This is a genomic window from Klebsiella sp. LTGPAF-6F, assembly GCF_001753185.1.
Lineage (GTDB): Bacteria > Pseudomonadota > Gammaproteobacteria > Enterobacterales > Enterobacteriaceae > Klebsiella > Klebsiella michiganensis.
The window spans coordinates 5504800-5560109 of record NZ_CP017450.1 but is presented as its reverse complement, the minus strand read 5'-3'; the positions used below and the strand labels follow the sequence as shown (position 1 = coordinate 5560109).

At 55.0% G+C, this 55310-nt stretch carries 60 protein-coding genes, 2 tRNA genes and 1 pseudogene (2 of these 63 only partly in view); 39 read left to right on the top strand and 24 right to left on the bottom strand.

Translation table 11 applies throughout. The annotated features are described in order from the left end of the window. The 4 genes from BJF97_RS26040 to mtgA form a co-directional block, all read left to right on the top strand. A protein-coding gene (locus BJF97_RS26040; protein WP_032693264.1) for a TIGR01212 family radical SAM protein crosses the window boundary here: on the top strand, positions 1–837 show its 3' portion. The gene continues 99 nt to the left of window position 1, outside the view; only the last 837 of its 936 coding nucleotides appear in the window; its start codon lies beyond the left edge, outside the window; it ends in the stop codon at positions 835–837. A gap of 131 nt (positions 838–968) precedes the next feature. Continuing rightward, positions 969–3308 (top strand): aerobic respiration two-component sensor histidine kinase ArcB, encoded by a 2340-nt coding sequence (gene arcB, locus BJF97_RS26035; RefSeq protein ID WP_014839635.1) that lies wholly within the window; start codon positions 969–971, stop codon positions 3306–3308. A gap of 234 nt (positions 3309–3542) precedes the next feature. Beyond that, positions 3543–4196 (top strand): isoprenoid biosynthesis glyoxalase ElbB, encoded by a 654-nt coding sequence (gene elbB, locus BJF97_RS26030; protein ID WP_014226985.1) that lies wholly within the window; start codon positions 3543–3545, stop codon positions 4194–4196. Continuing rightward, positions 4193–4918: a monofunctional biosynthetic peptidoglycan transglycosylase gene (gene mtgA, locus BJF97_RS26025; protein ID WP_014226984.1), complete on the top strand. Its 726-nt coding sequence runs from the start codon at positions 4193–4195 to the stop codon at positions 4916–4918. Before elbB ends, mtgA begins: the two co-directional genes overlap by 4 nt. A 52-nt stretch (positions 4919–4970) precedes the next feature. Here the strand turns inward: mtgA and npr are convergent, their stop codons facing one another. The 11 genes from npr to BJF97_RS25970 form a co-directional block, all read right to left on the bottom strand. Beyond that, the gene (npr, locus tag BJF97_RS26020) at positions 4971–5243 is read right to left on the bottom strand and encodes a PTS phosphocarrier protein NPr (protein ID WP_004106170.1); all 273 of its coding nucleotides are present in this window, start codon (positions 5241–5243) and stop codon (positions 4971–4973) included. After that, positions 5240–6094 carry an RNase adapter RapZ gene (rapZ, locus tag BJF97_RS26015; RefSeq protein ID WP_004106169.1) on the bottom strand — a complete coding sequence of 285 codons (855 nt, stop codon included), beginning with the start codon at positions 6092–6094 and terminating at the stop codon, positions 5240–5242. The genes npr and rapZ overlap by 4 nt, the downstream gene beginning before the upstream one ends. Positions 6095–6139: 45 nt before the next feature. After that, positions 6140–6628, bottom strand: a complete 489-nt coding sequence (ptsN, locus tag BJF97_RS26010; protein ID WP_004854593.1) for a PTS IIA-like nitrogen regulatory protein PtsN — start codon at positions 6626–6628, stop codon at positions 6140–6142. Between the two features lie 65 nt (positions 6629–6693). Continuing rightward, a complete protein-coding gene (gene hpf / locus BJF97_RS26005) occupies positions 6694–6981 on the bottom strand; it encodes a ribosome hibernation promoting factor (RefSeq protein WP_004106167.1) in 288 nt (95 codons plus the stop codon). Between the two features lie 22 nt (positions 6982–7003). Beyond that, positions 7004–8437, bottom strand: coding sequence for an RNA polymerase factor sigma-54 (gene rpoN / locus BJF97_RS26000; RefSeq protein ID WP_004854591.1), 1434 nt, complete (start codon positions 8435–8437; stop codon positions 7004–7006). Between the two features lie 47 nt (positions 8438–8484). Further along, positions 8485–9210 (bottom strand): LPS export ABC transporter ATP-binding protein, encoded by a 726-nt coding sequence (gene lptB, locus BJF97_RS25995; RefSeq protein ID WP_004125705.1) that lies wholly within the window; start codon positions 9208–9210, stop codon positions 8485–8487. A gap of 6 nt (positions 9211–9216) precedes the next feature. Next, positions 9217–9762 carry a lipopolysaccharide ABC transporter substrate-binding protein LptA gene (gene lptA / locus BJF97_RS25990; protein ID WP_004125703.1) on the bottom strand — a complete coding sequence of 182 codons (546 nt, stop codon included), beginning with the start codon at positions 9760–9762 and terminating at the stop codon, positions 9217–9219. Further along, positions 9731–10306 (bottom strand): LPS export ABC transporter periplasmic protein LptC, encoded by a 576-nt coding sequence (lptC, locus tag BJF97_RS25985; protein ID WP_004854587.1) that lies wholly within the window; start codon positions 10304–10306, stop codon positions 9731–9733. The genes lptA and lptC overlap by 32 nt, the downstream gene beginning before the upstream one ends. After that, positions 10303–10869, bottom strand: a complete 567-nt coding sequence (gene kdsC, locus BJF97_RS25980; protein ID WP_004854584.1) for a 3-deoxy-manno-octulosonate-8-phosphatase KdsC — start codon at positions 10867–10869, stop codon at positions 10303–10305. Before kdsC ends, lptC begins: the two co-directional genes overlap by 4 nt. Positions 10870–10883: 14 nt before the next feature. Further along, positions 10884–11888: an arabinose-5-phosphate isomerase KdsD gene (gene kdsD / locus BJF97_RS25975; protein ID WP_160741439.1), complete on the bottom strand. Its 1005-nt coding sequence runs from the start codon at positions 11886–11888 to the stop codon at positions 10884–10886. After that, entirely contained in the window at positions 11885–12862 is a 978-nt protein-coding gene (locus BJF97_RS25970; protein WP_032693263.1) for a calcium/sodium antiporter, read from the bottom strand. Before BJF97_RS25970 ends, kdsD begins: the two co-directional genes overlap by 4 nt. 209 nt (positions 12863–13071) lie before the next feature. On the opposite strand from BJF97_RS25970, the gene mlaF reads away from it, so the two are divergent. The 7 genes from mlaF (at position 13072) to murA (ending at position 17878) form a co-directional block, all read left to right on the top strand. Then, positions 13072–13884, top strand: coding sequence for a phospholipid ABC transporter ATP-binding protein MlaF (mlaF, locus tag BJF97_RS25965; RefSeq protein WP_032693262.1), 813 nt, complete (start codon positions 13072–13074; stop codon positions 13882–13884). A 7-nt stretch (positions 13885–13891) separates the two neighbouring features. Next, entirely contained in the window at positions 13892–14674 is a 783-nt protein-coding gene (gene mlaE / locus BJF97_RS25960) for a lipid asymmetry maintenance ABC transporter permease subunit MlaE (RefSeq protein ID WP_004125690.1), read from the top strand. A 4-nt stretch (positions 14675–14678) separates the two neighbouring features. Then, positions 14679–15230, top strand: a complete 552-nt coding sequence (gene mlaD, locus BJF97_RS25955) for an outer membrane lipid asymmetry maintenance protein MlaD (protein WP_014226983.1) — start codon at positions 14679–14681, stop codon at positions 15228–15230. 18 nt (positions 15231–15248) lie between these two features. Then, positions 15249–15884, top strand: coding sequence for a phospholipid-binding protein MlaC (mlaC, locus tag BJF97_RS25950; protein ID WP_004125682.1), 636 nt, complete (start codon positions 15249–15251; stop codon positions 15882–15884). Next, complete coding sequence (mlaB, locus tag BJF97_RS25945; protein WP_032693261.1) at positions 15884–16174, top strand: lipid asymmetry maintenance protein MlaB; 291 nt, start codon at positions 15884–15886, stop codon at positions 16172–16174. Before mlaC ends, mlaB begins: the two co-directional genes overlap by 1 nt. Positions 16175–16309: 135 nt before the next feature. Next, positions 16310–16564 (top strand): BolA family iron metabolism protein IbaG, encoded by a 255-nt coding sequence (gene ibaG / locus BJF97_RS25940; protein WP_004106141.1) that lies wholly within the window; start codon positions 16310–16312, stop codon positions 16562–16564. A gap of 54 nt (positions 16565–16618) precedes the next feature. After that, on the top strand, positions 16619–17878 hold the full coding sequence (murA, locus tag BJF97_RS25935) for a UDP-N-acetylglucosamine 1-carboxyvinyltransferase (RefSeq protein WP_004854569.1): 1260 nt from the start codon (positions 16619–16621) through the stop codon (positions 17876–17878). A 65-nt stretch (positions 17879–17943) separates the two neighbouring features. Here the strand turns inward: murA and sfsB are convergent, their stop codons facing one another. Continuing rightward, the gene (gene sfsB / locus BJF97_RS25930; protein WP_004854566.1) at positions 17944–18216 is read right to left on the bottom strand and encodes a DNA-binding transcriptional regulator SfsB; all 273 of its coding nucleotides are present in this window, start codon (positions 18214–18216) and stop codon (positions 17944–17946) included. A gap of 197 nt (positions 18217–18413) precedes the next feature. After that, complete coding sequence (ispB, locus tag BJF97_RS25925) at positions 18414–19385, bottom strand: octaprenyl diphosphate synthase (protein WP_004854564.1); 972 nt, start codon at positions 19383–19385, stop codon at positions 18414–18416. Positions 19386–19645: 260 nt separating this feature from the next. On the opposite strand from ispB, the gene rplU reads away from it, so the two are divergent. The 4 genes from rplU (at position 19646) to cgtA (ending at position 22483) form a co-directional block, all read left to right on the top strand. Further along, positions 19646–19957: a 50S ribosomal protein L21 gene (gene rplU, locus BJF97_RS25920; RefSeq protein ID WP_004106123.1), complete on the top strand. Its 312-nt coding sequence runs from the start codon at positions 19646–19648 to the stop codon at positions 19955–19957. A gap of 19 nt (positions 19958–19976) precedes the next feature. Then, positions 19977–20234, top strand: coding sequence for a 50S ribosomal protein L27 (rpmA, locus tag BJF97_RS25915; protein WP_003861831.1), 258 nt, complete (start codon positions 19977–19979; stop codon positions 20232–20234). A 95-nt stretch (positions 20235–20329) separates the two neighbouring features. Further along, the gene (locus tag BJF97_RS25910) at positions 20330–21295 is read left to right on the top strand and encodes a DMT family transporter (protein ID WP_014226981.1); all 966 of its coding nucleotides are present in this window, start codon (positions 20330–20332) and stop codon (positions 21293–21295) included. A gap of 15 nt (positions 21296–21310) precedes the next feature. Next, the gene (gene cgtA, locus BJF97_RS25905; protein ID WP_014226980.1) at positions 21311–22483 is read left to right on the top strand and encodes an Obg family GTPase CgtA; all 1173 of its coding nucleotides are present in this window, start codon (positions 21311–21313) and stop codon (positions 22481–22483) included. Between the two features lie 46 nt (positions 22484–22529). Here cgtA and dacB read toward each other — a convergent pair whose 3' ends face one another. Continuing rightward, positions 22530–23963 (bottom strand): serine-type D-Ala-D-Ala carboxypeptidase, encoded by a 1434-nt coding sequence (gene dacB / locus BJF97_RS25900; protein ID WP_032693260.1) that lies wholly within the window; start codon positions 23961–23963, stop codon positions 22530–22532. Between the two features lie 234 nt (positions 23964–24197). On the opposite strand from dacB, the gene greA reads away from it, so the two are divergent. Continuing rightward, entirely contained in the window at positions 24198–24674 is a 477-nt protein-coding gene (greA, locus tag BJF97_RS25895; RefSeq protein WP_004854554.1) for a transcription elongation factor GreA, read from the top strand. A 152-nt stretch (positions 24675–24826) separates the two neighbouring features. Here the strand turns inward: greA and yhbY are convergent, their stop codons facing one another. Next, the gene (gene yhbY / locus BJF97_RS25890; protein ID WP_032693272.1) at positions 24827–25120 is read right to left on the bottom strand and encodes a ribosome assembly RNA-binding protein YhbY; all 294 of its coding nucleotides are present in this window, start codon (positions 25118–25120) and stop codon (positions 24827–24829) included. 124 nt (positions 25121–25244) lie between these two features. Between yhbY and rlmE the strand changes: the two genes are divergently transcribed. The 6 genes from rlmE (at position 25245) to BJF97_RS25860 (ending at position 30845) form a co-directional block, all read left to right on the top strand. Next, positions 25245–25874 carry a 23S rRNA (uridine(2552)-2'-O)-methyltransferase RlmE gene (gene rlmE / locus BJF97_RS25885; protein WP_004106110.1) on the top strand — a complete coding sequence of 210 codons (630 nt, stop codon included), beginning with the start codon at positions 25245–25247 and terminating at the stop codon, positions 25872–25874. A 99-nt stretch (positions 25875–25973) separates the two neighbouring features. Further along, positions 25974–27908 carry an ATP-dependent zinc metalloprotease FtsH gene (gene ftsH, locus BJF97_RS25880; protein ID WP_004854549.1) on the top strand — a complete coding sequence of 645 codons (1935 nt, stop codon included), beginning with the start codon at positions 25974–25976 and terminating at the stop codon, positions 27906–27908. A 98-nt stretch (positions 27909–28006) separates the two neighbouring features. After that, entirely contained in the window at positions 28007–28855 is an 849-nt protein-coding gene (gene folP, locus BJF97_RS25875; protein ID WP_014226978.1) for a dihydropteroate synthase, read from the top strand. Next, positions 28848–30185 carry a phosphoglucosamine mutase gene (glmM, locus tag BJF97_RS25870; protein WP_014226977.1) on the top strand — a complete coding sequence of 446 codons (1338 nt, stop codon included), beginning with the start codon at positions 28848–28850 and terminating at the stop codon, positions 30183–30185. Before folP ends, glmM begins: the two co-directional genes overlap by 8 nt. Positions 30186–30414: 229 nt before the next feature. Next, complete coding sequence (gene secG / locus BJF97_RS25865) at positions 30415–30744, top strand: preprotein translocase subunit SecG (protein ID WP_004106103.1); 330 nt, start codon at positions 30415–30417, stop codon at positions 30742–30744. A 14-nt stretch (positions 30745–30758) separates the two neighbouring features. Then, positions 30759–30845 (top strand) — tRNA-Leu (locus BJF97_RS25860). A 151-nt stretch (positions 30846–30996) separates the two neighbouring features. On the opposite strand, the gene argG is transcribed toward BJF97_RS25860, so the two are convergent. Further along, positions 30997–32340, bottom strand: coding sequence for an argininosuccinate synthase (argG, locus tag BJF97_RS25855; RefSeq protein WP_004106101.1), 1344 nt, complete (start codon positions 32338–32340; stop codon positions 30997–30999). Between the two features lie 308 nt (positions 32341–32648). Between argG and BJF97_RS25850 the strand changes: the two genes are divergently transcribed. From BJF97_RS25850 to mtr, 12 genes and pseudogenes are all read left to right on the top strand, one after another. Next, positions 32649–32725, top strand: a tRNA-Met gene (locus tag BJF97_RS25850). A gap of 206 nt (positions 32726–32931) precedes the next feature. Then, positions 32932–33384, top strand: coding sequence for a ribosome maturation factor RimP (rimP, locus tag BJF97_RS25845; protein WP_004125659.1), 453 nt, complete (start codon positions 32932–32934; stop codon positions 33382–33384). 27 nt (positions 33385–33411) lie between these two features. Next, positions 33412–34899 (top strand): transcription termination factor NusA, encoded by a 1488-nt coding sequence (gene nusA / locus BJF97_RS25840; RefSeq protein WP_004854539.1) that lies wholly within the window; start codon positions 33412–33414, stop codon positions 34897–34899. 24 nt (positions 34900–34923) lie between these two features. Then, positions 34924–37614 (top strand): translation initiation factor IF-2, encoded by a 2691-nt coding sequence (gene infB / locus BJF97_RS25835; RefSeq protein WP_004106093.1) that lies wholly within the window; start codon positions 34924–34926, stop codon positions 37612–37614. Positions 37615–37705: 91 nt separating this feature from the next. Continuing rightward, complete coding sequence (gene rbfA / locus BJF97_RS25830; RefSeq protein WP_004106092.1) at positions 37706–38107, top strand: 30S ribosome-binding factor RbfA; 402 nt, start codon at positions 37706–37708, stop codon at positions 38105–38107. Further along, positions 38107–39053, top strand: a pseudogene (gene truB, locus BJF97_RS25825) (tRNA pseudouridine(55) synthase TruB). Before rbfA ends, truB begins: the two are co-directional and overlap by 1 nt. Positions 39054–39200: 147 nt before the next feature. Next, on the top strand, positions 39201–39470 hold the full coding sequence (rpsO, locus tag BJF97_RS25820) for a 30S ribosomal protein S15 (RefSeq protein WP_002918244.1): 270 nt from the start codon (positions 39201–39203) through the stop codon (positions 39468–39470). A 241-nt stretch (positions 39471–39711) separates the two neighbouring features. Next, on the top strand, positions 39712–41850 hold the full coding sequence (gene pnp, locus BJF97_RS25815; RefSeq protein ID WP_009651902.1) for a polyribonucleotide nucleotidyltransferase: 2139 nt from the start codon (positions 39712–39714) through the stop codon (positions 41848–41850). A 107-nt stretch (positions 41851–41957) separates the two neighbouring features. Next, positions 41958–42842, top strand: coding sequence for a lipoprotein NlpI (gene nlpI, locus BJF97_RS25810; protein WP_004854535.1), 885 nt, complete (start codon positions 41958–41960; stop codon positions 42840–42842). A 100-nt stretch (positions 42843–42942) separates the two neighbouring features. After that, entirely contained in the window at positions 42943–43023 is an 81-nt protein-coding gene (gene yrbN, locus BJF97_RS34430) for a protein YrbN (protein WP_085903200.1), read from the top strand. Next, on the top strand, positions 43016–44977 hold the full coding sequence (locus tag BJF97_RS25805) for a DEAD/DEAH family ATP-dependent RNA helicase (RefSeq protein ID WP_014839626.1): 1962 nt from the start codon (positions 43016–43018) through the stop codon (positions 44975–44977). Before yrbN ends, BJF97_RS25805 begins: the two co-directional genes overlap by 8 nt. Before the next feature lie 143 nt (positions 44978–45120). After that, positions 45121–46365, top strand: a complete 1245-nt coding sequence (mtr, locus tag BJF97_RS25800; RefSeq protein ID WP_025108146.1) for a tryptophan permease — start codon at positions 45121–45123, stop codon at positions 46363–46365. A gap of 32 nt (positions 46366–46397) precedes the next feature. Here the strand turns inward: mtr and BJF97_RS25795 are convergent, their stop codons facing one another. The 3 genes from BJF97_RS25795 to ubiU form a co-directional block, all read right to left on the bottom strand. Continuing rightward, on the bottom strand, positions 46398–47405 hold the full coding sequence (locus BJF97_RS25795) for a luciferase-like monooxygenase (protein WP_032693258.1): 1008 nt from the start codon (positions 47403–47405) through the stop codon (positions 46398–46400). Between the two features lie 143 nt (positions 47406–47548). Then, entirely contained in the window at positions 47549–48427 is an 879-nt protein-coding gene (locus tag BJF97_RS25790; protein WP_077253343.1) for a U32 family peptidase, read from the bottom strand. Between the two features lie 8 nt (positions 48428–48435). Next, positions 48436–49431 carry a ubiquinone anaerobic biosynthesis protein UbiU gene (ubiU, locus tag BJF97_RS25785; RefSeq protein ID WP_004106058.1) on the bottom strand — a complete coding sequence of 332 codons (996 nt, stop codon included), beginning with the start codon at positions 49429–49431 and terminating at the stop codon, positions 48436–48438. A gap of 221 nt (positions 49432–49652) precedes the next feature. Between ubiU and ubiT the strand changes: the two genes are divergently transcribed. Both ubiT and BJF97_RS25775 read left to right on the top strand, forming a co-directional pair. Continuing rightward, positions 49653–50177 carry a ubiquinone anaerobic biosynthesis accessory factor UbiT gene (gene ubiT / locus BJF97_RS25780; protein ID WP_004854523.1) on the top strand — a complete coding sequence of 175 codons (525 nt, stop codon included), beginning with the start codon at positions 49653–49655 and terminating at the stop codon, positions 50175–50177. Then, positions 50171–50674 (top strand): GNAT family N-acetyltransferase, encoded by a 504-nt coding sequence (locus BJF97_RS25775; RefSeq protein WP_032693256.1) that lies wholly within the window; start codon positions 50171–50173, stop codon positions 50672–50674. The genes ubiT and BJF97_RS25775 overlap by 7 nt, the downstream gene beginning before the upstream one ends. Here BJF97_RS25775 and BJF97_RS25770 read toward each other — a convergent pair. After that, the gene (locus BJF97_RS25770) at positions 50661–50945 is read right to left on the bottom strand and encodes a GIY-YIG nuclease family protein (protein ID WP_014226970.1); all 285 of its coding nucleotides are present in this window, start codon (positions 50943–50945) and stop codon (positions 50661–50663) included. The two genes, BJF97_RS25775 and BJF97_RS25770, sit on opposite strands and share 14 nt — an antisense overlap. A 55-nt stretch (positions 50946–51000) precedes the next feature. On the opposite strand from BJF97_RS25770, the gene BJF97_RS25765 reads away from it, so the two are divergent. Beyond that, positions 51001–51444, top strand: a complete 444-nt coding sequence (locus tag BJF97_RS25765; protein ID WP_014226969.1) for a YhbP family protein — start codon at positions 51001–51003, stop codon at positions 51442–51444. On the opposite strand, the gene BJF97_RS25760 is transcribed toward BJF97_RS25765, so the two are convergent. After that, entirely contained in the window at positions 51424–51942 is a 519-nt protein-coding gene (locus tag BJF97_RS25760; protein ID WP_004854517.1) for a type 1 glutamine amidotransferase domain-containing protein, read from the bottom strand. The two genes, BJF97_RS25765 and BJF97_RS25760, sit on opposite strands and share 21 nt — an antisense overlap. Before the next feature lie 128 nt (positions 51943–52070). Between BJF97_RS25760 and BJF97_RS25755 the strand changes: the two genes are divergently transcribed. Continuing rightward, positions 52071–52721 carry an NAD(P)H-binding protein gene (locus BJF97_RS25755; RefSeq protein ID WP_032693255.1) on the top strand — a complete coding sequence of 217 codons (651 nt, stop codon included), beginning with the start codon at positions 52071–52073 and terminating at the stop codon, positions 52719–52721. A 69-nt stretch (positions 52722–52790) separates the two neighbouring features. Further along, positions 52791–53831, top strand: coding sequence for a permease (locus BJF97_RS25750; RefSeq protein WP_032693254.1), 1041 nt, complete (start codon positions 52791–52793; stop codon positions 53829–53831). Between the two features lie 107 nt (positions 53832–53938). Here BJF97_RS25750 and dolP read toward each other — a convergent pair whose 3' ends face one another. The 3 genes in view from dolP to BJF97_RS25735 are tightly spaced (at most 22 nt apart) and all read right to left on the bottom strand, a layout consistent with a single transcriptional unit that may run on beyond the window. Next, positions 53939–54514 carry a division/outer membrane stress-associated lipid-binding lipoprotein gene (gene dolP, locus BJF97_RS25745; RefSeq protein ID WP_004125578.1) on the bottom strand — a complete coding sequence of 192 codons (576 nt, stop codon included), beginning with the start codon at positions 54512–54514 and terminating at the stop codon, positions 53939–53941. Between the two features lie 9 nt (positions 54515–54523). Next, positions 54524–55114, bottom strand: a complete 591-nt coding sequence (gene diaA / locus BJF97_RS25740) for a DnaA initiator-associating protein DiaA (RefSeq protein ID WP_002918211.1) — start codon at positions 55112–55114, stop codon at positions 54524–54526. A 22-nt stretch (positions 55115–55136) separates the two neighbouring features. Next, positions 55137–55310: the 3' portion of a YraN family protein gene (locus BJF97_RS25735; RefSeq protein WP_014226966.1), read on the bottom strand. It continues 213 nt past the right edge of the window; the window shows 174 of its 387 coding nt (coding positions 214–387); its start codon lies off the right edge, out of view; it ends in the stop codon at positions 55137–55139.

Below are 55310 nucleotides of genomic sequence, written 5' to 3'. Positions count from 1 at the left end.
CCAAATCGCGATGGCACTATTGGTCGCGGCGGCTGTACGTTCTGTAATGTGGCTTCTTTTGCCGATGAAGAGCAGCAGCACCGCTCGATTGCGGAACAGCTGGCCCATCAGGCGCAGCGGGTGAATCGTGCAAAGCGCTATCTGGCCTATTTCCAGGCTTATACCAGCACTTTTGCCGAGGTGCAGGTGCTGCGCGCCATGTATCAGCAGGCGGTCAGCCAGGCGAATATTGTCGGGCTATGCGTAGGGACTCGCCCGGACTGCGTCCCCGGCGCGGTACTGGATCTGCTGACTGAATATCGGGAGCAGGGGTATGAAGTCTGGCTCGAGCTGGGGCTACAGACCGCGCACGATAAAACGCTGCACCGAATCAATCGCGGCCACGATTTTGCCTGCTATCAGCGAACCACCCGTCTGGCACGCGAGCGCGGCCTCAAAGTGTGTAGCCACCTTATCGTGGGCCTGCCGGGCGAAGGGCAGCGTGAATGCCTGGAGACCTTAGCGCAGGTGGTGGAGACCGGCGTAGACGGCATTAAGCTGCATCCACTTCATATTGTGAAGGGCAGTATTATGGCCAGGGCGTGGCAGGCCGGCAGGTTAAACGGTATTGCGCTGGAAGCGTATACGGTCACCGCAGGAGAGATGATTCGCCATACTCCGCCAGACGTGATTTATCACCGTATCTCCGCCAGCGCCCGACGCCCGACGCTGCTGGCGCCGCTGTGGTGTGAGAACCGTTGGACCGGGATGGTTGAGCTGGATAAATATCTCAATGAATACGGCGTGCAGGGGTCAGCCATCGGGCGTTGCTGGATCTCTCCGGCTGCTGCCGAATAACGTCATTTCCGGCTGACGGCTCTCCACCGTCAGGCGCGTAACTACAATCCTTCCCGCATTTTTGGCACAACTTACAGCGTCTTGCTCAGAATTGAGTATTATTGTGCGAAGTTGTCGCGAAGGAATCCCTTATGAAGCAAATCCGTATGCTGGCGCAGTATTATGTTGACCTGATGATGAAGCTGGGTCTGGTGCGCTTTTCAATGCTGCTGGCCTTTGCGCTGGTGGTGCTGGCGATCGTTGTGCAGATGGCCGTGACGATGGTGCTGCACGGCCAGGTGGAAAGTATTGATGTGATCCGCTCCATCTTCTTTGGCTTGCTGATTACCCCGTGGGCGGTCTATTTCCTGTCGGTGGTGGTTGAGCAGCTGGAAGAGTCCCGGCAGCGCCTCTCGAGGCTGGTGGAGAAACTGGAGGAGATGCGCGAACGCGATCTCAAGCTGAATGTGCAGCTTAAGGACAACATCGCCCAGCTTAATCAGGAAATCGGCGAACGTGAAAAGGCGGAAGCGGAACGTGAAACGACGCTTGAGCAGCTGAAAATTGAGATGAAAGAGCGTGAAGAGGCGCAAATTCAGCTGGAACAGCAATCCTCCTTCTTGCGCTCCTTCCTGGATGCCTCTCCGGACCTGGTTTTCTATCGTAATGAAGATAAAGAGTTTTCTGGCTGTAACCGAGCGATGGAACTGTTGACCGGTAAAAGTGAAAAGCAGCTTATTCATCTTAAGCCGCAGGATGTTTACAGCGAAGAGGTGGCGGAGAAAGTGCTGGAGACGGATGAGAAAGTCTTCCGCCATAACGTATCGCTCACCTACGAGCAGTGGCTGGATTATCCGGACGGGCGCAAGGCCTGCTTTGAAATCCGCAAAGTGCCTTATTATGACCGCGTCGGTAAGCGGCGCGGCCTGATGGGGTTTGGCCGCGATATTACGGAGCGTAAGCGCTATCAGGACGCGCTGGAGCGGGCCAGCCGTGATAAGACCACCTTTATCTCAACGATCAGCCACGAGCTGCGTACGCCGCTTAACGGCATCGTAGGCCTTAGCCGAATCCTTCTGGATACCGATCTTACCGATGAACAGGAAAGATACCTGAAAACCATCCACGTCTCAGCGGTAACGCTGGGTAATATCTTCAATGATATTATTGAGATGGATAAGATGGAGCGGCGTAAAATTCAGCTGGATAACCAGCCGGTGGACTTTACCGGCTTTCTGGCCGACCTGGAAAACCTCTCCGGCCTGCAGGCGCAGCAGAAAGGCCTGCATTTTGTGCTGGACCCCACGCTTCCGCTGCCGCATAAAGTGATCACCGACGGAACGCGTTTGCGCCAAATCTTGTGGAATCTTATTAGTAATGCCGTGAAATTTACTCCGCAAGGCGGGAATGTGAACGTCCGCGTGCGCTATGACGAAGGCGATATCCTGCACTTTGAAGTAGAAGATTCAGGGATTGGCATCCCTGAAGCGGAACAGGATAAAATTTTCGCCATGTATTACCAGGTGAAAGATAGCCAGGGCGGCAAGCCAGCGACGGGCACCGGCATCGGCCTCGCCGTATCGCGGCGCCTGGCGAGGAATATGGGCGGTGATATTTGCGTTACCAGCCTCCCGGGTAAAGGCGCGACTTTTACGCTTACCGTACACGCTCCGGCCGTGGCTGAAGAGGTCGAGGACACGCTGGCGGAAGATGAAATGCCATTACCTGCGCTGAACGTGCTGCTGGTGGAAGATATTGAGCTCAACGTGATCGTGGCGCGCTCGGTACTGGAGAAGCTGGGCAACAGCGTGGATGTGGCGATGACCGGCAAGGCTGCGCTGGAGATGTTTGTACCCGGCGAGTACGATCTGGTTCTGCTTGATATTCAGCTGCCGGATATGACTGGACTCGATATTTCTCGTCAGCTGAAACAACGCTTTGCCGCCGATGAGCTCCCGCCGCTGGTGGCGCTTACCGCTAACGTGCTGAAGAACAAGAATGAGTATCTGGATGCGGGAATGGATGATGTTCTTAGTAAGCCATTATCGGTTCCGGCATTAACCGCGATTATCAAAAAATTCTGGGATGCGCCGGAAGAAGAGGAGAATGCAATGCCATCTATAGATAGCAGTAAATCGGCTTCTGTACTGGATATTCCGATGCTTGAGCAGTATATCGAACTGGTAGGGCCGAAGCTGATTAATGACGGTCTGGCCGTTTTTGAAAGAATGATGCCGGGCTACCTGGCAGTCCTGGAATCCAATTTAACCGCTCGCGACCAGAAAGGCATTGTCGATGAGGGTCATAAGATTAAAGGGGCTGCGGGCTCAATCGGTTTGCGCCATATCCAGCAGTTAGGGCAGCAGATTCAAACGCCGGATTTACCTGCGTGGTCGGATAACGTGGGTGAATGGGTTGAAGAGATGAAATCAGAGTGGCAAAACGATGTCGCGGTGCTGAAAGCGTGGGTCGCGGCGGCAGATAAAAAATGACCCCGGATAAACCGGGGTGCGCGAATACTGCGCCAACACCAGGGAACTGGTCGTTACGCCAGAATCATTTGAGTGATTTTTTTACACGGCGCAACCTGAGGATTTGGCTTACTCGCTCATTAAGATAGCAAACCTTAAATAGTTTGTTACATGAAACAGTAAAATATGTGAAGCATAGCGAGTAATTCAAAATTTTTGACTGCTTTCATAAACTTGTACTAAGGGGCTGATGTGATGAAGAAAATTGGTGTGGTGCTGAGCGGCTGCGGCGTTTATGACGGAAGTGAAATTCATGAAGCCGTCATTACTCTGCTGGCAATAGCCCGCAGCGGCGCTCAGGCCATCTGCTATGCGCCAGATAAAGTGCAAACCGATGTTATCAATCACCTGACCGGCGAAGCGCAGGCGGAAAGCCGTAATGTGCTTGTGGAAGCGGCGCGTATCGCACGCGGAGAGATTCAGCCTTTGGCCAATGCCCGAGCGGATGCGCTGGATGCGCTGATCGTGCCCGGCGGTTTTGGTGCAGCAAAGAACCTCAGCAGCTTTGCTTCACAGGGGAGCGAATGTGAAGTCGATCGCGATCTCAAGGCGCTGGCGCTGGCGATGCATCAGGCGGGTAAACCGCTGGGCTTTATCTGTATCGCTCCGGCACTGTTGCCGAAAATATTTGCTATACCGCTACGCGTGACCATTGGTACCGATCTTGATACTGCCGACGCGGTTGAGGAGATGGGGGCTGAACACGTGCCTTGCCCGGTCGACGATATTGTGGTGGATGAAGACAACAAAGTGGTGACGACCCCCGCGTATATGCTGGCGCAGAACATCGCCGAAGCGGCGAGTGGCATTGAAAAACTGGTCTCTCGCGTATTGGTTCTGACGGCATGACATTTCGCTTTTCGCCGTTGCGGTTAATTAAGCGCTTCGTGCTGAGGCTATTGTTGGCTTGTGCGGTGCTATGGGGCGGCGGGATTGCCCTGTTTAGCTTCGTACCTGTTCCTTTTTCGGCGGTGATGCTGGAGCGACAGGTCGGCGCCTGGCTTTCAGGGGATTTTCATTACCTCGCCCATTCCGACTGGGTGGACATGGATGAAATTTCGCCGTGGATGGGGCTGGCGGTTATTGCCGCAGAAGATCAGAAATTCCCGGAACACTGGGGATTTGACGTCACGGCCATTGAGAAGGCGCTGGCGCATAATGAACGCAATGAGAACCGCATTCGCGGCGCCTCAACCTTGTCGCAACAGACGGCAAAAAACCTGTTTCTGTGGGACGGCCGCAGCTGGCTGAGAAAAGGGCTGGAGGCGGGACTGACCGTCGGCATTGAGACAGTATGGAGTAAAAAGCGGATCCTCACGGTCTATCTCAATATCGCTGAATTTGGTGAGGGGACGTTTGGCGTTGAAGCCGCGTCGCAGCGCTATTTTCACAAACCGGCCAGTAAACTGACGGCTTCCGAAGCCGCGCTGCTCGCTGCGGTGCTGCCTAACCCAATACGCTTCCGCGCCGATGCGCCATCGGGTTATGTTCGCAGCCGTCAGGCGTGGATCCTGCGCCAGATGAGGCAGTTAGGTGGGGAAGGGTTTATGCAGGCGAATAAGCTGCATTGATGATTTCACAACCGGTAACCCGGAAGGCACGCTGCCGCCGGGGGAATGAAAGCTAATCCTCATCAAACCCGGCGTTGAACAGCGCGATAACCGCTGCCAGCGCCTCCACTTCCTGTGGGCCGTTGGCTTCAATCTCGATCTGACGCCCTTTAGCTGAATCGAGCATCAGCAGCGCAATCACGCTATTTGCTTCCGCTTCGGTACCTTCATCATTACGCAGCAGCACCTCGGCATCATAGTTCTGCATTAATTCAAACAGCTTCATCGCCGGGCGAGCGTGCATGCCCAGCTTATTGGTGATTTCAACGGTTTGCTTAACGGTCATGATTTGCGTTTTTCCAGCGTCCGATGACGAGACTGCACGTTCTTACCGCGCGAGCGGAAGTAGTCAGCCAGCTGTTCGGCGATGTAAACCGAACGGTGTTTACCACCGGTACAACCAATGGCCACCGTCAAATAGCTGCGGTTATTGGTCTCCAGCATAGGTAACCATAGCTCAAGATAGCTGCGGGTCTGGTAGATAAAATTGTGAACTTCCGTGTGCCGGTCGAGGAAGGCGGCGACGGGCTTATCGAGGCCGGTCATGGGACGCAGCTTCGGATCCCAGTGCGGGTTCGGCAGAAAGCGCACGTCAAAAACGTAGTCGGCATCGATAGGTATACCGTGCTTAAAGCCAAAGGATTCAAACACCATCGTCAGTTCGCGCTCGCGTTTGCCTAATAAACGCGTGCGCAGCATTTCTGCCAGCTCATGCACCGACATTTCTGAGGTATCGACGATCAGGTCGGCGCGGGAACGCAGAGGCTCCAGCAGGTCGCTCTCTTCATCGATGGCGCTTTCCAGCGACAGGTTTTTACTGGACAGAGGATGTAAACGACGCGTGTCGCTGTAGCGGCGAATCAGGGTGTTACGATCGGCATCCAGGAACAGCAGCTGAGGTGAAAATTCTGCGGGCAGATTTTTCATCGCCTGCTCGAAGATTTCCGGCGACTCGGGCATGTTACGCACGTCAATGCTGACGGCTGCCGAGATGTTTCTGTCGGCGAGCGAGCGCGCCAGCTCGGGCAACAGCACAACCGGCAGGTTATCGACGCAGTAAAAACCCATATCTTCCAGCGCTCGCAGGGCGACGGATTTCCCCGACCCTGAACGGCCGCTGACGATCATCAGTACCATGTACCGTTTCTCCTCAGTACGAAAAAGAGTAAGGTGCGACTTCCGTTACGCCTCATTATTACTTCCCGCTTCAGTAATGATTTCATACAGCTCTTCATCACTTTGCGCAGCGCGCAGGCGGCGGCAAATAGTTTTATCTGCCAGACGTTTCGCCACCAGCGAGAGCGTATGCAGATGCGTTTTAGTTTGATCGGCCGGGACAAGAAGGGCAAACAGCAGATCGACGGGTTGATTGTCGATAGCATCGAAGGCAATTGGGGTTTCCAACTGAACAAAAACGCCCACGGCCCGCAGCGTATCCTCTTCGAGTTTACCGTGTGGGATCGCAATACCGTTGCCAATCCCGGTACTGCCCATTTTCTCACGGGTGAGGATCGCCTCGAAGACGATCTGGGGCGGTAAGCCTAACTGCTTTGCCGCCAGCTCGCTGATGATTTCCAGCGCGCGTTTTTTGCTCTGGCAGTGAACCTGGCTACGGGTACATTCCTGGTTAAGGACATTGCTCAGTTGTAGAGCCGAATCGTTATTTATCATAATTTCACCTGAGCTCTCCTGGCCAACCGCCTGCGGGCGGTTGGCGTAGGCTATTGCCCGGACAATTAGTGTTGTTTCAGTTTATCTTTATGTTTTGTTAGCTGTCTTGCCAGCTTATCGATAAGACCATCGATCGCAGCATACATATCCTGCCCTTCCGCACTGGCATGGATTTCACCACCGTTGACATGCAGATTGGCGTCCGCTATTTGCGTCACCTTCTCCACTTTTAACACAATGTAGACCTGGTTGATCCTGTCGAAAAACTGCTCCAGTTTGCTGAACTTCGCGGTAACGAAATCGCGCATCGCGGGGGTTATTTCAACGTTGTGTCCTGTAATGTTGAGCTGCATAGTGTCTTCCTTATCGGTTGGGTCAAACCAGCTGCTTACGCTGATTTGACGGCGGAATGGATAAAGACTCTCGGTACTTAGCAACGGTTCGCCGCGCCACCATAATACCCTGATCGGATAGCAGGGTGGTGAGCTTACTGTCACTCAATGGTTTCGCGGGGTTTTCCGCGGCGATTAATTTCTTCACCAGCGCACGAATGGCCGTCGACGATGCTTCGCCGCCGCCTTCGGTGTTTACATGGCTGGAGAAGAAATACTTCAGCTCAAAAATACCGCGCGGACTGTGCAGGTATTTTTGCGTAGTAACGCGTGAAATGGTGGATTCATGCATTTCGACGGCCTGAGCGATGTCCGCCAGCACCATCGGTTTCATAAACTCTTCACCTTGTTCAAAAAAAGCCTGCTGCTGTTCGACAATGCAGCGGCTGACGCGCAGAAGGGTGTCGTTGCGGCTCTCGAGGCTCTTGATAAGCCAGCGCGCTTCCTGCAGGTTGCTGCGGATAAACTGGCCGTCAGCGTCATTGCGCGTACTGTTACCCATGGCGGCATAATGCTGGTTGATCTTCAGGCGCGGAAGGCTATCTGAATTGAGCTCAACGACCCAACGATCGTTCACTTTACGCACCAGAACGTCAGGAATGACGTATTCTGGCTCGCCAGTCTGGATCGACTGGCCCGGGCGCGGATCCAGCGATTGGATCAGATTTACCGCTTCCTTTAGCACGTCTTCTTTGAGGCGGGTCACGCGCATCAGGCTACGGAAGTCGTGATTGGCAAGCAGATCAAGGTGATCGCTGATGATCAGGCGAGCTTCATCAATCCACGGCGTCTCTTTGGCAAACTGTGAAAGCTGAACCAGCAGGCAATCGCGTAAATCTTTTGCCGCCACGCCGACGGGATCGAAACGCTGAATGCGCTTGAGAACCGCTTCTACTTCTTCAAGCCCGATTTCATCATCGCCAATACTTTCCACGATGTCTTCGACAGGAACGGTCAGGTAGCCAGTATCATCAACGGCATCGACGATAGAGGTCGCGATGGCGCGATCGGTATCGGTGAAGGGCGTCAGTTCAACCTGCCACATCAGATAATCCTGCAGGCTTTGCGTGGTCTCGCCCTGGTAGACGGGCAGTTCATCATCCTGATAATCAACGCCGTTGCCTGACGGCGTTCCGGCGGTGTAAATCTCATCCCAGCTGGCATCAAGCGGCAGCTCTTCGGGCATGTCTTTCTGCTCAAGGGCGTCGACGGTATCCAGAGACTCACGATCTTCGGCCTCTTTGGTTTCTACCTCATCGTGAAGATCGGTTTGCTCCAGCAACGGGTTGCTGTCCAGCGCCTGCTGGAGTTCTTGCTGGAGTTCTAACGTGGACAGCTGCAGTAGACGAATCGCCTGCTGCAGTTGTGGCGTCATGGCAAGCTGTTGGCTTAGCCTTAATTGCAAACCTTGCTTCATATTCAGGGCCAATATCTCCGGCTAAAACGTCTGTAACCTCTACCCTATCAGAGTCTGAAGTCTTCCCCAAGATACACGCGCTTAACCTGCTCGTCTTCAAGGATTTGCTGTGGCGTACCGTGAGCTATCAGGTGGCCCTGGCTGACGATATAAGCACGCTCACACACGGCCAGCGTTTCCCGGACGTTATGGTCGGTTATCAGGACGCCAAGACCGCTGTCGCGCAGGTGTTCAATAATGCGTTTGATATCAATGACGGAGATGGGGTCCACGCCGGCGAAGGGTTCATCCAGCAGGATAAATTTCGGGTTAGCGGCCAGCGCGCGGGCGATCTCGACGCGGCGGCGTTCACCACCGGAGAGCGCCTGGCCGAGGCTATCGCGCAGATGCTCAATGTGAAACTCCTCCATCAGCTCTTTCGCCCGGTCTTCACGCTGCTCGTTGCTCAGGTCGTCGCGAATCTGCAGTACCGCCATCAGGTTATCGTAAACGCTCAGGCGGCGGAATATGGAGGCCTCCTGCGGCAAATAGCCGATTCCGCGACGCGCGCGCGCGTGCAGGGGTAGCAGGCTGATATCTTCATCATCGATGATAATGTTGCCGGCGTCGCGCGGTACGATACCAACGACCATATAGAATGTGGTGGTTTTACCGGCACCGTTCGGACCGAGCAGACCAACAATCTCGCCCGAATTCACGGTCAGGCTGACGTCTTCTACAACGCGGCGGCCTTTATAGGCTTTAGCAAGATTCTTTGCAGTTAATGTTGCCATAACGAATTACTTACCCTTCTTTGACTGATCGCTACCCTTGTCCTGCAGCTGCGAAGGAACCAGAACCGTGGTCACGCGCCCGCCTTTATTGCTGAAGGCCTGCATTTTTTGCTCTTTCACCAGGTAAGTGATTTTGTCGCCCTGGATATTGCTATCGATCTGTTCCAGATGCGCATTGCCGGTCAGGACGACAAAGTCGTTTTGCAGTTCATAATGCATTTTCGACGCGCGGCCTTTTACCGGCTTACCGTTGTCCTGCATCTGGTAGAAGGTGGCCGGGTTACCGTAGCCATCAATAACCTCTTTGCCTTTCTCTCCACCCGGACGGGTCACAACAACTTTGTCGGCGTTGATTTTGATCGTTCCCTGAGTGACGACAACATTCCCCGTAAAGGTGACGACGTTGCCCTGCATATCCAGCGACTGCTGATCGGATTCAATGTGAATCGGCTGATCGGTATCACCTGTCTTTGCCTGTGCCGACAGGCTGGCGGCCAGTAAGGCGCTGGCGAGCGCAATCTTAAGGCTGAGTTTGTTTGTTCTGAATTTCATATGAGGTTCTAACCTTTTCAATCAGCTCGGCATTTTTACTGCGCAGGTTCCCGCGCATTTTCAGGCCGCTGGAATTAAATGTTGTTCCGTACAACGTCACCATGTCATCGGAGGTAACATCCTGCGTCACCAGGTTTATCTGGGCGTTATCCGTCGTAATTTTGCGCAGTTGAGAATCCGCCGTCAGCGCATTTACCTCAACGTGCCCGTAAAGATACAGCATGCGGTCATTCGTCAACTTAGCTTTATCCGCTTTGATAGACCAGGTTGGTACTTTATTGGTATCAAAGGTGGTCATCACCGGTTTTGTGAACCACGAGAGCTGCTGTTCGGAAAAATACTCCACGTGTTCCGCGATGAGCCGGTAGTTAAGCGCTCCTTCGGGGCTATACACGACGGTATCAGTATGCTCGCTGGTATACGTTGGATCGTCAGGATTGATCGCTTGCTGGGTGGTATCGTCCGTACTCGCCAGGTTCAGGCCGATCAGGATCAGCGCGACCAGCGACAGTAAAATGATAACCCAACGTCTGGTTTTACTCATATAGATTGCCCTTTGGCCTCATCCAGCTTGCCCTGCGCCAATAGTAGCAAATCGCACACTTCGCGTACCGCTCCGCGACCCCCGTTGATACGAGTAACGTAATCCGCGCGCGGGAGCAGCAACGGATGCGCATCGGCTACCGCTATGCTTAAACCCACTTCAGCCATCACCGGCCAGTCGATCAGATCGTCGCCAATATAGGCGACTTCATCCGCGCTAACGGCCAGTTTATTGAGTAGTTCACGAAACGCCAGCAGCTTATCCGACTGCCCCTGGTAGAGATGCGTAATGCCCAGCGTTTGGCAGCGATCTTCCACCAGTTTAGCGTTTCGCCCGGTAATTATCGCCACTTCAATATCTGAAGTCAGGGCGCAGCGGATACCGTAGCCGTCGCGCACGTTAAACGCCTTCAGCTCTTCGCCGTTGTTACCCATATAGATAAGACCGTCGGACAAAACGCCGTCTACATCAAGTATCAATAAACGGATCTTCGCCGCCCGGTCAAGAAAGTCCTGGCTTACCGGCCCGTAGCAGGTCGCTATCAGGGCATCAGCATTATTCATTATTTTTTCCTTACTTACACTACGCCCGCGCGCAGGAGATCGTGCATATGTATCACACCTACCAGACGGTCGCCATCAGCAACCAGCACGCAGGTGATATGACGGGACTGCATCAGGTTCAGCGCATCAACGGCCAGCGTGCCGGGACGGATGCGGATTCCGCCTCGCGTCATCACTTCGGCAATACTGGCGTTACGCATATCAATGCCGGTATCAAATACGCGGCGCAGATCGCCATCGGTGAAGATGCCGATGATATTCATTTCATCATCGCAAATGGCGGTCATGCCTAAATTTTTGCGCGTGATTTCCAGCAACGCATCGCGGAGCGTGGCCTCCAGGCCAACGTGCGGAATTTCATCGCCGGTGTGCATGATATCATTGACCCGCAGCAGTAGCTTACGGCCCAGAGCGCCGCCGGGGTGCGATAGCGCAAAATCTTCAGCGGTAAAACCGCGGGCTTCCAGCAGCGCTACGGCAAGGGCATCGCCCATGACCAGCGCGGCGGTGGTGCTTGACGTGGGGGCCAGCCCTAACGGGCAGGCCTCTTTGGGCACCTTGACGCACAGATGAATATCCGCCGCGCGCGCCATGCTGCTTTCCGGTCGGCTGGTGATACAAATCAGCGCCACTTGCTGGCGCTTAAGCACCGGAATCAGGGCGAGGATTTCATTTGACTCGCCCGAGTTGGATAGCGCGATCACCACGTCGCATGGAGTTACCATGCCTAAATCGCCGTGCGCGGCCTCACCGGGATGAACGAAGAAAGATGACGTTCCGGTACTGGCGAAAGTGGCTGCCATTTTTCGCCCGATATGGCCGGATTTCCCCATTCCCATCACCACAACTTTACCGGTACAGCGGAAAATGGTCTCACAGGCACGGGTAAAATCTTCATTAATGTATTGATCGAGCTGGGCCAGACCTTCACGTTCAATGTCCAGAACCTCGCGGCCTGCCCGTTGAAAGTCAAAATCCGCTGGCAAATCTATTTGCGACATAATGTTATCCCGAATCATTCAACGAAGAGCGGCGCTGTCCAGTACAGCATCGCTAACCAAAGCACAAAACCACCCAGCAGCAGGGCACCGGCAAGGCGACCTGGCTGCTGCTTACGGCGCCAGCACAGCGCGGCGAAGATCAGGCTGACCAGCAGCATGACGCCATAATCGCGGGTAAAGGCCTCGGCGGCAAAGGTGCCTGGCGCAATCAGCGCGGGGAGCCCGAGGACCAGTACAATATTAAGAATATTAGCGCCAATGATATTGCCGATAGCGATGTCATTTTCGCCTTTTCGCGCTCCGGCGATGGCCGTGGCCAGTTCGGGCAGGCTGGTGCCGATAGCGACGACCGTTAAGCCGACGGTCAGTTCGCTGATAGCAAAAAAGTTTGCCAGCACCGTGGCGTTATCGACCACCATCCGCGTGGCCATCGGCATCACAATCATCGCGACGCCCAACCAGAGCAGCGCGACGGGAAGCGAGCCTTCTCGCGGCAGCTCCGCCAGCTGTTCACGGGTCAGGCTGTCGTTACCCTGGCGTTCCGCAAGGCGGGCAATTTTAAGGGTAAACAGCAGCCACAGAATGGCCAGCGCCAGCAAAAAAAGGCCGTCTATCCGCGTAAGCTGGCCGTCGTACAGCACAAATCCTGCCAGTAAACTGACCAGCAACATTAACGGCAATTCGCGGCGCAGGATATCAGAATGCACGGTAAAAGGTTGAAACAGCGCGGTGAGGCCGAGGATCAGCAGGATATTGGTGATATTCGATCCGAGAGCGGTGCCGATCGCCAGAGCGGTTTGCCCATGCAGGGAAGCGGCGGCGGAAACAATCACTTCCGGCAAACTGGTACCGATGCTGACTACCGTCATGCCAATGATCAGGGGAGGGATCCCCAGCATACGGCAGAGTATTGAAGCGGCGTAGACCAGACGATCGGCGCTGTAGACAACCAGCAATAAACCAATAATTAACAGAGCCGTCGCTAAGAGCATCTAAAGTCCTTTCTTCAGGTATAATCGTTGCCTCGCTGGCCGTCCGTAGGCAGCGTAACGAATTCTTAATTTTGACTTTATGTGTGCCAAAAGTAAAACAAATGCCAGCTTTCGCTAACCCGGGCGGGTAAGATTCTGTAAAAATGTTGGGTTTGTGGTGAAAGAAAGCGCCATGCTTAGCCCGACGGGTGTCTAGTAAGGATGATTTTATGAGCCAGAGTTCGGCGAATCTAGTCGAAGTTCGCGGTATTCGCTTCTCGAGGGGCGATCGCGTGATCTTCGATGATATCTCGCTATCGGTACCCCGCGGCAAGATCACCGCGATAATGGGGCCATCAGGGATCGGCAAAACCACCCTGTTACGTCTCATCGGCGGTCAAATCCCGCCCGATAAAGGCGAGATCCTGTTTGATGGTGAAAACGTACCGCAGATGTCGCGTTCGCGCCTGTATACCGTCCGCAAGCGCATGAGCATGCTGTTTCAGTCCGGCGCGCTGTTCACCGATCTGAATGTGTTCGATAACGTCGCTTATCCCCTGCGCGAGCATACGCGTTTGCCGGAAGCGCTGCTGCACACCACGGTGATGATGAAGCTGGAAGCCGTCGGGCTACGCGGAGCCGCGAAGCTGATGCCTTCTGAGCTTTCCGGCGGCATGGCGCGCCGTGCCGCCCTGGCGAGGGCGATTGCGCTCGAACCTGATTTAATCATGTTCGATGAGCCCTTTGTCGGGCAGGACCCCATTACGATGGGGGTACTGGTGAAGCTGATTTCTGAACTCAATAGCACCCTGGGTGTCACCTGTATCGTGGTTTCGCATGATGTGCCGGAGGTGCTCAGCATCGCGGACTTTGCATATATCGTGGCGGGCAAAAAGGTCGTAGCGCATGGGAGCGCGCAGTCGCTGCGTGAAAATGCCGACCCTCGGGTCCGTCAGTTCATTGATGGTATCGCCGACGGCCCGGTGCCGTTCCGCTATCCGGCGGGGGATTATCATCATGATTTATTGGGCAAAGGGAGTTAAGCGACTCATGTTGTTAAATGCGCTAGCCGCGCTTGGGCATCGCGGTATAAAAACTATCGCGACGTTCGGGCGTGCTGGATTAATGCTCTTCAACGCGGTTGTGGGCAAGCCTGAGTTTCGCAAGCATGCGCCGCTGCTGGTGCGTCAGCTATACAACGTTGGCGTGCTATCGATGCTGATCATCATTGTATCGGGGCTGTTTATCGGTATGGTGCTGGGTCTGCAGGGCTATCTGGTGTTGACCACCTATAGCGCCGAAACCAGTCTGGGCATGCTGGTGGCGCTGTCGCTGCTGCGTGAGCTGGGGCCGGTGGTCGCCGCGCTGCTGTTTGCCGGGCGTGCCGGCTCGGCGCTGACTGCTGAAATTGGCCTGATGCGCGCAACGGAACAGCTCTCCAGTATGGAGATGATGGCGGTCGACCCGCTTCGCCGCGTGATCTCTCCGCGTTTCTGGGCGGGGGTGATTTCACTGCCGTTGTTAACGATTATTTTTGTGGCGGTCGGCGTATGGGGCGGCTCGCTGGTTGGTGTCAGCTGGAAGGGCATCGATGGCGGCTTCTTCTGGAGCGCGATGCAAAATGCCGTTGACTGGCGGATGGATCTGGTTAACTGCCTGATTAAGAGCCTGGTTTTCGCCATTACGGTAACATGGATCGCGTTATTTAACGGTTATGACGCTATCCCCACTTCCGCCGGGATTAGCCGGGCGACGACGCGTACCGTGGTGCATGCGTCGCTGGCGGTTCTGGGGCTGGATTTTGTGCTGACTGCGCTGATGTTTGGGAATTGAGTTCATGCAAACGAGAAAAAATGAAATCTGGGTAGGGGTGTTTTTACTGGTTGCGCTGCTGGCCGCGCTGTTTGTCTGCCTGAAGGCGGCAAACGTAACCTCTTTACGTACCGAACCGACTTATCGGCTCTATGCCACTTTTGACAATATCGGCGGTCTGAAAGCGCGCTCTCCGGTGCGGATTGGCGGCGTTGTCGTTGGACGCGTGGCGGATATTACGCTCGATCCTAAGACCTACCTGCCTCGCGTCGCGCTCGATATTGATGAGCGCTACAACCATATTCCGGATACCAGCTCGCTGGCGATCCGAACTTCCGGTCTGCTGGGCGAACAGTACCTGGCGATGAACATCGGGTTTGAAGATCCTGAGCTGGGAACCACTATCCTTAAAGATGGCGGTACCATTCAGGACACCAAATCCGCAATGGTGCTGGAAGATTTGATAGGCCAGTTCCTTTATAACAGTAAAGGTAGCGACAATAAGAATTCTGGCGATGAACAGGCTGCTGGAGAGAGTCATACTGACGCTACGCCGCCAGCCGGCACGACGCACTAATTTCAGGAGAGTTAAGATATGTTTAAACGCTTACTAATGGTCGCCATGCTGGTGATTGCACCTTTGACTGCGGCCACCGCCGCGGATCAGTCCAATCCGTACAAGCTGATGGACGAAGCGGCGCAGAAAACCTTCGATCGCCTCAAGAACGAGCAGCCGAAGATTCAGGCTAATCCGAACTACCTGCGCGATATCGTCGATCAGGAACTGCTGCCCTATGTTCAGGTGAAATATGCCGGCGCGCTGGTGTTAGGTCGTTATTACAAAGAAGCGACCCCGGCGCAGCGTGAAGCCTATTTTGCCGCCTTCCGCGAATATCTGAAGCAGGCCTATGGCCAGGCGCTGGCGATGTATCACGGTCAGACCTATCAGATTGCCCCTGAGCAGCCGTTGGGCAGCGCGACCATTGTTCCTATCCGCGTCACCATCCTTGATCCGAATGGCCGTCCGCCGGTGCGCCTGGATTTCCAGTGGCGTAAAAATACCCAGACCGGTAACTGGCAGGCGTACGACATGATTGCGGAAGGGGTGAGCATGATCACCACTAAACAAAACGAGTGGAGCGATCTGCTGCGTACTAAAGGCGTTGATGGTCTGACGGCGCAGCTGAAGGCAAGCTCAGCGCAGCCGATTACTCTGGAACAGAAAAAATAATGACCGGGCAGCTGAGCTGGGCTCGCGATGGTGAGACGCTGGCGCTGCGCGGAGAGCTGGACCAGGATCTTCTGGTCCCGCTGTGGGAAGCGCGCGCGCATGCGACGGATGGCGTGTCTGCCATCGACCTGAGCGCCGTGACCCGCGTGGACACCGCCGGGCTGGCGCTATTAGTGCATTTTATCGCACTGATTCGTCGGCAGGGTGGGGAGGCTAAATTGACCGGGAAGAGTGAAAATCTGCAAACCCTGGTCAGGTTGTATAACCTTCCTGCTGATATGATCCCATAACTTTTTCAGTGCCTTAGTGCTGAAGCTATTCTGAAAGCCCCATCAAACTTTTCGATGGGGCTTTTTGCTTGTTTAAGACGGCGCCACTTTCCTCTAAGATGTTGGGCTGTTTTCACTATCAGATAAATGTAGCCCATGGAAAATCATGAAATTCAGACCGTGCTGATGAACGCACTCTCCCTTCAGGAAGTCCACGTCTCTGGCGATGGCAGCCACTTTCAGGTTATTGCTGTGGGTGAGATGTTCGACGGCATGAGTCGGGTCAAGAAGCAACAGGCTATCTATGCCCCGCTGATGGAATATATTGCCGATAACCGCATCCATGCTCTGTCGATTAAAGCGTTTACTCCGCAGGAGTGGGCGCGAGACCGCAAACTTAATGGCTTATAAGCTGTGGGGATGTTCCCCGCAGCGTATGTGAATTCTTAACAGAGAACAGAATCAATGGATAAATTCCGTGTTCAGGGGCCAACTCGTCTTCAGGGCGAGGTCACCATTTCCGGCGCGAAAAACGCCGCCCTGCCAATCCTCTTTGCCGCGCTATTAGCCGAAGAGCCGATTGAGATCCAAAACGTACCGAAGCTGAAAGACATCGATACCACCATGAAACTGCTGAGCCAGCTGGGCGCGAACGTTAAGCGCAACGGCTCCGTATGGATCGATGCCGGCCCGGTCGACGTTTTCTGTGCTCCGTATGACCTCGTCAAAACCATGCGCGCGTCTATTTGGGCGCTGGGACCGCTGGTGGCGCGTTTTGGCCAGGGGCAGGTTTCTCTTCCCGGCGGCTGCGCCATCGGCGCGCGCCCCGTTGATTTACACATTACCGGCCTTGAGCAGCTGGGTGCGGAAATCAAGCTGGAAGAAGGTTATGTCAAGGCGTCGGTTAATGGACGTCTGAAAGGCGCGCATATTGTGATGGATAAGGTCAGCGTTGGCGCTACCGTGACCATCATGAGCGCTGCGACGCTGGCGGAAGGTACGACCGTTATCGAAAACGCCGCGCGCGAGCCGGAAATTGTCGATACCGCGAACTTTCTCAACACGCTGGGTGCGAAGATCAAAGGTCAGGGTACCGATCGTATCACCATCGAAGGCGTAGCGCGCCTCGGCGGCGGCGTCTACCGCGTTCTGCCGGATCGTATTGAAACCGGGACGTTCCTGGTGGCGGCGGCGATTTCTGGCGGTAAGATCCTGTGCCGCAATGCCCAGCCGGATACCCTTGATGCGGTTCTGGCCAAGCTACGCGACGCCGGTGCGGATATCGAAACGGGCGAAGACTGGATTAGCCTGGACATGCACGGCAATCGTCCGAAGGCCGTCAACGTGCGTACTGCCCCACACCCAGGCTTCCCGACCGACATGCAGGCTCAGTTCACCTTGCTGAATCTGGTTGCCGAGGGCACCGGCGTGATCACCGAGACGATCTTCGAAAACCGTTTCATGCATATCCCGGAACTGATCCGTATGGGCGCGCATGCGGAAATCGAAAGCAATACGGCGATTTGCCACGGCGTGAAGCAGCTTTCTGGCGCCCAGGTGATGGCGACGGATCTGCGTGCGTCAGCCAGCCTGGTACTGGCGGGCTGTATTGCGGAAGGTACGACGATTGTCGATCGTATTTACCACATTGACCGCGGCTACGAACGTATCGAAGACAAGCTTCAGGCGCTGGGTGCGAATATCGAACGCGTCAAAGGCGAATAAGCCATATAAGCCTGTAGCAGCAGCCCTCTGACGTTTGTCCGGGGGCTGTTGTCTGCAACCTCGCTTTACTTGTTGTTCTTCCTTGGGCGCATCATTTGCGTTCTGTCGATAAACTGATGGGTATGGGGATCGTGATAGCGCGATGGCCATATTACCCACGGATCGGTTTCCAGCGCGTTAGCAATAATCAGCTCGCCCTTGGGCCAGGGCCGGGTCAGCGCATTGGCGAGCGTTGAAGAACTTAAACCATTACGCCGCGATTCAGCTGCCAGCGACGTCCCTTTTTTGCGTAATCCGGCAATAATATCCGCCGGATGCCAGTCGATGAACTTATCCATAAATTCTCCTGGTAATAAATATGCCTGGCGTCCTTAATGGACGACAAAATGACTATACCGCGGGTTCCAGTAATGTTCTAACAAGTTCTTTTAATGGGTTTGATATTAGGAATATATCAAGGGATACGGCTGGATCTTGGTTTTTTGACGCTTACTGGAACTTTCCCGCGGTTTGCGCGGGAAAGCAAGAGGAGGGGTTAGTGATCGCGTTGCACAGCGATGTGGGCAAGACCGATTAGCGCTTCACGCCACGGAGAATCGGGAAGGACCTGAAGCGCGGCAATCGCTTTATCAGCCTCTTCCTCCGCGCGTTTTTGGGTCCATTCCAGCGAGCCGCAGGTTGCCATCGTTTCCAGTACGGCGTCGAGAAGATGACGGCCATTACCCTGCTCAATCGCCCCACGGATCATGGCGGACTGTTCTGCGTTGCCGTGTTGCATAGCATGCAGCAGCGGAAGGGTGGGTTTGCCTTCATTCAGATCGTCACCGACGTTTTTACCCAGACGCTCACCGTCTGAACTGTAGTCAAGCAGATCGTCAATCAGCTGGAAAGCGGTACCCAGATAGCGTCCGTAATCCTGTAACGCTTTTTCTTGTTCCGCGCTGCAGTCGGCCAGAATGCCGGAGCACTGGGCTGCGGCTTCAAACAAACGTGCGGTCTTGCTGTAAATGACCCGCATGTAGTTTTCTTCAGTGATATCCGGGTCGTTAACGTTCATCAGCTGCAGGACTTCCCCTTCGGCAATGACGTTAACGGCTTCTGACATCACTTCCAGCACTCTCAATGACCCAAGGCTGGTCATCATCTGAAAGGCGCGGGTGTAGATAAAATCACCGACCAGCACGCTAGCCGCATTGCCAAAAGCGGCGTTTGCGGTGGCTTTTCCCCGGCGCATATCAGACTCATCGACGACATCATCATGCAGCAGGGTGGCGGTATGGATAAATTCGATCAGCGCGGCAATGGCGACGTGAGCGTTTCCCTGATATCCAACGGCACGCGCGGCCAGTACGGCGATCATCGGGCGAATACGTTTACCGCCTCCGCTAACAATGTAATAGCCTAACTGATTGATAAGCTGAACATCAGAGTCGAGTTGCTCAAGAATTGTCGCATTGACGCCCGCCATATCCTGCGCGGTTAACTCATTGATTTTTTCTAAATTCATCGCAAAAGCCGGGCCAAATGTCCTGTTACCGCGTATCCGAATGGGATCACAGAAGGATTAAGACAGAATTAAAAGAAGCTATGATTGTACTGAAAAATTGCCGTAGTTAAACGCTGGAGTGAAAGTTGTGTTTTTTTTCTGCGTTGATCGCTGATCGCTCTTGTCAAAGGCTCGCGTTTTGCGTAATATTCGCGCCCTATTGTGAATATTTATAGCGCACTCTGAATCATACGAAGAGGTGCGCGGAAGCGGAGTTTTATATGTACGCGGTTTTCCAAAGTGGTGGTAAACAACACCGAGTAAGCGAAGGTCAAACCATTCGCCTGGAAAAGCTGGACATCGCAACTGGCGAAGCTGTTGAGTTCGCAGAAGTGCTGATGATCGCAAACGGTGAAGAAATTAAAATCGGCGTTCCTTTCGTTGAGGGCGGCGTAATCAAAGCTGAAGTTGTTGCACACGGTCGTGGCGAGAAAGTTAAAATCGTTAAGTTTCGTCGTCGTAAACACTACCGTAAGCAGCAGGGCCATCGTCAGTGGTTCACTGATGTGAAAATTACTGGCATCAGCGCCTAAGACCTGAGGAGAGATTTAAATGGCACATAAAAAGGCTGGCGGCTCAACTCGTAACGGTCGCGATTCAGAAGCTAAACGCCTGGGCGTTAAGCGTTTCGGTGGCGAATCCGTTCTGGCGGGTAGCATCATCGTTCGTCAACGTGGTACCAAATTCCACGCTGGCACTAACGTAGGTTGCGGTCGTGACCACACTCTGTTTGCTAAAGCAGACGGTAAAGTGAAATTCGAAGTTAAAGGCCCGAACAACCGTAAATACATCAGCATCGTTGCTGAGTAAGTTTTTCGTGGTCCGGTAACGGATTAAAGCCCCGCAACGTGTTGCGGGGCTTTTTACATTGAAACCCCGGAAAATTTTCTGCAGGGAAAACGGGCATGAAGCAGCAGGCCGGCATCGGCATTATTTTAGCGCTCACCACGGCGATGTGCTGGGGTGCCCTGCCGATAGCAATGAAGCAGGTTCTTGAAGTGATGGAACCGCCGACGGTGGTGTTTTACCGCTTTTTGATGGCAAGTTTTGGTCTTGGCGCTATCCTCGCCATGAAAAGAAAACTGCCCCCGCTGCGGATTTTTCGCAAGCCGCGGTGGTTGGTACTGCTGGTTATTGCGACAGCGGGTTTGTTCGGTAACTTCATTCTGTTTAGTTCTTCCTTGCAATATCTCAGCCCCACCGCTTCCCAGGTGATTGGCCAGCTGTCTCCGGTCGGCATGATGGTGGCCAGCGTTTTTGTCCTTAAAGAGAAAATGCGCGGCACTCAGGTTGTGGGAGCGCTGATGCTGGTGAGCGGTCTGGTGATGTTTTTTAACACCAGCCTGATCGAGATTTTTACCCGCCTGACGGACTACACGTGGGGGGTAATTTTCGGCGTAGGTGCGGCGACGGTGTGGGTGTGCTACGGCGTCGCGCAAAAGGTGTTATTGCGCCGTCTGGCATCACAGCAAATCCTTTTTTTGCTGTACACTTTATGTACGATATCGCTATTGCCATTAGCGAAGCCTTCGCAGGTGCTGGCATTAAGCGACTGGCAGCTGGCCTGTCTGGTTTTTTGCGGGCTCAATACCCTGGTCGGCTACGGCGCCCTGGCGGAAGCGATGGCGCGCTGGCAGGCGGCGCAGGTGAGCGCGTTGATTACCTTAACGCCGCTGTTTACGCTGCTATTTTCAGATTTATTATCACTGGCCTGGCCCGACGTTTTCGCCAGACCGCTGTTGAACCTGATGGGTTATCTCGGTGCGTTTGTCGTGGTTGCGGGCGCGATGTATTCCGCCGTCGGCCACCGTCTTTGGGGACGGTGGCGTAAGCGAGAAGCGGTTGTGCCGCTCCCCCGCTCAGGCGAATGATTTACGGAGAGTAAAATGAAGTTTGTTGATGAAGCAACGATCCTGGTCGTAGCAGGTGATGGCGGCAATGGTTGCGTTAGCTTCCGCCGCGAAAAATATATCCCGAAAGGCGGCCCGGACGGCGGTGACGGCGGTGATGGCGGTGACGTCTGGCTTGAGGCGGACGAAAACCTCAACACCCTGATCGACTACCGTTTTGAGAAGTCTTTCCGCGCTGAGCGCGGGCAGAACGGTCAGAGCCGTGACTGTACCGGTAAACGTGGTAAAGACGTAACGGTGAAGGTACCGGTAGGGACTCGCGTCATCGATCAGGGCACCGGCGAGACGATGGGTGATATGACCAAGCATGGTCAGCGCCTGATGGTCGCCAAAGGCGGCTGGCACGGTCTGGGTAACACCCGTTTCAAATCGTCCGTTAACCGTACTCCACGTCAAAAGACGATGGGGACGCCTGGCGATAAGCGCGATCTGCAGCTGGAGCTGATGCTGCTGGCGGACGTCGGCATGCTGGGAATGCCGAATGCGGGTAAATCGACCTTTATTCGTGCCGTTTCCGCCGCGAAGCCTAAAGTCGCTGACTATCCGTTTACTACGCTGGTGCCGAGCCTCGGCGTGGTGCGTATGGACAACGAGAAGAGCTTCGTGGTGGCGGATATCCCGGGACTGATTGAAGGCGCCGCTGAAGGCGCGGGTCTCGGTATTCGCTTCCTGAAGCACCTGGAGCGCTGTCGCGTGCTGCTGCATCTCATCGATATCGAGCCGATTGACGGATCCGATCCGGTGGAGAACGCGCGGATTATTATCGGTGAGCTGGAAAAATACAGTGAGAAACTGGCTTCTAAGCCGCGCTGGCTGGTCTTTAACAAGATTGACCTGATGGACAAAGCTGAGGCGGAAGCGAAAGCGAAAGCTATCGCGCAGGCGCTGGGCTGGGAAGATAAGTTCTACCTGATTTCGGCGGCCAGCCAGCAGGGCGTAAAAGACCTGTGCTGGGACGTGATGACCTTTATCATCGAAAACCCGATTGTGCATGCGGAAGAAGCGAAGCCTGCCGAAAAAGTCGAGTTTATGTGGGACGACTATCACCGCCAGCAGCTTGAAGAAGCTGAAGTGGAAGATGATGAAGACTGGGATGATGATTGGGATGAAGACGACGAAGAAGGCGTTGAATTCATCTACAAACGTTAATCCTGAACAAACGAAAAGGGCCGCCAATGATGCGGCCCTCTTTGCTTTAATTGTTCTGATAGAGGTCTTTGTACAATCGGCTTTCGAACCGCACCAGTGGAATGCGGCGATTACGCTGGTCGGCCGGAGGCACGGCGTAGCCAGACAGGTATTGCACGAACGCCATCTTCTGCCCGCTGGCCGTCGTGATGAAACCGGCCAGGTTATACACCCCCTGCAGTGAGCCCGTTTTCGCCGAGACTTTGCCATCGACACCTGCCTGATGCAGCCCTGCGCGGTACTGCAGAGAACCATCATGGCCGGCCAGAGGCAGCATCGAGATAAAGTTGAGTTCATTATCGTGCTGGGCGATGTACTGCAGCACCTGCATCATCGTCGCGGGTGCGATGAGGTTATGGCGCGACAGACCTGAGCCATCGGCAATGATGGTATTCCCGAGATCGACGCCGGCCTGCTGACGTAAGATCTGCCGTACCGCATCGGAACCGGCTCGCCAGGTACCCGGTACGCTGAAGCGAGCGTGCCCAATGGTGCGGAATACCGTATCGGCGATCATGTTGTCCGATTTTTTCAGCATAATACGCAGCAGATCGTGCAGCGGCGCAGATTGTGTACTTGCCAGGACGGTACCCGGATCGTTTGCCAGCGTCTGGCGCAGCAGCGTACCGCTCCAGGTGATGTCGGCGTCGGTCAGCTCAGCTTTCAGAATCGCACCGGCGTAGCTGGCGCCATCCTGAATGGCAAAAGCCAGCGGCAGCGGCTCGCTGCGCTGCGGCAGACAGCCGGTCAGGGTGTAACGGTTCAGATCGCCGGGAACCACGTCAAGCTCACAGTACTGGGCTTCAGAAGAGCCCCGGGGCAGCGTACGCACCTGGCTGAACATGGTCACCGGGTAGTAAGACGCCACGCGAATAAACGCCAGATCGCCCGGCTTTTGCGCGCTATAGAGCGAGATGGAGAAGCAGTTCCGATCGACAATCGCCGCCGCCGGCGGGGCGCTAAAGCACTGCGTCATATCGTTCCATGGCCAGCCAGGCGCTTTGTCATGGCTGGCGAAGATGGAGGTATCGATCAGCACATTACCTTCAATTCGCTGGACGCCTGCTTTCTTCAGCGTGGCCACCATATTACGAATATCCTGACGCCTGAGGGTAGGATCGCCGCCAAAGCGCGCAATGAGGTCGCCTTTCAGGACGCCGCCATCGAGTCTGCCTTTCGTTTCCAGCGTCGTGGTGAAGCGGAAGTCCGGACCCAGTTGCAGCAGCGCAGCAAGCGCGGTTATCACTTTTTGGGTGCTGGCGGGGAGCGCCATCTGCTGGCTATGGTAGTCTATCTCCGGCGTCGGGGATCCCACCTTCTGCGCCATAAAGGCAAGGTTTGCGCCCGCAGGAAGCTGATTGATGTACTCGTCAATATTCGCCGCCTGAGCGCTAAGCGCTATACCGGCAGTCAATCCGATGATAAATCTGGAAAATCGCATAATCTCGCGCTAACAACCTGAAACCAGTCCGTCATACTACGGTGCATCGCCCTGTAAAGTAAACGATGACCCATAGTGAACTTCAGGGTAAAATACGTATCAAATTGAAAATTGCTGCTGGCCTGGGGATGACTTTCCGGGTCGGTTTTCTTTTGCTCCGGCCCTGCTCAAGTCTTGACCGGCTGCGGAGCGGCGTTGTCTGCTCCATGAAGGAATGAAAAAGAGGTATAACAAATGCAAGCTATTCCGATGACCTTACGTGGCGCTGAAAAACTGCGCGAAGAACTGGATTTCCTGAAGTCCGTACGTCGTCCTGAAATCATCGCAGCCATCGCTGAGGCCCGCGAGCACGGCGATCTGAAAGAAAATGCTGAGTATCATGCTGCCCGTGAACAGCAGGGCTTCTGTGAAGGTCGCATTAAGGATATCGAAGCGAAGCTGTCGAACGCGCAGGTCATCGATATCACCAAAATGCCCAACAATGGCCGGGTGATTTTTGGTTCGACGGTCAGCGTTCTGAATCTCGATACGGATGAAGAGCAAACTTATCGTATCGTTGGCGATGACGAGGCCGATTTTAAGCAAAATCTGATTTCTGTAAACTCGCCGATTGCACGTGGTTTAATCGGTAAAGAGCAGGACGATGTGGTGGTTATCCGTACACCGGGCGGGGAAGTCGAATTCGAAATTCTTAAGGTTGAGTACCTTTAATTCGAATTTAACGCTACGATGTTGATGGATTGTAAAGAAAGGAAAAAGGCCGCGTAGCGGCCTTTTATCAGCGTCCGGAGCATGGCATTTTGCTCGTCTACCCGCAGAAAACCCTCGATTTACACAAAGTTGTGTCGATAACCAGGATATTCTTAGCGTGGCAGCGAGATTTTACGCTCTTTAGTCGGGCGGTACAGAACCAGCGTTTTACCGATGACCTGTACATTACAGGCGCCGGTTTCGCGCACGATAGCTTCCACGATCAAGGTTTTAGTTTCGCGATCTTCCGAGGCGATCTTCACCTTGATAAGTTCATGGTGCTCTAACGCTTGTTCAATCTCGGCCAGTACCCCTTCGGTCAAACCATTGTTGCCAAGCATAACTATCGGCTTGAGCGGATGTGCCAGACCTTTCAGGTGCTGTTTTTGTTTAGTACTCAGATTCATCGTATTTTTTTGCTTACGTTGGGATTGAAAACGGTTCATTCTACCGCCATCTCCCATATATCGCCAAACTACCGCGTCGATTTTTACGTCGCGAAGTACGATGAACCCGAAATGGGAATGTTAAATGACAGGTAAAAAGCGTTCTGCCAGCTCAAGTCGTTGGCTTCAGGAACACTTTAGCGATAAATATGTTCAGCAGGCACAGAAAAAGGGGTTACGTTCCCGTGCCTGGTTTAAACTTGATGAAATACAGCAAAGTGACAAGATTTTTAAACCGGGGATGACGATAGTTGACCTCGGCGCTGCACCCGGTGGCTGGTCGCAATACGCGGTTACGCAGATCGGTAACAGCGGCCGCATCATTGCTTGCGATCTTTTACCTATGGATCCAATCGTTGGTGTGGACTTCCTTCAGGGCGACTTTCGTGATGAATTAGTCCTGAAAGCGTTACTTGAGCGTGTAGGTGACAGTAAAGTACAAGTTGTCATGTCCGATATGGCGCCAAATATGTGTGGAACACCGGCGGTGGATATTCCCCGGGCCATGTATCTGGTGGAACTGGCGCTTGGAATGGCTCGTGATGTATTAGCGCCAGGTGGTAGTTTTGTAGTGAAGGTGTTCCAGGGCGAAGGCTTCGATGAGTATCTAAGAGAGATTCGCTCCCTGTTTACGAAGGTCAAAGTTCGTAAGCCGGACTCTTCTCGCGCCCGTTCGCGTGAAGTGTATATTGTAGCGACCGGGCGTAAACCATAACCGGCAGATTTCAAACGAAAGTTTGAAAGACGCTGGATATAGAGTATCCTGACGCTGTTTTTAACACAGTTGTAATATGAGGTTAATCCCTTGAGTGACATGGCGAAAAACCTAATACTCTGGCTGGTCATTGCCGTTGTGCTGATGTCAGTATTCCAGAGCTTTGGGCCCAGCGAGTCGAATGGCCGCAAGGTGGATTATTCTACCTTCCTGCAGGAGGTCAATCAGGACCAGGTTCGCGAAGCGCGTATCAACGGACGTGAGATAAACGTTACCAAGAAAGATAGTAACCGTTACACGACCTACATCCCGGTGAACGATCCTAAGCTGCTTGATAACCTTCTGACTAAAAACGTCAAGGTGGTAGGTGAGCCGCCAGAAGAGCCGAGCCTGCTGGCTTCTATCTTCATCTCCTGGTTCCCGATGCTGCTTCTTATTGGCGTCTGGATCTTCTTTATGCGCCAGATGCAGGGCGGCGGTGGCAAAGGCGCCATGTCGTTTGGTAAGAGCAAGGCGCGTATGCTGACGGAAGACCAGATCAAAACCACTTTCGCCGACGTCGCCGGTTGTGACGAAGCGAAAGAAGAAGTTGGTGAACTGGTTGAATACCTGCGCGAGCCGAGCCGTTTCCAGAAGCTGGGCGGTAAAATCCCGAAAGGCGTCCTGATGGTCGGCCCTCCGGGTACCGGTAAAACCTTGCTGGCAAAAGCCATCGCGGGTGAAGCAAAGGTGCCGTTCTTTACGATTTCCGGTTCTGACTTCGTTGAAATGTTCGTCGGTGTGGGTGCATCCCGCGTGCGCGACATGTTTGAACAAGCCAAGAAAGCGGCTCCGTGCATCATCTTTATCGATGAAATCGACGCCGTGGGCCGTCAGCGTGGCGCTGGCCTGGGCGGTGGTCACGATGAACGTGAGCAGACGCTGAACCAGATGCTGGTTGAGATGGACGGCTTCGAGGGTAACGAAGGTATCATCGTTATCGCGGCAACCAACCGTCCGGACGTTCTTGACCCTGCGCTGCTGCGTCCAGGCCGCTTTGACCGTCAGGTTGTGGTCGGTCTGCCGGATGTCCGCGGTCGCGAACAGATTCTGAAAGTGCATATGCGTCGCGTACCGCTGGCGCCGGATATCGACGCGGCAATTATCGCCCGCGGTACGCCTGGCTTCTCCGGTGCTGACCTGGCAAACCTGGTGAACGAAGCTGCGCTGTTTGCCGCTCGTGGCAACAAGCGCGTTGTATCGATGGTTGAATTCGAGAAAGCGAAAGACAAAATCATGATGGGTGCGGAACGTCGCTCCATGGTGATGACGGAAGCGCAGAAAGAGTCCACCGCGTATCACGAAGCCGGTCACGCAATTATTGGTCGCCTGGTGCCGGAACACGATCCGGTGCATAAAGTGACGATTATTCCGCGCGGTCGCGCGCTGGGTGTCACCTTCTTCCTGCCTGAAGGCGACGCGATTAGCGCCAGCCGTCAGAAGCTGGAAAGCCAGATTTCTACCCTTTACGGCGGTCGTCTGGCGGAAGAGATTATCTACGGCGTAGAGCATGTTTCTACCGGTGCGTCGAACGACATTAAAGTCGCGACCAACCTGGCGCGTAACATGGTGACCCAGTGGGGCTTCTCTGACAAACTCGGCCCGCTGCTGTATGCCGAAGAAGAAGGTGAAGTATTCCTTGGCCGCAGCGTTGCGAAAGCGAAGCATATGTCCGATGAAACGGCGCGTATCATCGACCAGGAAGTGAAGTCACTGATTGAGCGTAACTACAATCGTGCACGCCAGCTCCTGAACGATAATATGGACATCCTGCACGCGATGAAAGACGCGCTCATGAAATATGAGACCATCGACGCCCCGCAGATTGATGACCTGATGGCTCGCCGCGATGTTCGCCCGCCAGCTGGCTGGGAAGAACCGGGCTCGTCCAACAATTCTGACAACAATGGCACGCCTCGTGCGCCGCGTCCGGTTGATGAACCGCGTACGCCAAACCCGGGTAATACGATGTCAGAACAGCTGGGCGACAAATAAGTTAGCCGTTATTGATGCTGTTGTACTTTTCTAAAACCCCTGAGCGTTTGCTCCGGGGTTTTTCTTTTTCAATCTTTCTCTGACTCAGGGATTTAGCGATGAAACTTGTAGCCCAGGGCTCAACCCTCGATCTCTCTCACCCACATGTGATGGGTATTCTTAACGTTACCCCGGATTCGTTCTCTGATGGCGGGACCCACAACACGCTGGTCGAAGCCGTGAAGCATGCCAATCTGATGATCAATGCCGGGGCGACTATCATTGATATCGGTGGGGAATCGACGCGTCCGGGGGCGGCAGATGTCAGCGTCGAGGAAGAGCTGGCGCGAGTCATTCCGACGGTAGAAGCGATTGCCCAGCGCTTTGAAGTCTGGATTTCCGTTGATACCTCAAAGCCGGAGGTGATCCGCGAGTCAGCGCGTGTTGGCGCGCATATCATCAATGATATCCGCTCGCTGACCGAACCGGGAGCGCTGGAGGCGGCGGCTGAAACGGGCTTGCCGGTGTGCCTGATGCATATGCAGGGTCAGCCGAAGACAATGCAGGATGCCCCGAAGTACGCGGACGTGTTTGCTGACGTTGAGCGCTTTTTTATCGAACATATTGTGCGCTGCGAACGGGCCGGTATCGCAAAAGATAAATTGTTGCTCGACCCGGGATTTGGTTTCGGTAAAAATCTTTCTCATAATTATGAACTGCTTGCCCGACTTGGAGAGTTCCATCATTTTGGTCTTCCGCTGCTGGTAGGCATGTCACGTAAGTCGATGGTAGGTCAGTTGCTGAATGTCGGGCCGACGGAACGCCTGAATGGCAGCCTGGCTTGCGCAGTCATTGCTGCAATGCAGGGCGCGCAGATTATTCGCGTCCATGATGTCAAAGAAACGGTAGAAGCGCTGCGCGTGGTGGAAGCTACCCTGGCCGCTAAGGAAAATAAACGTTATGAGTAACCGCAAATATTTTGGTACGGATGGTATTCGTGGCCGCGTAGGCGATGCGCCAATAACGCCAGAATTTGTATTAAAGCTGGGCTGGGCGGCGGGTAAGGTGCTGGCACGCCACGGTTCACGGAAGATTATTATTGGTAAAGATACCCGTATTTCAGGGTATATGCTGGAGTCCGCGCTGGAGGCTGGACTGGCCGCCGCGGGATTATCCGCTTCTTTTACCGGCCCGATGCCAACGCCGGCAATTGCCTATCTGACGCGCACCTTCCGCGCGGAAGCCGGGATTGTGATTTCCGCTTCACATAATCCATTTTATGACAACGGCATCAAATTCTTCTCTATCGAAGGTACCAAGCTTCCGGATGAGGTAGAAGAAGCCATTGAAGCCGAAATGGAAAAAGAGCTGACCTGCGTGGATTCCGCCGAGCTGGGTAAAGCCAGTCGTATCGTCGACGCCGCCGGTCGCTATATCGAGTTTTGCAAAGGCACCTTTCCGAACGAGCTGAGCCTCAATGCTTTGAAGGTGGTAGTCGATTGCGCTCACGGGGCGACTTATCATATTGCGCCGAATGTTTTCCGCGAGCTGGGCGCTCAGGTTATAGCGATGGGCTGTGAGCCTGATGGCCTCAACATCAATGAAGAGGTCGGGGCGACGGACGTTCGTGCTCTGCAGGCGCGCGTGCTGGCGGAGAAAGCCGACCTGGGTATTGCCTACGATGGCGATGGCGATCGGGTCATCATGGTGGACCACGAAGGCAACAAAGTCGACGGTGACCAGATCCTCTATATCATTGCCCGTGAGGGGCTACGCCAGGGGCAGCTGCGGGGCGGCGCCGTCGGGACGCTCATGAGCAATATGGGCCTTGAACTGGCGCTCAAACAGCTGGGCATTCCTTTCGTTCGCGCGAAGGTGGGCGACCGCTATGTGCTGGAGAAGCTGCAGGAGAAAGGCTGGCGCATTGGCGCAGAAAACTCCGGTCATGTGATCTTACTGGATAAAACCACGACGGGGGATGGGATTGTCGCCAGCCTGCAGGTGGTGGCGGCGATGGTGCGTAACCATATGAGCCTGCACGACCTGTGCAGCGGAATGAAAATGTTCCCGCAGCTTCTGGTTAACGTTCGCTTTACTGAAGGTAGCGGTAACCCGCTGGAACATGAGCACGTAAAAGCGGTAACGGCTGAAGTGGAAGCGGCGCTGGGCAATCGGGGGCGCGTACTGCTGCGTAAATCAGGCACAGAGCCGCTGATTCGCGTTATGGTGGAAGGTGAGCACGAAGAGCAGGTGCACGAATTTGCCCACCGTATCGCCGATGCCGTAAAAAGCGTTTAATTTCTCTTGCTAAGTGATTAAAAAGGCGACGCTTGCCGCCTTTTTAATCGACAAAAAATCGCTTTTTGCTGTTTTTTTCCGCACTTGATACAATGCGCTGAAATTGCCCTTGCGAAGGTCATTCGCTTTGGTTAGTATTCACACCCGCTTCAGTGGGAAACGTTAAAACGTCCCGCTTTATTGGTCGAAGCACTTGGTATGCGGCAAATCCGCAAGGAACAGGTTGATTATGTACGAAGCTCTTTTAGTTGTTTTCCTTATTGTGGCAATTGGCCTTGTGGGTCTGATTATGCTGCAGCAAGGTAAAGGCGCTGATATGGGAGCCTCCTTCGGAGCAGGCGCTTCCGGCACTCTGTTTGGATCCAGCGGTTCTGGTAACTTCATGACCCGTATGACTGGTATCCTGGCTGCGCTGTTCTTCATCATCAGTCTGGCGCTGGGCAATATCAACAGCAACAAGACCAATAAAGGAAGTGAGTGGGATAATCTGAGCGCGCCGAAAACTGAGCAAACTCAGCCGACCGCGCCGGCGCAGCCGAGCAGCGACATCCCGCACTGATAAGCAGTATCCGTACCGAGGTGGTGGAATTGGTAGACACGCTACCTTGAGGTGGTAGTGCCCTAACGGGCTTGTGGGTTCGAGTCCCATCCTCGGTACCAATTTCCTGAAGAAAGACGCTGAAAAGCGTCTTTTTTTTTCGTCCCCAAAAAGTTGAGCAGCAGCATTAGCGGCAGATATGTCCGGTTGGGTTCGGGATTTTTCTGCATAAAAAAGGCCGCGTTAGCGGCCTTTGCGAATTTCTCTGCAGCGTTACTTCGCTTTATTTTCCAGGTTTTCCACCTGCGGCAGGCCAGTGGCGGAAGACGCGGTCAGCAGTCCGGACTGCGCGTAGCCAAACAGCTTATCGCGAGTATCGGTGATATCCAGGTTGCGCATCGTCAGCTGGCCGATACGATCCTCAGCGGAGAACATCGAGTCACCTTTTTCCATCGTCAGACGCTCTGCTTTATAGGTCAGATTATCAGAGACGGTATTCAGGATGGAGTAGTCGTTGCCGCGACGCAGTTCAAGCGTCACTTCGCCGGTAATTTGGCTTGCTACCCAGCGCTGCAGGCCGTCGCGCAGCATCAGCGCCTGGGAATCGAACCAGCGCCCTTGATACAGCAGACGACCCAGCTGACGACCGTGCGCGTGGTATTGCTCAATGGTATCTTCGTTATGAATACCGGTCAGCAGACGCTCATAGGCAATATGCAGTAGCGCCATTCCCGGGGCTTCATAGATGCCGCGGCTCTTCGCTTCGATGATACGGTTTTCGATCTGATCGCTCATACCCAGACCATGACGGCCGCCGATGCGGTTAGCCTCCAGCATCAGTTCAACGTCATCGCTAAAGGTCTGCCCGTTCAGCGCAACCGGATGGCCCTGTTCAAAGCGAACGGTGACTTCTTCCGCAGGGATTTTGACGCTTTCATCCCAGAACTTGACGCCCATAATCGGGTTCACAATCTTGACGCTGGAGTTCAGGAATTCAAGATCTTTAGCTTCGTGCGTCGCGCCCAGCATATTGGAGTCGGTTGAGTAGGCTTTTTCAACGGACATTTTATAGTCAAACCCACAGGAGATCATAAACTCTGACATCTCCTGGCGGCCGCCTAACTCGTCGATAAAGTCGCTATCCAGCCACGGTTTGTAAATTTTCAGCTCAGCGTTGGTCAGCAGGCCGTAACGATAGAAACGTTCGATATCGTTGCCTTTATAGGTACTCCCGTCGCCCCAGATGTTAACACCGTCTTCCTTCATTGCGGCGACCAGCATGGTACCGGTCACTGCGCGGCCCAGCGGCGTAGTATTAAAGTAGGTCAACCCGCCGGTGGTGTTATGAAATGCGCCGCACTGGATCGCGGCAATGCCTTCCGCAACCAGCTGCTTACGGCAGTCGATCAGACGAGCCCCTTCAGCACCATACTCTTTGGCACGACGAGGAATGGCCTCGTAATCGTCTTCGTCTGGCTGTCCCAGATTGGCGGTATATGCATAAGGGACTGCTCCCTTTTTACGCATCCACAGCAGCGCGGCGCTGGTATCCAGCCCACCAGAAAAAGCAATACCAATACGTTGGCCAACCGGGAGATGCTTGAGAATCGTCGTCATAAAATAAAACCCTGCTAGATAGACTGTGGTGAGTTTGACTCAACAATCTTTATTGCATGTTTATGCATTAATTGTGAGTTTTCATTTAATCATCTTTTGCTGGCGACAGGAAGAGGCTGAGCCGCTTTTTGCCAAAAAACCCAGAAATACCAGCATGAACCGAAACCTGGCAATGTGAAATTCATGTTGACAAAATATATGAAGTATCAATACAATTCACTACGATTTTATGTCCCGTCTCTCGGTACCAAATCCCAGCAGTATTTGCGTCTTTTACTCAAAACGAGTAAAATATGCCACGTTTCAGGCGCGGGGTGGAGCAGCCTGGTAGCTCGTCGGGCTCATAACCCGAAGGTCGTCGGTTCAAATCCGGCCCCCGCAACCACTTTCCCATTAAGTACTTTTTCAAATATACTGTGAGGACCGGGTCCTTCGTAGACGAATTTGAAAGAATTCTTCTGGAAAGTGTTCCAGATCGCAGTTGCGATCTCAGGGTTCAGTTATCTAAAGCCCCGATTTATCGGGGTTTTTTGTTATCTGACTTCAGAATAACTGGGCTATACGCCCTTTTTTTATGTCTTGGGGGTGGGTTTGTCCACATTAGAGCAAAAATTAACAGAGATGCTCACAGCGCCAGTTGAAGCGCTTGGCTTTGAGCTGGTCGGCATCGAATTTATTCGCGGTCGCACGTCCACACTGCGCATCTATATTGATAGTGAAGATGGCATCAATGTTGATGATTGTGCTGATGTGAGCCACCAGGTCAGTGCTGTTATGGACGTAGAAGACCCGATTACAGTCGCTTATAACCTGGAAGTTTCTTCTCCAGGTCTCGATCGTCCTATGTTTACCGCCGAGCACTATGAGCGTTTCATCGGCGAAGAAGTTTCGCTGGTTTTGCGCATGGCGGTACAGAACCGACGCAAATGGCAGGGCCTTATCAAAGCGGTAGACGGTGAGATGATCACGGTAACCGTCGAAGGCAAAGATGAAGTGTTCGCGCTGAGTAACATCCAGAAGGCGAACCTGGTTCCCCACTTTTAACAGTCTGGATTGAGGTGAAAGGCCCCGATGAACAAAGAAATTTTGGCTGTTGTTGAAGCCGTTTCCAACGAAAAGGCGCTGCCGCGTGAGAAAATTTTCGAAGCGTTGGAAAGTGCGCTAGCAACGGCTACCAAGAAAAAATATGAGCAAGAGATCGACGTTCGCGTAGAAATCGATCGTAAAAGCGGTGATTTCGACACATTCCGTCGCTGGCTGGTTGTTGAAGAAGTGACCCAGCCGACTCGCGAAATCACGCTGGAAGCTGCGCGTTTCGAAGATGAAAGCATGAATCCTGGCGATTACGTCGAAGACCAGATTGAATCTGTCACCTTTGACCGTATCACTACGCAGACCGCGAAGCAGGTTATCGTACAAAAAGTACGTGAAGCCGAACGCGCAATGGTCGTCGATCAGTTCCGTGAGCACGAAGGTGAAATCATCACGGGCGTAGTGAAGAAAGTGAACCGCGACAATATTACGCTGGATCTGGGCAACAACGCTGAAGCCGTGATCCTGCGCGAAGATATGCTGCCGCGTGAGAACTTCCGTCCGGGTGACCGTATCCGTGGCGTACTGTACGCAGTTCGTCCGGAAGCGCGCGGCGCGCAGCTGTTCGTGACTCGCTCCAAGCCGGAAATGCTGGTTGAACTGTTCCGCATTGAAGTGCCGGAAATCGGTGAAGAAGTTCTCGAAATTAAAGCGGCGGCTCGCGATCCTGGCTCTCGTGCCAAAATCGCGGTTAAAACCAACGACAAGCGCATCGATCCGGTTGGCGCCTGCGTCGGTATGCGCGGCGCGCGCGTTCAGGCAGTCTCGACTGAACTGGGCGGCGAGCGTATTGATATCGTGCTGTGGGACGATAACCCGGCGCAGTTTGTCATTAACGCCATGGCTCCGGCTGACGTCGCATCTATCGTGGTAGATGAAGACAAGCACACCATGGATATCGCAGTAGAAGCGGGCAACCTGGCGCAGGCCATTGGCCGTAACGGTCAGAACGTCCGTCTGGCGTCTCAGCTGAGCGGTTGGGAACTCAACGTCATGACCGTTGATGACCTCCAGGCTAAGCATCAGGCTGAAGCCCATGCAGCGATTGATACCTTCACTAAATATCTTGATATCGATGAAGATTTCGCCACGCTGCTGGTTGAAGAAGGTTTCGCCACTCTGGAAGAGCTGGCCTATGTGCCAATGAAAGAACTGCTGGAAATTGACGGTCTGGACGAAGCGACCGTTGAAGCACTTCGTGAGCGGGCGAAAAACGCGCTGACCACGCTGGCGCTGGCCAAAGAAGAGAGCCTGGGTGACAGCAAACCTGCCGACGATCTGTTGAATCTGGAAGGTTTGGATCGCGCTCTGGCATTCACCCTGGCCGCCCGTGGTGTTTGTACGCTGGAAGATCTCGCCGAGCAGGGCATTGATGATCTGGCTGATATCGAAGGCTTGACCGACGAGAAAGCCGGAGAACTTATCATGGCCGCTCGTAATATTTGTTGGTTCGGCGACGAAGCGTAATAAACTGTAGCAGGAAGGAACAGCATGACAGATGTGACCATTAAAGCGCTGGCCTCAGAGATTCAGACCTCTGTGGATCGCCTGATACAGCAATTTGCTGATGCAGGGATCCGCAAATCGGCTGATGATTCTGTGACCGCGCAAGAGAAGCAAACCTTGTTGACGCACCTGAACCGTGAACACGGCTCAGCGCCCGACAAGCTGACGCTGCAGCGCAAAACGCGCAGCACGTTAAATATTCCGGGTACCGGTGGAAAGAGTAAGTCGGTACAAATCGAAGTCCGCAAGAAACGCACCTTTGTGAAACGCGATCCGCAAGAGGCCGAACGCCTTGCCGCGGAAGAGCAGGCGCAGCGTGAAGCGGAAGAGCAAGCCCGTCGTGAGGCAGAAGAAGCTGCCAAACGCGAGGCGCAATTAAAAGCTGAACGTGAGGCCGCAGAACAAGCGAAACGTGAACTCGCCGATAAAGCGAAACGTGAAGCCGCGGAAAAAGACAAAGTGAGCAATCAACAAACCGACGATATGACCAAAACCGCCCAGGCTGAAAAGCAACGCCGCGAAAACGAAGCTGCGGAGCTGAAGCGCAAATCGGAAGAAGAAGCACGCCGCAAACTTGAAGAAGAAGCGCGCCGTGTAGCGGAAGAAGCACGCCGTATGGCTCAAGAAAATGAAAAGAACTGGACTGAAGCGCCAGAAACCCCTGAAGAGACCACTGACTATCACGTAACGACTTCTCAGCATGCACGTCAGGCTGAAGACGATAACGATCGTGAAGTTGAAGGCGGTCGCGGCCGTGGACGTAATGCGAAAGCGGCGCGTCCGGCTAAGAAAGGCAACAAACACGCTGAATCGAAAGCCGATCGTGAAGAAGCCCGTGCGGCCGTTCGCGGCGGTAAAGGTGGCAAGCATCGTAAAGGTTCTGCTCTGCAGCAAGGCTTCCAGAAGCCGGCTCAGGCGGTTAACCGTGATGTTATCATCGGCGAAACCATCACCGTTGGCGATCTGGCCAACAAGATGGCCGTCAAGGGTTCTCAGGTCATCAAAGCGATGATGAAACTGGGCGCCATGGCGACGATTAACCAGGTCATCGACCAGGAAACCGCACAGCTGGTTGCCGAAGAGATGGGCCACAAAGTTATCCTGCGTCGTGAAAACGAGCTGGAAGAAGCGGTAATGAGCGACCGTGACACCGGCGCTGCGGCTGAACCGCGCGCACCGGTTGTGACTATCATGGGTCACGTTGACCACGGTAAAACCTCTCTGCTGGACTACATTCGTTCAACGAAAGTGGCTTCTGGCGAAGCGGGCGGCATTACCCAGCACATTGGTGCGTACCACGTCGAAACCGACAACGGCATGATCACCTTCCTGGATACCCCGGGCCACGCCGCGTTTACCTCTATGCGTGCTCGTGGTGCGCAGGCGACGGATATCGTGGTTCTGGTTGTGGCGGCAGACGACGGCGTAATGCCGCAGACCATCGAAGCTATCCAGCACGCGAAAGCGGCGGGTGTGCCGGTCGTGGTTGCGGTGAACAAAATCGATAAGCCGGAAGCGGATCCGGATCGCGTTAAAAACGAGCTTTCCCAGTACGGCATTCTGCCGGAAGAGTGGGGCGGTGAAAGCCAGTTCGTCCACGTGTCCGCTAAAGCGGGTACCGGCATCGACGAACTGCTGGACGCAATCCTGCTGCAGGCTGAAGTTCTGGAGCTGAAAGCGGTTCGTAAAGGTATGGCGAGCGGCGCGGTTATCGAATCCTTCCTCGATAAAGGTCGTGGTCCGGTTGCCACCGTTCTGGTACGCGAAGGTACGCTGCATAAAGGCGACATCGTTCTGTGCGGTTTCGAATACGGTCGCGTTCGTGCGATGCGTAACGAACTGGGTCAGGAAGTGCTGGAAGCGGGTCCGTCCATTCCGGTGGAAATCCTTGGCCTGTCAGGCGTACCGGCTGCCGGTGACGAAGTGACCGTCGTTCGTGACGAGAAAAAAGCACGTGAAGTTGCGCTGTATCGTCAGGGTAAATTCCGTGAAGTTAAACTGGCTCGTCAGCAGAAATCTAAGCTTGAGAACATGTTCGCTAACATGACCGAAGGCGAAGTTCACGAAGTGAACATCGTCCTCAAAGCGGACGTGCAGGGCTCAGTGGAAGCGATCTCCGACTCCTTGCTAAAACTGTCTACCGACGAAGTGAAAGTGAAGATTATCGGTTCCGGCGTAGGTGGTATCACCGAAACCGACGCGACCCTGGCGGCCGCATCCAACGCGATTCTGGTTGGCTTCAACGTACGTGCTGATGCATCCGCACGTAAAGTTATCGACGCGGAAAGCCTGGATCTACGCTACTACTCCGTCATCTACCATCTGATCGACGAAGTGAAAGCAGCGATGAGCGGCATGCTGTCTCCGGAACTGAAACAGCAGATCATTGGTCTGGCTGAAGTCCGTGATGTGTTCAAATCGCCGAAATTCGGCGCCATCGCAGGCTGTATGGTTACCGAAGGTACGATCAAGCGTCATAACCCAATCCGCGTCCTGCGCGACAACGTGGTTATCTATGAAGGCGAGCTGGAATCCCTGCGCCGCTTCAAAGATGACGTTAACGAAGTTCGTAACGGTATGGAGTGTGGTATCGGCGTTAAGAACTACAACGACGTTCGCGTTGGCGATATGATCGAAGTGTTCGAAATCATCGAGATTCAACGTACCATCGATTAATCGTTTAGTAGGCCGGGGAAGCGCAGCGCCACCCGGTTATACAAAATTAAAGGGGGCCGCGTGGCCCCCTTATTTGTCTGGAGAATTTATTATGGCGAAAGAATTTGGTCGCCCGCAGCGCGTGGCCCAGGAGATGCAAAAAGAGATCGCAATCATCCTGCAGCGCGAAATTAAGGACCCGCGTCTGGGCATGATGACGACCGTTTCAGGCGTTGAAATGTCCCGCGACCTGGCCTATGCCAAAGTGTTTGTGACCTTCCTGAACGACAAAGACGAAGCCGCCGTGAAAGCGGGGATCAAGGCTTTACAGGAAGCATCTGGTTTTATCCGCTCGCTGCTGGGCAAAGCGATGCGCCTGCGTATCGTGCCGGAACTGACCTTCTTCTACGACAATTCATTAGTCGAAGGGATGCGCATGTCGAACCTGGTGACCAGCGTGGTAAAACATGACGATGAACGTCGTGTGAACCCGGACGACAGTAAGGAGGACTAATGAGTCGTCCTCGTCGTCGCGGCCGTGACGTGCATGGCGTACTGTTGCTGGATAAACCGCAGGGCGCATCCAGCAACGACGTGCTGCAGAAAGTTAAGCGGCTTTATAATGCTAATCGGGCAGGGCACACCGGGGCGCTGGATCCGCTGGCGACCGGTATGCTGCCGATTTGCCTCGGGGAAGCGACAAAGTTTTCCCAGTATCTGCTCGATTCTGACAAGCGCTACCGCGTCATTGCCAGGCTTGGCCAGCGCACCGATACCTCTGATGCCGATGGCCAGGTGGTGGAAGAGCGTCCGCTGACGTTTAGCCCGGAGCAGCTGGCGGCAGCGCTCGACGGCTTCCGTGGCGAAACCCAGCAGGTACCGTCGATGTATTCGGCGCTGAAATACCAGGGGAAAAAGCTGTACGAATATGCCCGGCAGGGGATTGAAGTACCGCGTGAATCCCGGCCGATTACGGTGTACGAGCTGCTGTTTATTCGCCATGAGGGGACGGAGCTTGAGCTGGAGATTCACTGCTCGAAAGGCACCTATATCCGCACGATTATTGATGACTTAGGCGAGAAACTCGGGTGCGGCGCGCACGTCATTTTCCTGCGTCGCCTGGCGGTCAGTAAATACCCCGTCGAACGGATGGTGACGCTGGAGCAGCTGCAGGCGCTGGTCGAACAAGCACATGCGCAGGATATTCCCGCAGCCCAGCTGCTGGACCCGCTGCTGATGCCGATGGACAGTCCGGCTTCGGATTACCCGCTGGTGAATATTCCGGAAACCTCGGCCGTCTACTTTAAAAAACGGTAACCCGGTGCGGACATCGGGCGCGCCGCTGCAGGGGGCTGGTTCGCGTTACTGAAGGCGCTGAAGAGAAGTTTCTTGGTATGGGTGAGATGGATGATGAAGGCCGCGTGGCGCCTCGTCGTCTGGTGGTTGAATACCCTGTCTGAGCGCTTTCCTTGCGATAAAAGGCTGCTGCGAGTAGAATATCGCCGCTTAACGTTCGCCAACGTGTTTTAACATTTGCGAGCGTTATATCAGGGGTTGCTGAATTAGAGATCGGCACCCTTTCTTTCTTTTAATTTTGGAGTTCGAAAATGTCTCTAAGCGTTGAAGCTAAAGCAAAAATCGTTTCTGAGTTCGGTCGTGGCGAAAACGACAGCGGTTCTACTGAAGTTCAGGTTGCACTGCTGACTGCACAGATCAACCACCTGCAGGGTCACTTTGCAGAGCACAAAAAAGATCACCACAGCCGTCGTGGTCTGCTGCGCATGGTTTCTCAGCGTCGTAAACTGCTCGACTACCTGAAACGTAAAGATGTTGCACGTTACTCTGCTCTGATCGAGCGTCTGGGTCTGCGTCGCTAATTCTGCGAGTTTCAGAAGAAGGGGCCTCACGGCCCCTTTTTTCGACCGGGCGGCAGCAATTCATTAAAAACTCATGTATTGTTGCTATTAATGATCTTCATGCAGAGGTTCGCGCGGCTAATGAGAGGCTTGACTCGCAGGGGCGGGTAAAGGTTGTCATTAGTCGCGAGGATGCAGAAGATCGGGTCATTCGATGTCTTATCGTGGATTTGACATCATCTATAGATAAAAGGATAGAATTTTGCTTAATCCGATCGTTCGTAAATTCCAGTACGGCCAACATACCGTAACGCTGGAGACCGGCATGATGGCGCGCCAGGCAACTGCCGCCGTTATGGTTAGCATGGATGACACCGCGGTATTCGTTACCGTTGTGGGCCAGAAAAAAGCGAAGCCAGGCCAGGATTTCTTCCCGCTGACCGTTAACTATCAAGAGCGTACCTACGCTGCAGGTAAAATCCCGGGTGGTTTCTTCCGTCGTGAAGGCCGTCCGAGCGAAGGCGAAACCCTGATCGCGCGTCTGATTGACCGCCCGGTTCGCCCGCTGTTCCCGGAAGGCTTCGTTAACGAAGTTCAGGTTATCGCAACTGTGGTTTCCGTTAACCCGCAGGTTAACCCGGATATCGTCGCGATGATCGGCGCTTCCGCAGCGCTGTCCCTGTCTGGTATTCCGTTCAACGGCCCAATTGGCGCCGCTCGCGTTGGTTATATTAATGACCAGTACGTGCTGAACCCGACCCAGGAAGAGCTGAAGTCCAGCAAACTGGATCTGGTTGTCGCGGGTACCGAAGCCGCAGTACTGATGGTTGAATCCGAAGCTGAACTGCTGAGCGAAGACCAGATGCTGGGCGCGGTCGTGTTTGGTCACGACCAGCAGCAGGTGGTTATTCAGAACATCAACGATCTGGTGAAAGAAGCCGGTAAGCCGCGCTGGGACTGGCAGCCGGAAGTGGTTGATGCGGCGCTGAACGCGCGCGTTGCCGCGCTGGCTGAATCTCGCCTGAGCGATGCTTACCGTATCACCGACAAACAGGAGCGCTATGCTCAGGTTGACGTGATCAAATCTGAAACTATCGCGACCCTGGTTGCGGAAGATGAAGCTCTGGACGCTAACGAACTGGGCGAAATCCTGCACGCAATCGAGAAAAACGTGGTGCGTAGCCGCGTACTGGCCGGTGAGCCGCGTATCGATGGTCGTGAAAAAGATATGATTCGTGGTCTGGACGTTCGTACCGGCGTTCTGCCGCGTACCCACGGTTCCGCACTGTTTACCCGTGGCGAAACTCAGGCGCTGGTTACCGCGACCTTGGGTACCGCACGCGACGCGCAGAACATCGATGAACTGATGGGCGAGCGCACGGACTCCTTCCTGTTCCACTATAACTTCCCTCCGTACTCCGTAGGCGAAACGGGAATGGTCGGTTCTCCGAAGCGTCGTGAAATTGGTCACGGTCGTCTGGCTAAGCGCGGCGTACTGGCCGTGATGCCGACTATCGAAGAGTTCCCGTACACCGTTCGCGTGGTTTCTGAAATCACCGAATCTAACGGCTCCTCCTCCATGGCTTCCGTCTGTGGCGCTTCTCTGGCGCTGATGGACGCAGGCGTGCCGGTGAAAGCCGCCGTTGCGGGTATCGCAATGGGTCTGGTGAAAGAAGGCGACAACTTCGTCGTACTGTCTGACATTCTGGGCGATGAAGATCACCTGGGCGATATGGACTTCAAAGTAGCGGGTTCCCGCGAAGGTATCTCTGCTCTGCAGATGGATATCAAAATTGAAGGTATCACCAAAGAGATCATGCAGGTTGCTCTGAACCAGGCTAAAGGTGCGCGTCTGCACATCCTGGGCGTGATGGAACAGGCGATTAACGCGCCGCGCGGCGATATCTCTGAATTCGCACCGCGTATCCACACGATCAAGATCAGTCCGGACAAAATCAAAGACGTTATCGGTAAGGGCGGTTCCGTTATTCGTGCGCTGACCGAAGAAACCGGCACCACTATCGAAATCGAAGATGACGGTACCGTGAAGATCGCGGCGACCGACGGCGACAAAGCGCAGCACGCGATTCGCCGTATCGAAGAGATCACCGCTGAGATCGAAGTTGGCCGTATCTATAACGGTAAAGTGACCCGTATCGTTGACTTTGGCGCGTTTGTTGCCATTGGCGGCGGTAAAGAAGGTCTGGTTCACATCTCTCAAATCGCCGACAAGCGCGTTGAGAAAGTGACCGACTATCTGCAGATGGGTCAGGAAGTGCCGGTTAAGGTTCTGGAAGTTGACCGTCAGGGCCGCGTCCGTCTGAGCATCAAAGAAGCAACTGAACAAACTCAGCCTGCGGCTGCGCCGGAAGCTCCGGCTGCCGAACAGCAGGGCGAGTAAGGTTGCCGTTTGCCCTCCGCATTGCGGAGGGCGCATTGCGGGCAGGACGCCCTGTTTGCAGCCGGGGAACTGGACGTTCATCCAATCGTTGTCTTCGGGAGTGGGAAATGAAGCCTTTTTTGCGCTGGTGTTTCGTGGCGACAGCTCTCACGCTGGCAGGATGCAGCAACTCTGCCTGGCGTAAGGACGCAGTCCTCGCGGTGCCATTGCAACCGACTTTGCAGCAGGAAGTGATTCTGGCGCGCATGGAACAAATTCTTGCCAGTCGGGCTTTAACCGATGACGAACGCGCACAGCTTTTATATGAGCGCGGAGTGTTGTATGATAGTCTCGGTCTGAGGGCATTAGCGCGAAATGATTTTTCACAAGCGCTGGCAATCCGACCGGATATGCCTGAAGTATTCAATTACTTAGGCATTTACTTAACGCAGGCAGGCAATTTTGATGCTGCCTATGAAGCGTTTGATTCTGTACTTGAGCTTGATCCAACTTACAACTACGCGCACTTAAATCGCGGTATCGCCCTGTATTACGGCGGTCGCGCTAAGTTAGCGCAAGATGATCTGCTGGCGTTTTATCAAGACGATCCCAATGATCCTTTCCGAAGCCTGTGGCTTTATCTCGCCGAGCGTCAGCTCGATGAGAAGCAGGCGCTTGAAGCACTGAGACAGCGCTTAAACAAGTCGGATAAAGAACAATGGGGATGGAACATTGTCGGGTTCTACCTTGGCGACATTAGCGAAAAAGAGCTAATGGACCGTCTGAAGGCAGACGCAACGGATAACACCTCGCTCGCTGAGCATCTCAGTGAAACCAACTTCTATTTAGGTAAGTACTACCTAAGTCTGGGGGACAAGGACAGCGCTACGGCACTGTTCAAACTGGCGGTCGCAAACAACGTTCATAACTACGTTGAGCACCGATACGCATTGTTGGAATTATCGCTCTTGGGCCAGGAGCAAGATGACCTGGCAGAATCGGACCAGCAATAGCTGACGAACACATCAGCCCTTTTTTGATTGCCATCACCTTTGCGGGTGAGGGCGTTGTTGTTCGTTAATACACCTACTTTGAGCCGGTTCACACTTTTCAATGAAAATTACCGTAAATTTTCACGATGAGTTATGTAGACTGGCCGCCATTAATTTTGAGGCACACGTACTACATGGCTGAATTCGAAACCACTTTTGCAGATCTGGGCCTGAAGGCTCCCATCCTTGAAGCGCTTAACGATCTGGGTTACGAAAAACCATCTCCGATCCAGGCTGAGTGCATTCCGCATCTGCTGGGCGGCCGCGACGTTCTGGGTATGGCCCAGACGGGTAGCGGTAAAACCGCAGCGTTCTCTTTACCGCTGCTGAACAACATCGATCCTGAGCTGAGAGCACCGCAGATTCTGGTGCTGGCGCCGACCCGCGAACTGGCGGTACAGGTTGCTGAAGCAATGACGGAATTCTCTAAACATATGCGCGGCGTAAACGTGGTTGCCCTGTACGGCGGCCAGCGTTATGACGTGCAGCTGCGCGCGCTGCGTCAGGGGCCGCAAATCGTTGTCGGTACCCCGGGTCGTCTGCTGGACCACCTGAAACGCGGTACGCTGGATCTCTCTAAGCTGAGCGGTCTGGTTCTGGATGAAGCTGACGAAATGCTGCGCATGGGCTTCATCGAAGACGTAGAAACCATTATGGCGCAGATCCCGGAGGGTCATCAGACCGCTCTGTTCTCTGCCACCATGCCGGAAGCCATTCGCCGTATTACCCGCCGCTTTATGAAAGAGCCGCAGGAAGTGCGCATCCAGTCGAGCGTAACAACTCGCCCGGACATCAGCCAGAGCTACTGGACTGCTTACGGTATGCGTAAAAACGAAGCGCTGGTGCGTTTCCTGGAAGCGGAAGATTTTGATGCGGCGATTATCTTCGTTCGTACCAAAAACGCGACCCTGGAAGTGGCCGAAGCGCTGGAGCGTAGCGGTTATAGCAGCGCTGCGCTGAACGGCGACATGAACCAGTCCCTGCGTGAGCAGACTCTGGAGCGTCTGAAAGACGGTCGTCTGGATATCCTGATTGCAACCGACGTTGCGGCCCGTGGCCTCGACGTTGAGCGTATCAGCCTGGTGGTTAACTACGATATCCCGATGGATTCCGAGTCTTACGTTCACCGTATCGGCCGTACCGGTCGTGCGGGTCGTGCTGGTCGCGCGCTGCTGTTCGTTGAGAACCGCGAGCGTCGTCTGCTGCGCAATATTGAACGTACGATGAAGCTGACCATTCCGGAAGTTGAACTGCCGAACGCAGAACTGCTGGGCAAACGCCGTCTGGAAAAATTCGCGGCGAAAGTTCAGCAGCAGCTGGAAAGCAGCGATCTGGATCAGTACCGTGCGCTGCTGGCGAAAATCCAGCCGTCTGCCGAAGGCGAAGAGCTGGACGTGGAAACGCTGGCCGCCGCGCTGCTGAAAATGGCTCAGGGCGAACGTCCGCTGATCCTGCCGCCGGATGCGCCTATGCGTCCTAAGCGCGAGTTCCGCGACCGTGACGATCGTTTCGAACGTCGCGGCGACCGTAACGACCGTGGCCCGCGCGGCGACCGTCCGGAACGCAGCGGCGAAGATCGTCCGAAGCGTGAGCGTCGTGACGTTGGCGATATGGAACTGTACCGTATTGAAGTGGGCCGTGATGACGGCGTTGAAGTTCGTCACATCGTTGGCGCAATTGCTAACGAAGGCGACATCAGCAGCCGTTACATCGGTAACATCAAGCTGTTTGGTTCTCACTCCACCATCGAACTGCCGAAAGGCATGCCGGGCGAAGTGCTGCAGCACTTTACGCGTACCCGCATCCTGAACAAGCCGATGAACATGCAGCTGCTGGGCGATGCTCAGCCGCGTCCTGAACGCAGCGGCGAACGTCGTGGCGGCGGCGAGCGTCGTGAAGGCGGTCGTAGCTTCGGCGGCGGTGAACGTCGTGAAGGCCGTGGTTTCGGCGGTGAGCGTCGCGAAGGCGGCCGTGGTGAAGGTCGTCGTTTCAGCGGTGAACGTCGTGAAGGTGGCCGCGCGCCGCGCCGCGATGATGCTTCAGCTCCGCGTCGCGATGACTCCGCAGGTCGTCGTCGTTTCGGTGGCGATGCATAATTAGCGCTTTCCGCTAACGTAAAGTAAACGATACAGCCCCGATCTTTATGATTGGGGCTTTTTTATTCCCTTTGTACTCGTGTACTGGTACAGTGCGTCACGTTGATAACAAGAAAAGTATTTTCGACTGGAGATTTCGGCAAATGGCGACACTTACCACTACGGCAACCCGACCGTCCTTGTTTGGCGGCGTAGTGATTATTGGCGGGACGATTATTGGGGCGGGCATGTTCTCACTGCCGGTTGTGATGTCCGGCGCGTGGTTCTTTTGGTCTCTGGCGGCGCTGGTTTTTACCTGGTTTTGTATGCTTCACTCCGGGTTAATGATCCTCGAAGCGAACCTGAATTACCGGATTGGCTCGAGCTTCGATACCATTACTAAAGATCTGCTCGGCAAAGGCTGGAATCTGGTTAACGGCGTGTCGATCGCCTTTGTTCTTTATATTCTGACTTACGCCTATATCTCCGCCAGCGGCTCGATTCTGCACCATACGTTTAGCGAAATGTCGCTGAACGTACCGGCAAGGGCGGCAGGTTTCGGTTTTGCGCTGCTGGTGGCGTTTATCGTCTGGTTGAGCACCAAAGCGGTGAGCCGCATGACGGCCATTGTGCTGGGAGCTAAGGTCATTACCTTCTTTTTGACCTTTGGCAGCCTGTTGGGGCACGTCCAGCCGACCACTCTGTTTAACGTGGCTGAACAAAATGCCTCGTATATGCCCTATCTGCTGATGACGCTGCCGTTCTGCCTCGCGTCCTTCGGCTATCACGGCAACGTGCCGAGCCTGATGAAGTACTACGGCAAAGATCCGCGCACAATCGTTAAGTGCCTGGTTTACGGTACGCTGCTGGCGCTGGGTCTGTACGTAGTGTGGCTGCTGGTGACGATGGGCAATATCCCGCGCCCTGAGTTTATCGGTATTGCGCAGAAGGGGGGCAACATAGATGTCCTGGTCCAGGCGCTCAGTGGGGTACTGAACAGCCGGAGTCTGGATCTGCTGTTAGTCATCTTTTCGAACTTTGCCGTTGCCAGTTCATTCCTTGGCGTGACGCTCGGTCTGTTTGATTATCTGGCGGATCTGTTCGGGTTCGATGACTCCGCGCTGGGACGCTTTAAAACCGCGCTTCTCACCTTTGTTCCGCCGATGGCGGGTGGCCTGCTGTGGCCGAACGGATTCCTCTACGCGATCGGCTATGCGGGGCTGGCGGCGACGATCTGGGCGGCAATTGTACCGGCGCTGCTGGCTCGCGCATCGCGCAAACGCTTTGGTAGCCCATTGTTTCGCGTTTGGGGCGGAAAGCCGATGATTGCTTTGGTTCTGCTGTTCGGGCTGGGTAACGTTATCGTGCATTTCCTGTCGAGCTTTAACGTATTACCCACCTATCACTAATTGAAAATGCGGCAAAAATGCCGCATTTTTCACTATCCGAGAAGCTCTTCTTTCACCTGCATCGCTAAATCAAATGAATGCAGGCGCGCCTGATGATCGAAGATTTGGCCGTTGACCATGATTTCATCGGCCTGGGTTTCCCGCAGGATCGACTCCAGCCCGTGACGGATTTTCGCTTTATCGCCGACCAGCGACATGCTCAGCGCTTTTTCGACGCCGTACTGCTCTGAAGCGGACCAAAGCTGATGCATATTTTGCACCGGCGGCGGCAGCTGTCCGGTCTCGCCGCGGCGCAGTTTGACGAACGCCTGCTGCATAGACGTAAACAGAAATTCCGCATCTCTGTCGCTGTCGGCGGCAATAATGTTAATGCATACCATCGCGTACGGCTTCGCTAACCGCTCTGACGGCTGGAAGTGGGTGCGGTAGAGGTGCAGGGCCTGAAAGAGCATATCCGGGGCGAAGTGCGAGGCGAAGGCAAACGGCAGCCCAAGCTGCGCCGCCAGCTGGGCGCTGTACAGGCTTGAGCCGAGCAGCCAGACCGGGATCTTCTCGCCATACCCGGGAACCGGGCGCACGTGCGGATTAGGATCGCGGGCGTCGAACCAGTCCACCAGCTCCGCGACATCGCGCGGGAAGTTATCGACATCGCCGCTCATATGGCGACGCAGCGCGCGCATGGTTGGCTGATCGCTGCCCGGCGCGCGGCCAAGGCCGAGATCGATGCGTCCCGGGTAAAGCGTATTGAGCGTACCGAACTGCTCGGCAATCACCAGCGGCGAATGGTTCGGCAGCATCACGCCGCCGGAGCCCAGATGCAGAGTGGTGGTATTCGCGGCAAGGTAGCCAATCAGTACGGAAGTCGCCGCGCTGGCGATACCGACCATATTATGGTGTTCGGCCAGCCAGTAGCGGTGATAGCCACGCTTTTCCGCCAGCTGCGCCAGGTCTAAAGAGTGGGAGAAGGCTTCCTTTGCGGAAGAACCTTGCGGGATCGGCGCCAGATCGAGCACCGAGAACGAAACAGATTTGTCAGTCATAAAGGCTCACTTTGCTACAGCATCGTCATCAGATTGAAGGTCTTCTTCCAGCCTGGCGCATCCAGGATACGCCAGCCAGAAAAGCTGCATCTTTAATAGTGCATTAAAAAGCAGCGATAGCCATTAACAAAGTGAGCGGTTAATCAGCTCTGCAATTCCAGCCCGGCCAGTCGTCGCCAGTAGCCGTTGCAGTCGCTGTTCGCCGTCAGCGGCAGCGGCGCCGCGCCGTTTTCATTCGCCCGGAAGGCGTCCAGCATAGCGAAGGTCTCGCTACCCAGCGGCGACAGGCGAACCATATCCACCAGCCCGGTCATGGTGCTTAGCTCATTCCCGAGGTTGTAGACGTAGCCGCTCATGGTCTGAATGCCGTTGAGCACGAACACCTGCTGGTTCTCCTGCGAAAGCACGTCGCGCCCGTTAGGATATTTTATGCAGCAGGTTTCACACTCGTCTTTCGGCCGGTCTTCCGAGCGCGCGGTAAAGCAGCGGGCGGAGTAGGCCAGCGGCAGATGACCGTAGCTCAGGACCTCCACCTCAAACCGGCCGCGAATGCCCAGCTCGTCGCACTGGGTCAGCAAATTCGCCAGCCAGTCGCGGGAAAGTTCGACCGGCATACACCAGCGCACCATGCCCTGCTTGAGCAGCAGACGCAGGGTGACGGCGTTGTAGCAGTTAAGCGCGTGCCCGGCGACGAACGGCAGCTTACGTTCCGCGCACAGATTAACGACGCCGAGATCGCTGGCTTCAATCAGAAATTCGCCGTTATCGACATAGCGCTTCAGTTCGCCCAGCTCCGAGGACGCCTGCACCAGCGCGAGGGTGGAAAGCACCACCTGTTTACCGCTTCCCGCCAGCGTTTTTGCCATGTCGATCCAGTCGCCGACTTTGGTGGCGCGACGTTTGCTGCATACCGCTTCGCCGAGGTAAATCGTGTCCGCGCTGCAGCTTGCCGCCTGCTGGTAAAAATCTTCCAGCGTCTCTTTTGACCAGTAATAAAGCACCGGCCCTAATGAATATTTCATTGCTGTTCTCACTGCCATTTACGGTGATAGGCGCCAAGGGTGGTTTGCGTACCTTCGGACATGGAACCGAGGGTCTCCATCCACGCGGACTGCGGTACGAAGTTTTGCGGATCGGCTTTGCAGCGATCGATCGCCTGACGCCAGACTTTCGCCACCTGGGTAACGTACGCCGGGCTGCGCTGGCGCCCCTCGATTTTCACCGAGGCAATATTGGCCGCCATCAGTTCCGGCAGCAGCTCCAGGGTGTTCAGGCTGGTGGGCTCTTCCAGCGCGTGGTAGCGTTCGCCGTCGACCAGATACCGCCCTTTACAGAGGGTGGGATAGCCGGCGTTTTCACCGTCCCGATAGCGGTCAATCAGCACTTCGTTAAGGCGTGATTCCAGCCCCTGCGGCGTTTGCTGCCAGCGCACGAAGCGCGCCGGCGAACAGGCGCCGACGGTATTCGGCGATTCGCCGGTCAGATAAGAGGAAAGGTAGCAGCGTCCTTCCGCCATAATGCACAGGCTACCGAAGGCAAAAACCTCCAGCGGCACCGGCGTGGCGCGCGCCAGCTGTTTGACCTGGTGAATCGACAGCACGCGCGGCAGCACCACGCGGGCGACGTCAAAATTGCGATGATAAAACTTTACCGCCTCTTCGTTGGTGGCCGAGGCCTGGACGGAAACGTGGCGCTCAATATGCGGATAACGCTCGGCGGCGTATTCCAGCATCGCGATATCGGCGAGGATCAGCGCGTCGGCGCCCAGCTGCGCCGCCATGTCGACCGCGCGCTGCCAGCGGGCATAACCATCAGGATGCGCGAAGGTGTTAATGGCAATATGCAGTTTGCGACGATGCTGGTGCACAAAGCTGACGGCTTCCTGCAGTTTCTTTTCGGTGAAATTAAGGCCGGCAAAGTGGCGGGCGTTGGTGTCATCTTTCAGCCCGATATAGACGGCATCGGCGCCGTTTTCGATGGCCGCCTTAAGCGCCGGAAGGTTACCGGCTGGGCAGAGCAGCTCCATAATTTTTCCTGAAAAACGCGGCCCGTCAGGGACGCTGGATGGTTAATGAGCTGGGATTTTAGTTAACCTTTTGGTGACAATTTTTGATTTGAGGCAGTTAAAAGCGTATTGGCGGGATCAATACCTGCGGCCCGGCATCGTGATTTTGTTGATTTACGCCGCTATGTCGTTTATTTGATATGGCACAATAGAGGAACTATTGCATTCATGGAGTAAAGCTTGTGTTGGATAAACTGCGTTCCAAACTGGTTCACTTTGGCCCGTCGATGATGAGCGTGCCGGTTAAGCTGGCGCCATTTGCCCTCAAGCGCCAGGTGCTGGAACAGGTATTAAGCTGGCAATTTCGCCAGGCGCTGGCGGATGGGGAACTGGAGTTTCTCGAGGGGCGCTGGTTAAGTATTCATGTGCGCGACATCGGCCTGCTGTGGTATACCTCGGTGGTGGACGGTCGTCTGGTGGTCAGCCCTGCGGCTGAAGCGGACGTCAGCTTCAGCGCCGACGCCAGCGACCTGCTGATGATCGCGGCGCGTAAGCAGGATCCGGATACGCTGTTCTTCCAGCGTCGCCTGGTTATCGAAGGCGATACCGAGCTGGGACTGTATGTAAAAAACCTGATGGATGCCATTGAGCTGGAGCAGATGCCAAAGGCGCTGCGTATTATGCTGCTGCAGCTGGCGGACTTTGTTGAAGCTGGCCTGAAAGGCCCGCAGAAACCTGAACAGACATCGGTAGGTGAGGCATGCTGATTCGAGTAGAGATTGGGATTGATGCGCCGGGTATCGATGCTCTATTGCGTCGTACCTTCGGCGGCGACGCGGAAGCGCAGCTGGTGCACAGTCTTCGTGAAGATGGCCTGATCACGCTGGGCGTGGTGGCGACGGATGACGAAGGTCAGGTCGTAGGCTACGTGGCCTTTAGCCCGGTCGCCGTCGAAGGCGAAGAGCTGCAGTGGGTTGGACTGGCTCCGCTGGCGGTCGATGAAAGCTACCGCGGTCAGGGCATCGGGCGTCAGCTGGTCTATGAAGGGCTCGATTCCCTGAACGAGTTTGGCTATGCCGCCGTCGTGACGCTTGGCGATCCGGCGCTCTATAGCCGTCTGGGCTTTGAACCCGCGGCGCGTTTCGATCTGCGCTGCCGCTGGCCCGATAGCGCTGAGGCTTTCCAGGTGCATCGTCTGGCCGATGACGCGCTGAACGGCGTGAGCGGGCTGGTCGAATATAGCGACCACTTTAATCGCTTCTGAGGCTTTCCAGCAGCGCCTCAAATGAACCGTCCCCGGCAACGAGGCGCTCTTTCTGGCGCTTCGTTAGCTGCTTAATACGATACTCAAGCCGCAACGCTAGTGAGCGTTCACCAACTTCCTGACTGAAGGCCAGCTGAAGCTCGCCTTTTCCACGCAGCGCTTTCGCGCCCTTACCAGTCTGGTGCTGGCAAAAGCGGCGTGCAACATCGGTGGTAATCCCGGTATAAAGGCGATTATCGGCGGTACGAATCAGATAGAGAAACCAGCACACGGTACAGAGGTCGCTATGTTAAGGTGTGAGCACCATAACATACTGGAGAGTAAAGATGGATACGCTCGCCGCGATCGGCCGCTGGCTGGGTAAGCAGCACGTCGTGACCTGGTGCGTCGCCCGCGATGATGAGCTGTGGTGCGCCAATGCTTTTTACGTTTATGACCCGGAGAAGGTCGCATTTTATCTGCTCAGCGATGAAAAAACGCGCCACGGCCAAATGACCGGAGAAAGCGCCAACGTGGCCGGGACGGTCAACGGCCAGCCAAAGAGCGTGGCGCTGATCCGCGGCGTACAGTTCAAAGGTAAAATTCGCCGCCTCACCGGGGAAGAAGAGGCGGCGATGCGCAAGCGCTACGTCAGCCGTTTTCCTGTCGCCCGCATGCTATCGGCATCCGTCTGGGAGATTCGTCCCGATGAGATCAAGTTCACCGATAACACGCTGGGCTTTGGGAAAAAGCTGCACTGGCTGCGCGAATCAGGCGCCGAGCAGGCGTAAGGCTTCACGATTAAAGGCCGGCAGGTCGTCCGGGGTTCTGCTGGTCACCAGCTGTTCGTTGTCGATAACCACTTCCTGGTCATAGAATTCGCCACCGGCGTTTTTCACGTCGACGACGATAGGCTTCACGGCCGTCAGCTTGCGCCCGCGAATCACATCGGCGCTAATCAACAGCTGCGGGCCATGGCAGATGGCGAAGACCGGTTTGCCGCTGTTGACAAAATCGCGGGTGAAGGTGACAAAGCGTTCGTCGCCGCGCAGCGAGTCCGGTGAATATCCGCCCGGCAGCAGCAGGGCGTCGAAGTCGGCAGGGCTGACGTCATCAATGGCTTTATCGATAACGACTTCAGCTTCCCCTTTTTTCCCTTTTACCTTCTTCCCCGCCTGTTTTTCAATGGTCACCACCTTGTGTCCGGCCAGACGGTAGGCGTCCGCGGGTGAGGTGAACTCGGAGTCTTCAAAGTCATCGGTAATTAAAACGGCTATCTTCTTACTCATTCTTCCTCCAGTGTTTCGGTGTGGAATGAGGCATTTCCCTGATGATGATGGATAATTACCTCGTAGAGTATTAAGTCTGGAACATGAGGCTGGGATCGCAACATAGAAAAATCTGCAAAGGAGTTTCGATGAGTCAGGTACTGTTAACGGGGGCAACCGGGTTAGTTGGTGGTCACTTACTGCGAATGCTACTCAACGCACCGGATATTAAGTCCATTGCTGCGCCCACGCGTCGGCCGCTGACCGATATCTCCGGCGTATTTAACCCGCACGATCCGCAGCTCACGGACGCGCTGGCGCAGGTGGTCGATCCGGTCGATATTGTTTTCTGCTGCCTGGGGACCACCCGCCGGGAAGCGGGAAGCAAAGAGGCGTTTGTGCATGCCGATTATACGCTGGTCATTGATACCGCGCTGGTGGGGAAAAAGCTGGGCGCGCAGCATATGCTGGTGGTCAGCGCGATGGGGGCGAACGCGCATTCTCCCTTTTTCTATAATCGGGTAAAAGGCGAGATGGAAGAGGCGCTGATTGCGCAGCAGTGGCCGAGGTTGACGATTGCCCGTCCATCAATGCTGGTAGGCGAGCGCGAAAAAAAACGCGCCGGCGAGACGCTCCTTGCGCCGCTTTTTAGCCTGCTGCCGGGAAACCTGAAATCGATAGACGCGCGGGACGTGGCAAGCGCGCTACTCGCGGAGGCGCTCTCGCCCGCGCAGGAAGGCGTCCGCATTCTCTCCTCGTCGCAGCTGCGCGAAAGGGCCGCGCGCGCGGGGGATTACTGATTTCCAAAGTTTCCCCGGAGGCGTAGTATTCATGTCCTCAATTTATCATGACACTCCCTGGGGAATGCTATGGCTGGTCAGTCTTCATCTCAGGCGGCAGCACCGTTTCAATGGTGGAAGCCCGCGCTGTTTTTTCTCGTCGTTATCGTTGGTCTGTGGTTCGTTAAATGGCAGCCCTATTACGGCAAAGCCTTTACCGCCGCTGAGACGCACAGTATCGGCAAATCCATTCTTGCAAATAGCGACGCGAATCCTTTCGCTGCGGCCTGGGATTACGCGCTGGTCTATTTCCTGGCGGTATGGAAAGCGGCGGTATTAGGCGTGCTGCTGGGATCGCTCATTCAGGTGCTGATCCCGCGTGACTGGCTGCGGCGCACGTTAGGGCAATCGCGTTTTCGCGGTACGCTGCTGGGGACCGCGTTCTCTCTGCCGGGGATGATGTGCACCTGCTGCGCCGCGCCGGTGGCTGCGGGAATGCGTAAACAGCAGGTATCCATGGGCGGCGCGCTGGCATTCTGGCTGGGCAATCCGCTGCTCAACCCGGCGACGCTGGTGTTTATGGGCTTCGTGCTGGGCTGGCAGTTTGCGCTGATTCGCCTGCTGGCGGGACTGGCGACCGTACTGGTGGTCGCCACGCTGGTTCAGAAATGGGTGAAAGAAGCGGCGACGCAGCCGGTTCCCGTGCCTGAAATGTCGGTCACAACGGGGCAGGACGGCTTCTTCAGCCGCTGGCTGCACGCGCTGTGGACGCTGTTCTGGAATACCATCCCGGTTTATATTCTGGCGGTTCTGGTGCTGGGCGCCGCGCGGGTGTGGCTATTCCCTCACGCCGATGGCGTGGTGGAGAATACGCTGTTCTGGGTGATTGCCATGGCGATTGCCGGCTGCCTGTTTGTGATACCGACGGCGGCGGAGATCCCGATTGTGCAGACCATGATGCTGGCAGGAATGGGCATGGCGCCCGCGCTGGCGCTGCTGATTACGCTGCCTGCTGTCAGCGTACCGTCACTGATTATGCTACGTAAAGCGTTCCCGGCGAAGGCGCTGTGGCTGACCGGCGGGCTGGTGGCGCTGTGCGGCGCGGTGGTCGGGGGAGTCGCTTTACTGTGATGATCTTCCCGGAGGCGGCGCTGCGCGCCTGTCCGGGCTACCGGCCCACAGCCAACGGTGAACCCGTAGCCCGGCTCAGCGTAGCGCTGGCCGGGAGGCAGAGACGCTTACTTGATATAGGTAAAGGCGGTGGTGACGCGAGACACGCCGCTCACCCGGCTGGCGATATCCGCCGCCGCGCGTCCTTCACGGTCGGTGACCAGACCCATCAGGAACACTTCACCGTTTTCGGTTGTCACCTTCACGTTGGAGGATTTCACCTGGTCGGTACCCAGCAGCTGGGAGCGGACTTTGGTGGTGATCCAGGTATCCGAAGACGCGGTTCCTAAGCCGATCGGCTGGCCCTGACGCACTTCGTTAAACACCTCCGTCGTACCTTCTACGCCCATAGCGATTTGCTTCGCGCGCGCGGAGAGATCGGACGTTGGGGACTGCCCGGTCAGCAGAACTTTGCCCTGGTAGGCGGTCACGTTGATGCGGGCCTGTTTCTTAATTTGTTCATCTTTCGACAGCGCGCTGTTAACGCGCAGCTCCAGCGTGCTGTCGTCCACCTGAGTACCTACCGTACGCGGGTCCGTCGCGGCTTTAGTGCCGACTGCTGCCGTTCCGACTACCGCGGCAGCAACGCATCCCTGAAGCAGTAGCGCAGACAGCAGAATGGCGAGGGGCGAGAGAGCCTTCATGTGTTCTCCTTAATCGTCCTGGTGTGGAAAAAGCGTGTTATCGATCAAATCGCACAGACAGTTGACGGTGAGCATGTGCATTTCCTGAATTCGCGCGCTGCGATGCGACGGAATGCGGATTTCGACGTCCTGCTGCCCTAACAGGCCAGCCAGTTCACCGCCGTCATAACCGGTTAACGCCACGATAGTCATATCGCGGGTGACCGCCGCTTCCACGGCTTTCACGATGTCCCGGCTGTTGCCGCGCGTAGAAATCGCCAGCAGCACGTCGCCGGCGTGTCCCAACGCTCGCACCTGCTTAGCATAGATTTCGTCATGCAGGCGATCGTTGGCAATTGCGGTTAAGACCACATTATCGGTATTTAGTGCAATGGCGGGTAAACCAGGACGCTCTGTTTCAAAACGGTTAATCATACTGGCAGCAAAATGCTGTGCGTTGGCGGCGGAAGTGCCATTACCACAACAGAGGATTTTGTTGCCGTTCAGCAGCGACTGAACGAGCGTCATCGCCGCACGTGAGATGGCGTCCGGGAGTGCTTCCGCTGCTGCAATTTGGGTTTGAATGCTTTCGGTGAAGCAGGCTTTGATTCTGTCGAGCACGGGATCCCTTAATTCGTTTACGCTATTCGCCAAAGGCGTTTTTTAGCCATTGGATGTCGTTTCCGGTGAAGGCTACCACATCGAAACGGCAATCCACAGTCTCAAAGCTCCCATTCTGTCGGCAGAGCCACAGACGCGCGGCTTTGAGCAGTCTTTGTTGCTTTTGCGGCGTCACGCTGGAGGCGGCATCGCCGTA

Coding starts and splice junctions, on each gene's coding strand:
- arcB (WP_014839635.1), top strand. CDS start 969: ATGAAGCAAATCCGTATGCTGGCGCAGTATTATGTTGACCTGATGATG.
- elbB (WP_014226985.1), top strand. CDS start 3,543: ATGAAGAAAATTGGTGTGGTGCTGAGCGGCTGCGGCGTTTATGACGGA.
- mtgA (WP_014226984.1), top strand. CDS start 4,193: ATGACATTTCGCTTTTCGCCGTTGCGGTTAATTAAGCGCTTCGTGCTG.
- npr (WP_004106170.1), bottom strand. CDS start 5,243: ATGACCGTTAAGCAAACCGTTGAAATCACCAATAAGCTGGGCATGCAC.
- rapZ (WP_004106169.1), bottom strand. CDS start 6,094: ATGGTACTGATGATCGTCAGCGGCCGTTCAGGGTCGGGGAAATCCGTC.
- ptsN (WP_004854593.1), bottom strand. CDS start 6,628: ATGATAAATAACGATTCGGCTCTACAACTGAGCAATGTCCTTAACCAG.
- hpf (WP_004106167.1), bottom strand. CDS start 6,981: ATGCAGCTCAACATTACAGGACACAACGTTGAAATAACCCCCGCGATG.
- rpoN (WP_004854591.1), bottom strand. CDS start 8,437: ATGAAGCAAGGTTTGCAATTAAGGCTAAGCCAACAGCTTGCCATGACG.
- lptB (WP_004125705.1), bottom strand. CDS start 9,210: ATGGCAACATTAACTGCAAAGAATCTTGCTAAAGCCTATAAAGGCCGC.
- lptA (WP_004125703.1), bottom strand. CDS start 9,762: ATGAAATTCAGAACAAACAAACTCAGCCTTAAGATTGCGCTCGCCAGC.
- lptC (WP_004854587.1), bottom strand. CDS start 10,306: ATGAGTAAAACCAGACGTTGGGTTATCATTTTACTGTCGCTGGTCGCG.
- kdsC (WP_004854584.1), bottom strand. CDS start 10,869: ATGAATAATGCTGATGCCCTGATAGCGACCTGCTACGGGCCGGTAAGC.
- kdsD (WP_160741439.1), bottom strand. CDS start 11,888: ATGATTCGGGATAACATTATGTCGCAAATAGATTTGCCAGCGGATTTT.
- BJF97_RS25970 (WP_032693263.1), bottom strand. CDS start 12,862: ATGCTCTTAGCGACGGCTCTGTTAATTATTGGTTTATTGCTGGTTGTC.
- mlaF (WP_032693262.1), top strand. CDS start 13,072: ATGAGCCAGAGTTCGGCGAATCTAGTCGAAGTTCGCGGTATTCGCTTC.
- mlaE (WP_004125690.1), top strand. CDS start 13,892: ATGTTGTTAAATGCGCTAGCCGCGCTTGGGCATCGCGGTATAAAAACT.
- mlaD (WP_014226983.1), top strand. CDS start 14,679: ATGCAAACGAGAAAAAATGAAATCTGGGTAGGGGTGTTTTTACTGGTT.
- mlaC (WP_004125682.1), top strand. CDS start 15,249: ATGTTTAAACGCTTACTAATGGTCGCCATGCTGGTGATTGCACCTTTG.
- mlaB (WP_032693261.1), top strand. CDS start 15,884: ATGACCGGGCAGCTGAGCTGGGCTCGCGATGGTGAGACGCTGGCGCTG.
- ibaG (WP_004106141.1), top strand. CDS start 16,310: ATGGAAAATCATGAAATTCAGACCGTGCTGATGAACGCACTCTCCCTT.
- murA (WP_004854569.1), top strand. CDS start 16,619: ATGGATAAATTCCGTGTTCAGGGGCCAACTCGTCTTCAGGGCGAGGTC.
- sfsB (WP_004854566.1), bottom strand. CDS start 18,216: ATGGATAAGTTCATCGACTGGCATCCGGCGGATATTATTGCCGGATTA.
- ispB (WP_004854564.1), bottom strand. CDS start 19,385: ATGAATTTAGAAAAAATCAATGAGTTAACCGCGCAGGATATGGCGGGC.
- rplU (WP_004106123.1), top strand. CDS start 19,646: ATGTACGCGGTTTTCCAAAGTGGTGGTAAACAACACCGAGTAAGCGAA.
- rpmA (WP_003861831.1), top strand. CDS start 19,977: ATGGCACATAAAAAGGCTGGCGGCTCAACTCGTAACGGTCGCGATTCA.
- BJF97_RS25910 (WP_014226981.1), top strand. CDS start 20,330: ATGAAGCAGCAGGCCGGCATCGGCATTATTTTAGCGCTCACCACGGCG.
- cgtA (WP_014226980.1), top strand. CDS start 21,311: ATGAAGTTTGTTGATGAAGCAACGATCCTGGTCGTAGCAGGTGATGGC.
- dacB (WP_032693260.1), bottom strand. CDS start 23,963: ATGCGATTTTCCAGATTTATCATCGGATTGACTGCCGGTATAGCGCTT.
- greA (WP_004854554.1), top strand. CDS start 24,198: ATGCAAGCTATTCCGATGACCTTACGTGGCGCTGAAAAACTGCGCGAA.
- yhbY (WP_032693272.1), bottom strand. CDS start 25,120: ATGAATCTGAGTACTAAACAAAAACAGCACCTGAAAGGTCTGGCACAT.
- rlmE (WP_004106110.1), top strand. CDS start 25,245: ATGACAGGTAAAAAGCGTTCTGCCAGCTCAAGTCGTTGGCTTCAGGAA.
- ftsH (WP_004854549.1), top strand. CDS start 25,974: ATGGCGAAAAACCTAATACTCTGGCTGGTCATTGCCGTTGTGCTGATG.
- folP (WP_014226978.1), top strand. CDS start 28,007: ATGAAACTTGTAGCCCAGGGCTCAACCCTCGATCTCTCTCACCCACAT.
- glmM (WP_014226977.1), top strand. CDS start 28,848: ATGAGTAACCGCAAATATTTTGGTACGGATGGTATTCGTGGCCGCGTA.
- secG (WP_004106103.1), top strand. CDS start 30,415: ATGTACGAAGCTCTTTTAGTTGTTTTCCTTATTGTGGCAATTGGCCTT.
- argG (WP_004106101.1), bottom strand. CDS start 32,340: ATGACGACGATTCTCAAGCATCTCCCGGTTGGCCAACGTATTGGTATT.
- nusA (WP_004854539.1), top strand. CDS start 33,412: ATGAACAAAGAAATTTTGGCTGTTGTTGAAGCCGTTTCCAACGAAAAG.
- infB (WP_004106093.1), top strand. CDS start 34,924: ATGACAGATGTGACCATTAAAGCGCTGGCCTCAGAGATTCAGACCTCT.
- rbfA (WP_004106092.1), top strand. CDS start 37,706: ATGGCGAAAGAATTTGGTCGCCCGCAGCGCGTGGCCCAGGAGATGCAA.
- rpsO (WP_002918244.1), top strand. CDS start 39,201: ATGTCTCTAAGCGTTGAAGCTAAAGCAAAAATCGTTTCTGAGTTCGGT.
- nlpI (WP_004854535.1), top strand. CDS start 41,958: ATGAAGCCTTTTTTGCGCTGGTGTTTCGTGGCGACAGCTCTCACGCTG.
- yrbN (WP_085903200.1), top strand. CDS start 42,943: ATGAAAATTACCGTAAATTTTCACGATGAGTTATGTAGACTGGCCGCC.
- BJF97_RS25805 (WP_014839626.1), top strand. CDS start 43,016: ATGGCTGAATTCGAAACCACTTTTGCAGATCTGGGCCTGAAGGCTCCC.
- mtr (WP_025108146.1), top strand. CDS start 45,121: ATGGCGACACTTACCACTACGGCAACCCGACCGTCCTTGTTTGGCGGC.
- BJF97_RS25795 (WP_032693258.1), bottom strand. CDS start 47,405: ATGACTGACAAATCTGTTTCGTTCTCGGTGCTCGATCTGGCGCCGATC.
- BJF97_RS25790 (WP_077253343.1), bottom strand. CDS start 48,427: ATGAAATATTCATTAGGGCCGGTGCTTTATTACTGGTCAAAAGAGACG.
- ubiU (WP_004106058.1), bottom strand. CDS start 49,431: ATGGAGCTGCTCTGCCCAGCCGGTAACCTTCCGGCGCTTAAGGCGGCC.
- BJF97_RS25775 (WP_032693256.1), top strand. CDS start 50,171: ATGCTGATTCGAGTAGAGATTGGGATTGATGCGCCGGGTATCGATGCT.
- BJF97_RS25765 (WP_014226969.1), top strand. CDS start 51,001: ATGGATACGCTCGCCGCGATCGGCCGCTGGCTGGGTAAGCAGCACGTC.
- BJF97_RS25760 (WP_004854517.1), bottom strand. CDS start 51,942: ATGAGTAAGAAGATAGCCGTTTTAATTACCGATGACTTTGAAGACTCC.
- BJF97_RS25755 (WP_032693255.1), top strand. CDS start 52,071: ATGAGTCAGGTACTGTTAACGGGGGCAACCGGGTTAGTTGGTGGTCAC.
- BJF97_RS25750 (WP_032693254.1), top strand. CDS start 52,791: ATGGCTGGTCAGTCTTCATCTCAGGCGGCAGCACCGTTTCAATGGTGG.
- dolP (WP_004125578.1), bottom strand. CDS start 54,514: ATGAAGGCTCTCTCGCCCCTCGCCATTCTGCTGTCTGCGCTACTGCTT.